This is a genomic window from Streptomyces sp. NPDC058646 (genome assembly GCF_042716875.1).
Classification (GTDB): Bacteria; Actinomycetota; Actinomycetes; order Streptomycetales; family Streptomycetaceae; genus Streptomyces.
Genome location: NZ_JBHXRK010000012.1, coordinates 181,928 through 231,034, shown reverse-complemented (window position 1 = coordinate 231,034; position 49,107 = coordinate 181,928). Strand labels below are relative to the sequence as shown.

General features: G+C 72.7%; 41 protein-coding genes (1 of these 41 running past the window's edge). 10 read left to right on the top strand and 31 right to left on the bottom strand.

Going from position 1 to position 49,107, the window contains the following annotated elements; translation table 11 throughout:
- Nucleotides 1–95: 95 nt before the first annotated feature.
- The 4 genes from ACFWUZ_RS17440 to ACFWUZ_RS17425 form a co-directional block, all read right to left on the bottom strand.
- Nucleotides 96–1,181, bottom strand: coding sequence for a branched-chain amino acid aminotransferase (locus ACFWUZ_RS17440; RefSeq protein WP_384372983.1), 1,086 nt, complete (start codon nucleotides 1,179–1,181; stop codon nucleotides 96–98).
- A 226-nt stretch (nucleotides 1,182–1,407) separates the two neighbouring features.
- Entirely contained in the window at nucleotides 1,408–2,448 is a 1,041-nt protein-coding gene (locus ACFWUZ_RS17435; RefSeq protein WP_384372981.1) for a 3-isopropylmalate dehydrogenase, read from the bottom strand.
- Between the two features lie 91 nt (nucleotides 2,449–2,539).
- The gene (locus ACFWUZ_RS17430) at nucleotides 2,540–2,671 is read right to left on the bottom strand and encodes a hypothetical protein (protein ID WP_361128211.1); all 132 of its coding nucleotides are present in this window, start codon (nucleotides 2,669–2,671) and stop codon (nucleotides 2,540–2,542) included.
- A gap of 815 nt (nucleotides 2,672–3,486) precedes the next feature.
- Nucleotides 3,487–4,023, bottom strand: coding sequence for a GNAT family N-acetyltransferase (locus tag ACFWUZ_RS17425; protein ID WP_384372979.1), 537 nt, complete (start codon nucleotides 4,021–4,023; stop codon nucleotides 3,487–3,489).
- 171 nt (nucleotides 4,024–4,194) lie between these two features.
- Between ACFWUZ_RS17425 and ACFWUZ_RS17420 the strand changes: the two genes are divergently transcribed.
- Nucleotides 4,195–4,896, top strand: coding sequence for a nitroreductase family protein (locus tag ACFWUZ_RS17420; protein WP_384372977.1), 702 nt, complete (start codon nucleotides 4,195–4,197; stop codon nucleotides 4,894–4,896).
- Between the two features lie 88 nt (nucleotides 4,897–4,984).
- Here ACFWUZ_RS17420 and pruA read toward each other — a convergent pair whose 3' ends face one another.
- Together pruA and ACFWUZ_RS17410 are read right to left on the bottom strand one after the other, a co-directional pair.
- Nucleotides 4,985–6,616 carry an L-glutamate gamma-semialdehyde dehydrogenase gene (gene pruA / locus ACFWUZ_RS17415; protein ID WP_384372975.1) on the bottom strand — a complete coding sequence of 544 codons (1,632 nt, stop codon included), beginning with the start codon at nucleotides 6,614–6,616 and terminating at the stop codon, nucleotides 4,985–4,987.
- Between the two features lie 32 nt (nucleotides 6,617–6,648).
- Nucleotides 6,649–7,575, bottom strand: coding sequence for a proline dehydrogenase family protein (locus ACFWUZ_RS17410; protein WP_384372973.1), 927 nt, complete (start codon nucleotides 7,573–7,575; stop codon nucleotides 6,649–6,651).
- Nucleotides 7,576–7,772: 197 nt separating this feature from the next.
- Between ACFWUZ_RS17410 and ACFWUZ_RS17405 the strand changes: the two genes are divergently transcribed.
- Nucleotides 7,773–9,029 (top strand): PucR family transcriptional regulator, encoded by a 1,257-nt coding sequence (locus tag ACFWUZ_RS17405; protein ID WP_384372971.1) that lies wholly within the window; start codon nucleotides 7,773–7,775, stop codon nucleotides 9,027–9,029.
- Nucleotides 9,030–9,623: 594 nt separating this feature from the next.
- Here ACFWUZ_RS17405 and ACFWUZ_RS17400 read toward each other — a convergent pair.
- From ACFWUZ_RS17400 to ACFWUZ_RS17370, 7 genes are all read right to left on the bottom strand, one after another.
- Nucleotides 9,624–10,208 carry a TetR/AcrR family transcriptional regulator gene (locus ACFWUZ_RS17400; RefSeq protein WP_384372969.1) on the bottom strand — a complete coding sequence of 195 codons (585 nt, stop codon included), beginning with the start codon at nucleotides 10,206–10,208 and terminating at the stop codon, nucleotides 9,624–9,626.
- A gap of 66 nt (nucleotides 10,209–10,274) precedes the next feature.
- Nucleotides 10,275–11,864 (bottom strand): phosphoglycerate dehydrogenase, encoded by a 1,590-nt coding sequence (gene serA, locus ACFWUZ_RS17395; RefSeq protein WP_384372967.1) that lies wholly within the window; start codon nucleotides 11,862–11,864, stop codon nucleotides 10,275–10,277.
- A gap of 287 nt (nucleotides 11,865–12,151) precedes the next feature.
- Nucleotides 12,152–13,153, bottom strand: a complete 1,002-nt coding sequence (gene ilvC, locus ACFWUZ_RS17390; RefSeq protein ID WP_384372965.1) for a ketol-acid reductoisomerase — start codon at nucleotides 13,151–13,153, stop codon at nucleotides 12,152–12,154.
- A 126-nt stretch (nucleotides 13,154–13,279) separates the two neighbouring features.
- Nucleotides 13,280–13,804, bottom strand: a complete 525-nt coding sequence (ilvN, locus tag ACFWUZ_RS17385) for an acetolactate synthase small subunit (RefSeq protein ID WP_031150278.1) — start codon at nucleotides 13,802–13,804, stop codon at nucleotides 13,280–13,282.
- A gap of 31 nt (nucleotides 13,805–13,835) precedes the next feature.
- Nucleotides 13,836–15,722, bottom strand: coding sequence for an acetolactate synthase large subunit (locus ACFWUZ_RS17380; RefSeq protein ID WP_384372963.1), 1,887 nt, complete (start codon nucleotides 15,720–15,722; stop codon nucleotides 13,836–13,838).
- 203 nt (nucleotides 15,723–15,925) lie between these two features.
- Nucleotides 15,926–18,817 (bottom strand): putative bifunctional diguanylate cyclase/phosphodiesterase, encoded by a 2,892-nt coding sequence (locus ACFWUZ_RS17375; protein WP_384372961.1) that lies wholly within the window; start codon nucleotides 18,815–18,817, stop codon nucleotides 15,926–15,928.
- Between the two features lie 285 nt (nucleotides 18,818–19,102).
- Nucleotides 19,103–20,050, bottom strand: coding sequence for a 2-hydroxyacid dehydrogenase (locus tag ACFWUZ_RS17370; protein WP_384372959.1), 948 nt, complete (start codon nucleotides 20,048–20,050; stop codon nucleotides 19,103–19,105).
- Nucleotides 20,051–20,123: 73 nt separating this feature from the next.
- Between ACFWUZ_RS17370 and ACFWUZ_RS17365 the strand changes: the two genes are divergently transcribed.
- From ACFWUZ_RS17365 to ACFWUZ_RS17355, 3 genes are all read left to right on the top strand, one after another.
- Complete coding sequence (locus ACFWUZ_RS17365) at nucleotides 20,124–21,131, top strand: aldo/keto reductase (RefSeq protein WP_384372957.1); 1,008 nt, start codon at nucleotides 20,124–20,126, stop codon at nucleotides 21,129–21,131.
- 139 nt (nucleotides 21,132–21,270) lie between these two features.
- Entirely contained in the window at nucleotides 21,271–22,578 is a 1,308-nt protein-coding gene (locus tag ACFWUZ_RS17360; RefSeq protein WP_384372955.1) for a PQQ-dependent sugar dehydrogenase, read from the top strand.
- A gap of 41 nt (nucleotides 22,579–22,619) precedes the next feature.
- A complete protein-coding gene (locus ACFWUZ_RS17355; protein WP_384372953.1) occupies nucleotides 22,620–22,802 on the top strand; it encodes a DUF6191 domain-containing protein in 183 nt (60 codons plus the stop codon).
- On the opposite strand, the gene ACFWUZ_RS17350 is transcribed toward ACFWUZ_RS17355, so the two are convergent.
- The 6 genes from ACFWUZ_RS17350 to ACFWUZ_RS17325 form a co-directional block, all read right to left on the bottom strand.
- Nucleotides 22,765–25,830: an AAA family ATPase gene (locus ACFWUZ_RS17350; protein WP_384372951.1), complete on the bottom strand. Its 3,066-nt coding sequence runs from the start codon at nucleotides 25,828–25,830 to the stop codon at nucleotides 22,765–22,767. The genes ACFWUZ_RS17355 and ACFWUZ_RS17350 overlap by 38 nt on opposite strands.
- Before the next feature lie 81 nt (nucleotides 25,831–25,911).
- Nucleotides 25,912–26,079: a hypothetical protein gene (locus ACFWUZ_RS17345; protein WP_384372949.1), complete on the bottom strand. Its 168-nt coding sequence runs from the start codon at nucleotides 26,077–26,079 to the stop codon at nucleotides 25,912–25,914.
- Nucleotides 26,080–26,236: 157 nt separating this feature from the next.
- The gene (locus ACFWUZ_RS17340) at nucleotides 26,237–26,854 is read right to left on the bottom strand and encodes a hypothetical protein (RefSeq protein ID WP_384372947.1); all 618 of its coding nucleotides are present in this window, start codon (nucleotides 26,852–26,854) and stop codon (nucleotides 26,237–26,239) included.
- A gap of 93 nt (nucleotides 26,855–26,947) precedes the next feature.
- Nucleotides 26,948–27,499 (bottom strand): GNAT family N-acetyltransferase, encoded by a 552-nt coding sequence (locus tag ACFWUZ_RS17335; protein WP_384372945.1) that lies wholly within the window; start codon nucleotides 27,497–27,499, stop codon nucleotides 26,948–26,950.
- Between the two features lie 38 nt (nucleotides 27,500–27,537).
- Nucleotides 27,538–29,796, bottom strand: coding sequence for an MMPL family transporter (locus ACFWUZ_RS17330; protein WP_384372943.1), 2,259 nt, complete (start codon nucleotides 29,794–29,796; stop codon nucleotides 27,538–27,540).
- A gap of 207 nt (nucleotides 29,797–30,003) precedes the next feature.
- Nucleotides 30,004–30,387: a signal peptidase I gene (locus tag ACFWUZ_RS17325; RefSeq protein ID WP_384372941.1), complete on the bottom strand. Its 384-nt coding sequence runs from the start codon at nucleotides 30,385–30,387 to the stop codon at nucleotides 30,004–30,006.
- Between the two features lie 60 nt (nucleotides 30,388–30,447).
- On the opposite strand from ACFWUZ_RS17325, the gene ACFWUZ_RS17320 reads away from it, so the two are divergent.
- The 3 genes from ACFWUZ_RS17320 to ACFWUZ_RS17310 all read left to right on the top strand — a co-directional run bounded on the left by ACFWUZ_RS17320 (nucleotide 30,448) and on the right by ACFWUZ_RS17310 (nucleotide 34,083).
- Nucleotides 30,448–31,245: a GNAT family N-acetyltransferase gene (locus tag ACFWUZ_RS17320; protein ID WP_384373002.1), complete on the top strand. Its 798-nt coding sequence runs from the start codon at nucleotides 30,448–30,450 to the stop codon at nucleotides 31,243–31,245.
- A gap of 90 nt (nucleotides 31,246–31,335) precedes the next feature.
- A complete protein-coding gene (locus ACFWUZ_RS17315) occupies nucleotides 31,336–31,836 on the top strand; it encodes a DinB family protein (RefSeq protein ID WP_384372939.1) in 501 nt (166 codons plus the stop codon).
- 81 nt (nucleotides 31,837–31,917) lie between these two features.
- On the top strand, nucleotides 31,918–34,083 hold the full coding sequence (locus ACFWUZ_RS17310) for a penicillin acylase family protein (protein ID WP_384372937.1): 2,166 nt from the start codon (nucleotides 31,918–31,920) through the stop codon (nucleotides 34,081–34,083).
- 157 nt (nucleotides 34,084–34,240) lie between these two features.
- Here the strand turns inward: ACFWUZ_RS17310 and gatB are convergent, their stop codons facing one another.
- From gatB to ACFWUZ_RS17260, 10 genes are all read right to left on the bottom strand, one after another.
- The gene (gene gatB, locus ACFWUZ_RS17305) at nucleotides 34,241–35,755 is read right to left on the bottom strand and encodes an Asp-tRNA(Asn)/Glu-tRNA(Gln) amidotransferase subunit GatB (protein WP_384372935.1); all 1,515 of its coding nucleotides are present in this window, start codon (nucleotides 35,753–35,755) and stop codon (nucleotides 34,241–34,243) included.
- A 16-nt stretch (nucleotides 35,756–35,771) separates the two neighbouring features.
- Nucleotides 35,772–36,017, bottom strand: coding sequence for a hypothetical protein (locus tag ACFWUZ_RS17300; RefSeq protein WP_384372933.1), 246 nt, complete (start codon nucleotides 36,015–36,017; stop codon nucleotides 35,772–35,774).
- Entirely contained in the window at nucleotides 36,014–37,507 is a 1,494-nt protein-coding gene (gatA, locus tag ACFWUZ_RS17295; RefSeq protein WP_384372931.1) for an Asp-tRNA(Asn)/Glu-tRNA(Gln) amidotransferase subunit GatA, read from the bottom strand. The genes ACFWUZ_RS17300 and gatA overlap by 4 nt, the downstream gene beginning before the upstream one ends.
- A 4-nt stretch (nucleotides 37,508–37,511) precedes the next feature.
- Nucleotides 37,512–37,808, bottom strand: coding sequence for an Asp-tRNA(Asn)/Glu-tRNA(Gln) amidotransferase subunit GatC (gene gatC / locus ACFWUZ_RS17290; RefSeq protein WP_010984178.1), 297 nt, complete (start codon nucleotides 37,806–37,808; stop codon nucleotides 37,512–37,514).
- A gap of 185 nt (nucleotides 37,809–37,993) precedes the next feature.
- Entirely contained in the window at nucleotides 37,994–40,174 is a 2,181-nt protein-coding gene (locus tag ACFWUZ_RS17285) for a putative bifunctional diguanylate cyclase/phosphodiesterase (RefSeq protein ID WP_384372929.1), read from the bottom strand.
- Between the two features lie 388 nt (nucleotides 40,175–40,562).
- The gene (gene ligA / locus ACFWUZ_RS17280) at nucleotides 40,563–42,764 is read right to left on the bottom strand and encodes an NAD-dependent DNA ligase LigA (protein ID WP_384372927.1); all 2,202 of its coding nucleotides are present in this window, start codon (nucleotides 42,762–42,764) and stop codon (nucleotides 40,563–40,565) included.
- Nucleotides 42,765–42,794: 30 nt separating this feature from the next.
- Nucleotides 42,795–43,775: a methionine synthase gene (locus ACFWUZ_RS17275; protein ID WP_384372925.1), complete on the bottom strand. Its 981-nt coding sequence runs from the start codon at nucleotides 43,773–43,775 to the stop codon at nucleotides 42,795–42,797.
- A complete protein-coding gene (locus ACFWUZ_RS17270) occupies nucleotides 43,772–44,461 on the bottom strand; it encodes an SDR family oxidoreductase (protein WP_384372923.1) in 690 nt (229 codons plus the stop codon). Before ACFWUZ_RS17270 ends, ACFWUZ_RS17275 begins: the two co-directional genes overlap by 4 nt.
- A gap of 135 nt (nucleotides 44,462–44,596) precedes the next feature.
- The gene (locus ACFWUZ_RS17265; RefSeq protein WP_384372921.1) at nucleotides 44,597–44,941 is read right to left on the bottom strand and encodes a DUF1330 domain-containing protein; all 345 of its coding nucleotides are present in this window, start codon (nucleotides 44,939–44,941) and stop codon (nucleotides 44,597–44,599) included.
- A gap of 88 nt (nucleotides 44,942–45,029) precedes the next feature.
- On the bottom strand, nucleotides 45,030–46,010 hold the full coding sequence (locus tag ACFWUZ_RS17260) for a GlxA family transcriptional regulator (RefSeq protein WP_384372919.1): 981 nt from the start codon (nucleotides 46,008–46,010) through the stop codon (nucleotides 45,030–45,032).
- Between the two features lie 107 nt (nucleotides 46,011–46,117).
- Here ACFWUZ_RS17260 and ACFWUZ_RS17255 point away from each other — a divergent pair, with 107 nt between their 5' ends.
- A complete protein-coding gene (locus ACFWUZ_RS17255; RefSeq protein ID WP_384372917.1) occupies nucleotides 46,118–47,059 on the top strand; it encodes an NADP-dependent oxidoreductase in 942 nt (313 codons plus the stop codon).
- Here the strand turns inward: ACFWUZ_RS17255 and mnmA are convergent.
- Nucleotides 47,056–48,192 carry a tRNA 2-thiouridine(34) synthase MnmA gene (mnmA, locus tag ACFWUZ_RS17250; protein WP_384372915.1) on the bottom strand — a complete coding sequence of 379 codons (1,137 nt, stop codon included), beginning with the start codon at nucleotides 48,190–48,192 and terminating at the stop codon, nucleotides 47,056–47,058. The genes ACFWUZ_RS17255 and mnmA overlap by 4 nt on opposite strands.
- 69 nt (nucleotides 48,193–48,261) lie before the next feature.
- Between mnmA and ACFWUZ_RS17245 the strand changes: the two genes are divergently transcribed.
- Nucleotides 48,262–48,930: an N-acetylmuramoyl-L-alanine amidase gene (locus tag ACFWUZ_RS17245; RefSeq protein WP_384372913.1), complete on the top strand. Its 669-nt coding sequence runs from the start codon at nucleotides 48,262–48,264 to the stop codon at nucleotides 48,928–48,930.
- 43 nt (nucleotides 48,931–48,973) lie between these two features.
- Here the strand turns inward: ACFWUZ_RS17245 and ACFWUZ_RS17240 are convergent, their stop codons facing one another.
- Nucleotides 48,974–49,107: the 3' portion of a cysteine desulfurase family protein gene (locus ACFWUZ_RS17240; RefSeq protein WP_384372911.1), read on the bottom strand. Its footprint extends 1,030 nt past the window's final position; 134 of the gene's 1,164 nt are visible here — the last part of the coding sequence; its start codon lies beyond the right edge, outside the window; the stop codon is at nucleotides 48,974–48,976.

Sequence of the window (49,107 nt, the reverse complement as noted above, 5' to 3'; positions counted from 1 at the left end):
ATGTACACCCACCCTTTGGGCGGCAGCGACATCTGTGTATATTAGAAAGCCCCGGGGATCCCCGGGGCGCGGGCCTTCGTACGTACGGGGAGGGGCTAGCCGAGCGGGTGCATCCAGCCGTGGCCGTCCGCGGCACGGCCGGTCTGGAGGTCCAGCAGGGCCTTGCGGAGCCGGAGGGTGACCTCGCCGGGCTCGCCGTTGCCCTGGGTCCAGTCGGCCCGCTCGGACTTGACCGAGCCGACGGGGGTGATGACGGCGGCGGTGCCGCAGGCGAAGACCTCGGTCAGGGTGCCGTTCGCGTTGTCGCGCTTCCAGTCCTCGGTGGTGATCCGGCCCTCCTCGGCGGTGTAACCGAGGTCGCGGGCGATGGTGAGGAGGGAGTCGCGGGTGATGCCGGGAAGGAGCGAACCGGTCAGCTCGGGGGTGACGATCCGGTCCCCGTACACGAAGTACAGGTTCATGCCGCCCATTTCCTCGATCCAGCGGTGCTCGACGGCGTCGAGCCAGACCACCTGGTCGCAGCCGTGCGAGGCGGCCTGGGCCTGGGCGACGAGCGAGGCCGCGTAGTTGCCGCCGGTCTTGGCCGCGCCGGTGCCGCCCTTGACCGCGCGGACGTACTCCTCGGAGAGCCACACCGAGACGGGCTTGACGCCGCCGGGGAAGTACGCGCCGGCGGGCGAGGCGATGACGATGAAGAGGAACTCGTTGGCCGGGCGGACGCCGAGGCCGACCTCGCTGGCGAACATGAACGGGCGCAGGTACAGGGAGGCCTCGCCGGAGTCCGGCACCCAGGCGCGGTCCTGCTTGATCAGCGCGTCACAGGCCTCGATGAACAGCTCGACGGGCAGCTCCGGCATCGCCATGCGGCGGGCGGAGGTCTGGAAGCGCTCGGCGTTGGCCTCGGGGCGGAAGGTGGCGACGGTGCCGTCGGGCTGGCGGTAGGCCTTGAGGCCCTCGAAGATCGTCTGCGCGTAGTGCAGCGTCATGTTCGCCGGGTCGATCGACAGCGGCGCGTACGGGACCAGCTCGGCGTCGTGCCACCCGCGGCCCTCGGTCCACTTGATCGTCACCATGTTGTCGGTGAAGTGGCGGCCGAAGCCGGGGTTGGCCAGGATCGCCTCGCGCTCCGCATCGGACAGCGGGTTCGAGGAGGGCTTGAGCTCGATCGTGGGCGTCGTCATGAGTGCTTGTCCTTCACCGGTTGTGTATGGCGGACCGCGCTCACGGCGTACTAGGACGTCCGAGCTTCCCCGCATTCCGCGGCCTTGCGTTCGATTATCGCGCGCATGGAGGCTTCGGTGAAAACGGGGGATGCGGCCCAGGGAGATGGTGGCACCCGGGGCCGCACAGGAAAAGCCGCCGGGCATCTTGCGTGCCTGGCGGCTTCCCGAGGTGGAGCTGCCAGGGTCAGCCGGCTACGCGGGCGGCGAGGGCGTCGCCGATCTCGTCGGTGGAGCGGAAGGTGCCGTCGCGTTCGGCCAGGTCGGCGGAGACCGCCTCCTCGATGCGGGCGGCCTGGGCCTCGTAGCCGAGGTGGCGCAGCAGGAGGGCGACGGAGAGGATCGTCGCGGTCGGGTCGGCCTTGCCGGTGCCCGCGATGTCCGGGGCCGAACCGTGGACGGGCTCGAACATGGACGGGAAGGCGCCGGTCGGGTTGATGTTCCCGGAGGCGGCGAGGCCGATGCCGCCGGTCACGGCGGCGGCCAGGTCGGTGAGGATGTCACCGAAGAGGTTGTCCGTGACGATGACGTCGAAGCGCTCGGGCTGGGTGACGAAGAAGATCGTCGCGGCGTCGACGTGCAGGTAGTCGGTGGTGACCTCGGGGTACTCCTGGGCGACCTTGTCGAAGGTGTTCTTCCACAGGTGGCCCGCGTACACGAGGACGTTGTTCTTGTGGACCAGCGTCAGCTTCTTGCGGGGACGGGCGTTCGCCCGCTCGAACGCGTCGCGGACCACGCGCTCGACGCCGTACGCGGTGTTGACGCTGACCTCGGTGGCGACCTCGGCCGGGGTACCGGTGCGCAGGCTGCCGCCGTTGCCGGTGTACGGACCCTCGGTGCCCTCGCGCACCACGACGAAGTCGATCTCCGGGCGGCCGGCGAGCGGGGTGGCCGTGTTGGGGAACAGTTTCGACGGGCGCAGGTTGATGAAGTGGTCGAAGGCGAAGCGGAGCTTCAGCAGCAGGCCGCGCTCCAGCACGCCCGACGGGACCGAGGGGTCGCCGATGGCGCCCAGCAGGATCGCGTCGTGGTGGCGCAGGGCCTCCAGCTCCGCGTCCGGGAGGGTCTCACCGGTGCGGTGCCAGCGCTGGGCGCCGAGATCGTATTGCTTGGTCTCCAGCTTCACATCCTGGGGCAGGACCGCGGTAAGGACCTTGAGTCCCTGAGCCACGACTTCCTGGCCGATGCCATCACCGGGGATCACTGCGAGATTGATGCTGGTCGACATGGCGGAACCGTACTCCGTGTCCCAGCCCTCAGACATGTTGCGTCCAGCATTTGGACCAATGGGGACGCAACACGCCCGGGCCGGCAGGGGGTCAGTGGCCGGTCGAGCCGCCGTTGTCGCGGCGGTCGAGGGCCCTCTGGAGGGCCGCGGCGGCGTTCTTGCGGTCGGCGTCGGCCGTGGAGGAGTGGCGGACGCGTCGGACGGCAGCGGTGGTGGGGGTCATGTGGATCGACTCCTTGAGATCACGGCGTGGCAGGGCCACGGATGAGGGGTTCCTTCAAGGCGCCGGAAGAGGCGGGGAGCAGTGCGCCGCAGGGGTTGCCTGCCGGGGGCGCGCGCTCTCGACCACCATTCGCCTGATCGGCGAGACGTTCGGCTCCTACAAAGCTAGGGCAGGTCCCGCTGTATGTCTCCGCAATTACTCGGACTTCCTACTATCTGAGACGCCGCATCCCGACAGAGGCCGCCCCCGAGCCTCCGCCTGGAGGCCCGGACAGCGATAGATCCGCTGGCCAGAGCCTTGTCCGCGGTTCGGAAGCCGGTTCCGGCGAGGTGACGCACGCCACGCGTCGCAGCAGCCCGCGGGACGCCGGACGGGTGATCCGGGCCGTGCCGCCGCCCGCGGGGCACGCACAGCGGCGGCGCCGGAGGGCGAAGCGCCCGCATGCACGGGCCGCGGCACCCCGGAAGCGGCATGGGGTGCGCATGCACACCGATCCGTGGGAAGTGCGGGCGGACTGGCCGCGCACCCCCGGCCCGGGTGCGGGCGCGGGGCGACGCCCCCGCCGGGCGGTGACCGTGCCGGTCGGGCGGGGTCGCACCGGCCCGCCACCCGGAGAGGACCCGGCCCGCTCGCCCACCCGTACCGGCGCCCCGCCCGGCGACGGCGCGCACTGCGTGGACCTCGCCCACCGGGCGCCGGCCGCGGACCCGGAGGTCTTCGACTCCACCGGAACCAGTCCTTCTCGTCGTCGTGGAGGAGAGGACAGCCGAGCGTCCCCGGGTCGGAGGGATCCGCGGGGCTCCGCAGGACATGCCCTAGAGCACGTCCCCCTCGCGCCAGTCGAAGTCGAGCCGCGCGGCCGGGTCCAGCCGGACCCCGCCGGGCGGCTCCCACACGTAGGTGGAGCCCTCCTCCTCGGCGAGCCGCTCGGGGCCGTCCGGCCCGAGGACCCCGATCGGCCCCGGGTGCGGGCTCCAGCCCCGGCCCGCGTACAGGGCGGCCCCGGCCTCCGACGCCGACAGCGCGCCCAGGACGTAGGCCCGGCCGATCACCCGCTCCAGCTCGGCCATCACCAGGCCCGCCAGTCCGCGGCGGCGCCGGTCGGCCCGCACGGCCACGGCCTCCACGTACCCGGTGCGCAGGGCCCGGCCCCGGTGCAGCACCCGCCGCTGCACCACGCTGCCGTGCGCGACGAGCTCCCCTTCCTCCCGTACGAGGACGTGCATGCCGCCGAGGGCGTGCTCGAAGTCCTCGTCGCCGAAGTCCCCCTCGAAGGCCCCGTCGAGCAGGGCCCGGACCTCTGCGATCTCGGCCCCGTCCAGCTCCGAGGTGTGTGCGGTCCGCGTGCTCATCACTGCTCCAGCCGGTCGGTGTACCGGGTGCGGAAGTCCGGGCTCCCGGGACCGTACCAAGGGCCGTCCCGGTGCCGGGCCCGGATTGCGGACGCCGAGGCGGGCTCCACCGGCCGAAATCGGCCGACCCGCCACTGGCCGGGGCGGCCGCGGCGTCGGCAGACTCGGCCCATGTCGCCTGAGACCCAGCAGTGGACTCCCACCCACGGTGAGCCCTACCGTCCCGTCGCCTACCGGCCCGCGCGCATGCCCGGCCCCGAATCCCTCGCGCGTGCGGCCGAGTTGCGGGCCCGGATGGACGAGCGGCGCACCGTACGCCACTTCTCCCCCGACCCGGTGCCCGAGCAGGTCGTCCGGGACGCCGTCGCCTGCGCCGCGACCGCCCCTTCCGGAGCGCACCAGCAGCCGTGGACCTTCGTCCTGGTCAAGGACCCGGCCGTACGGGCGCAGATCCGCGCCGCCGCCGAGCAGGAGGAGCTGCTCTCCTACGACGGCCGGCTCGGCGAGGAGTGGCTCACGGCCCTGCGTCCGCTGGGCACGGACGCGGTGAAGACCCACCTCACGGACGCGCCGGCCCTCGTCGTGGTCTTCCAGCAGCGCTACTGGCTCGGCCCGGACGGCAGCAAGCGGAAGCACTACTACGTGGACGAGTCGGTCGGCATCGCCGTCGGCATGCTGCTGTCCGCCCTCCACCTGTCGGGCCTCGCCGCCCTGGTCCACACCCCGAGCCCGATGCGCTTCCTGGGCCACGTCCTGGACCGCCCGGAGAACGAGAAGGCCTTCGCGGTCATCCCGGTCGGGTACCCGGCGGACGACTGCGAGGTCCCGGACCTCCGGCGCAAGTCGCTCGACCAGGTGATCGTCGAGGTCTAGGGCCCCGCTCCCCGGAACGGGGACCGCCCCCGCTCCGGACTTGGGGGTACCGGAGCGGGGGCGGGGTTCAGCGGGGACCCGGGGCGGGTCAGCCCATGTGGGGGTAGCCGTACTCGGTGGGCGCGACCAGCGTCTCCTTGATGGAGCGGGTCGAGGTCCAGCGCTGGAGGTTCGTCGCGGCGCCCGCCTTGTCGTTCGTGCCCGAGGCGCGGCCGCCGCCGAAGGGCTGCTGGCCGACCACGGCACCGGTGGACTTGTCGTTGATGTAGAAGTTGCCCGCCGCGAAGCGGAGCTTCTCCATCGCGTCCGCCGCCGCGTAACGGTCCGCCGCGATGATCGAGCCGGTCAGCGCGTACGCCGACACGGACTCCATCTGGGCCAGCATGGCGTCGAACTCGGCGTCCTCGTAGACGTGCACGGCGAGGATCGGACCGAAGTACTCGGTCGTGAAGACCTCGTTCTCCGGGTCGGTGCACGCGATGACGGTCGGGCGGACGAACCAGCCCTCCGAGTCGTCGTACGTGCCGCCCGCGACGATCTCGCAGGTCGGGTCCGCGATCGCACGGTCGATCGCGGCCTTGTTCTTCGCGAAGGAACGCTCGTCGATGACGGCGCCGATGAAGTTGGTCAGGTCGCGGACGTCACCCATGGCGATGCCGTCGACCTCGGCCGCGAAGGCCTCCTTGAAGCCGTCGTTCCAGATCGAGGCCGGGATGTAGGCGCGCGAGGACGCCGAGCACTTCTGGCCCTGGAATTCGAAGGAGCCGCGGGTCAGGGCGGTCTTCAGGGTGGCGCGGTCCGCGGACGGGTGCGCGACGACGAAGTCCTTGCCGCCGGTCTCGCCGACGAGGCGCGGGTAGGACCTGTACTTCTCGATGTTGTTGCCGACCGTCTTCCACAGGTACTGGAAGGTCTTGGTCGAGCCGGTGAAGTGGATGCCGGCCAGCTCGGGGTGGTTCAGGGCCACCTCGGAGACGGCGATGCCGTCGCCCGTGACCAGGTTGATGACGCCCTTGGGCAGGCCCGCCTCCTCCAGGAGCTCCATCAGGAGGACCGCGGAGTGGGTCTGCGTGGGGGAAGGCTTCCACAGGACCACGTTGCCCATGAGGGCGGGGGCGGTCGGCAGGTTGCCCGCGATGGCCGTGAAGTTGAACGGCGTGATCGCGTAGACGAAGCCCTCGAGCGGGCGGTGGTCGCTGCGGTTCCACACGCCGGCGGAGTTCGCGACCGGCTGCTCGGCCAGGATCTGGCGGGCGAAGTGGACGTTGAAGCGCCAGAAGTCGACCAGCTCGCACGGCGTGTCGATCTCGGCCTGCTGCGCCGTCTTCGACTGGCCCAGCATGGTGGAGGCGGCGAGCTTCTCGCGCCAGGGGCCGGACAGCAGCTCGGCGGCGCGCAGGATGATCGCGGCGCGGTCGTCGAAGGACATCGAGCGCCAGGCCGGGGCGGCGGCGAGGGCGGCGTCGACGGCCTCCTGCGCGTCGGCCTGGGTGGCGTTCGCGTAGGTGCCGATCACGGACTTGTGGTCGTGCGGCTGGACCACGTCGAAGCGCTCGCCACCGCCCATCCGCTTGACGCCGTTGATCGTCATCGGAAGGTCGATCGGGTTCTCGGACAGCTGCTTGAGCTGCTCTTCGAGGCGTACGCGCTCCGCGGTGCCGGGGGCGTACGAGTGGACCGGCTCGTTGACCGGAGCGGGGACCTGGGTCACAGCATCCATGGGGCTGGTAACTCCTTGAGCTAGTGGGGTGCCTAGTTCTTGGTGATCATCGAGCGGAGGAAGAAGAGCAGGTTGGCCGGCTTCTCCGCGAGGCGGCGCATGAAGTAGCCGTACCAGTCCGTCCCGTACGCGGTGTAGACGCGCATCCGGTGGCCCTCGGCGGCGAGCCGCAGGTGCTCCTCGCCGCGGATGCCGTAGAGCATCTGGAACTCGTACTCGTCCAGCTTGCGGCCTGCCTGCCGGGCCAGCTCCTGGGCGATCGCGATCAGGCGCGGGTCGTGGGACCCGATCATCGGGTAGCCCTCGCCCTCCATCAGGATCTTCATGATCCGGACGTACGCCTTGTCGATCTCGGCCTTGTCCTGGTACGCGACCTCGGCGGGCTCCTTGTAGGCGCCCTTCACGATGCGGACGCGGCTGCCGGCGGCGGCCAGGCGGCGGGCGTCGGCCTCCGTGCGGAAGAGGTAGGCCTGGATCACGCAGCCGGTCTGCGGGAAGTCCCGGCGCAGCTCCTCGTGGATGGCGAACATCGAGTCGAGGGTGGTGTGGTCCTCGGCGTCCAGCGTGACGGTGGTGCCGATGGCTGCGGCGGCCTCGACGACCGGGCGGACGTTGGCGAGCGCGAGCTCGTGGCCGCCCTCCAGCGCCTGGCCGAACATCGACAGCTTGACGGACATCTCGACCGTCTCGCCCAGGCCGAGGGCCTTGAGGTGCTCGATGAGTTCGAGGTAGGCGTCGCGGGCGGCGTGGGACTGCTCCACCGTGGTGATGTCCTCGCCGACGACGTCGAGGGTGACCTCGAGACCCTTGCGGGTGAGGTCCTCGACGATCGGGATCACCTGGTCGACCGTCTCGCCGGGGATGAACCGGGTCACCACGGGCTTGGTCACCGGGGCGGCTGAGACGATACGGCGCATCTTGTCGCTGCGCGAAGCGGCGAGGATCACGGGACCCAGCACGGGGCACCTCCAACGGGTGGCAGAAGCAGGCATACGGGTCCGTCGCCGATCGGGCGGGCCGTAAGGAAAACGCAAGTAAAACCACCGTGAAACCTAAGGATCGCTCCGATCCTCTGCCATCGACAGCTGTCACGCATCCGTGGCCGGGATCTCATACATATGTCTGAAGGGCCGCTCCGGGGTGGGAGAATGTCCTCGTGAAAGGCGATTACCAGGACCTGGTGGACGAGATCTCGGCACTGCTCGGCGCACCGGCGACGCTGGAGAACCGGGACTTCCGCCTCATCGCCTTCGGCGCGCACGACAGCGACGACGACGCGGCCATGGACCCGGTCCGCACCCGCTCGATCCTGACCCGGCAGTCGACCGCGGCCGTACGGTCCTGGTTCGAGGGGTTCGGCATCGCCCGGGCCACCGGGCCGGTACGGATCCCGGCGGCCCCGGAGGCGGGGGTCTTCCGCGGGCGGATCTGCCTGCCGGTCCGGTACCGGGGCATCGTGCAGGGCTACGTGTGGCTGCTGGACCAGGAGCCCGGCCCCGGTCCGCAGGCACTGGCCGCGGCCATGGAGGTGGCCCAGCGGATCGGGGTGCTGCTCGCCGAGGAGGCCAAGGCGGGGGCCGACCTGTCCCGGGAGTTCCTGGCGGTGCTCACGGCCGGTCGGGGCTGGCAGCAGGACATGGCCGTGGCCGCGCTGCGGGCGGCGCTGGGGGCGGGCGGGGAGGACGCGCACGCCGTGGTGTGCCTGGCCCCCTGGTCCGGGGAGGCCCCGCCGTCGGTGCCGGGCGCGGCGGCCGTGTGCGTGGCGCCCTGGTGGGCGCGGGGCGGCCCCGAGTCCGGGGCGGCGCACGAGGGCGGCCGGGGCGGAGCACGGGCGCTCGCGGTGCTGGTCCGCCTCCGCTCCACGGACACGCTCACGCCCGCGGTGAACGTGGCCTCGCGGCTGTTGCCGGGCGGCCCGGGGAACGGGTCGGGTCCGGGGAACGGGTCGGGGTCCGGCGGCCGCGGCCCGGCGGGGGCGCCTGCCGGTGTCCCGGGTCCGCCCGTCGCGGGGGTCGCCGACCCGGTCAGGGCCCTCGCCGACCTGTCCACCGCCTGGCGGCAGGCCACCGCCGCGGCCCGGGCGGCCGCCGCGCAGCCCCGACTCGGCCCCGTCGCCGAGTGGTCGGGGATCGGCCCGTACCGGATGCTGGCGGACCTCGCCTCCGATCCGGCGCACGATCCGGCGGCCCGCGCCCTGCTGGGCCCGGCCCACCGCGAACTGGCCCGCACCGTCGAGGTGTTCCTGGACCGCGCCGGCCAGGCGGGCCGTGCCGCGGCGGCCCTGGGCATCCACCGCCAGACCTTGTACTACCGCCTGGCCCGGGTGGAGCAGCTCACCGGACTCGACCTGGACGAGGGCGAGGACCGCCTGCTGCTCCACATGGCCCTGAAGGCGGCCCGCCTGCACGGCTGACCGGGCCGGCCGATCCGGCTCCGGCCGCTACCCCACGCGAGCCCCCGTCCCGGCGTCGACGACGACCCGGTCACCCGACGGCCGTCCAGGGTGACCGGAACCTCCGTGGCATCCAGCATCGCGTCGCAGGCGGCGCGCGGTTCCAGGTGGGTGCGGACCGGGATCCGCCCGGCCGGGACCACCGAGTCCGCGCCCTCCAGGACGCGACCGCCACGCCCGCGTCGCCGCTTCCGTGACCCGTCGTCACGCCGAAGGAGGTGGCGTCCGGGAGCCGCCGAGTGGTGCCTCGGCGTGGCATGCGCCGGAGGCGGCGCGGCCGGGGGCCCCGGGAGGTCCTGCGGCCGCACGGCCGTCCGGGCGACGGGCACGCGCCTGCCCCGCCCCGCACCCGGTCGCCGGCAGCGCCGCCGCCGGCCCGCACGTCCCTGCCCCGGCCGGGTGCGCGACCTCGCGCCCTGCCCCGTACGCCGTTGCGCGCGAGCCCGCGCCGGGCCCCTGGCGCCGATCCCCGTACCGGCCTCCGTACCGACTCCCGCCCGCCCCGTCCTCGCCACGGCTCCCCCTCCGCTCCGGCCGGGCAGGGGCGTCCTCCGGTCAGAGGGTGTCCGCCGGCCCCGTCACCGCTTCGGCGGCGCGCCGCATGCCTTCGGTGAGTTCCTCCGCGGTGGCCGCCGAGTCCGGGTCGAGCAGCCGCTGGACCATGAGGCCGTTCAGCAGTGCCTGGCAGAAGGCGCCCAGGGTCCGCTCGTCCCGCGCGTCCAGCTCGTCCTCCGGGATGCCGGCCAGTATCGAGACCAGGCCGCGGCGCCCCTCGGCCTGCGAGGCCGCCAGCATCGCCCGCAGCTCCGGGCGTTCCTCGCGGCTCAGCGCGACCTCCAGGCCGGCCGCCCAGACGGGACCGCCGGCCTCGTGCTGGGCGAGGACGCCCTCCCAGACCGCGCGGAAGCGTTCCAGGGCGCCGCCTCCCTGCGGCAGGCCGGACCGGAAGTTCTCGCCCCACTCCTGCATCAGGGCGGTGAAGGCCTGGGTGAGGAGGGCGTCCTTCGAGCCGTAGTGGTAGCCGATCGACGCCAGGTTCGTACCGGAGGCGCTGACCACGTCGCGCGCGGTGGTGCGGACGAACCCCTTCTCGACCAGGCACTTCTTCGCGCCTTCGAGCAGGTCTTCCCGATGTCCCATGCCGGAACGGTAGCAACGCGAAAGGGCCCGGGGTCTCCCCCGGGCCCTTCACCTGTGCGGGACGGCTCAGCCGAGGCTGACCGTACGCGCCGAGACCGCGCCGATCTCGGTGGCGATGTCCGCGAGGACGCCGGCCGGGACCTCGGCGTCGACGGTGAGCACGGCCAGTGCCTCGCCGTGCTCCTCGGCGCGGGCGACCTGCATGCCCGCGATGTTCAGACCGGCCTCGCCGAGGAGCTGGCCGACCTTGCCGACCACGCCCGGGCGGTCGGTGTAGCGCAGCACGACCATGAAGTCGGCGAGCGCCAGGTCCACGTCGTACTCGCCGATGCCGACGATCTTCTGGAGGTGCTTCGGGCCCGCGAGCGTGCCGGAGACGGAGACTTCCTGGCCGTCCGAGAGGGTGCCGCGGACGGTCACCACGTTGCGGTGGTCCGGGGACTCCGAGGTGGTGGTGAGGCGGACCTCTACACCGCGCTCCTGCGCGAACAGCGGGGCGTTGACGTAGGAGACCGTCTCGTCGACGACGTCCTCGAAGACACCCTTGAGCGCGGAGAGTTCGAGCACCTTGACGTCGTGCTGCGTGATCTCTCCGCAGACCTCCACGTCGAGGCGGACCGCGACCTCGCCCGCGAGGGCGGTGAAGATGCGGCCGAGCTTCTCGGCGAGCGGCAGGCCCGGACGGACGTCCTCGGCGATGACGCCGCCCTGGACGTTGACCGCGTCCGGCACCAGCTCGCCGGCGAGCGCGAGGCGCACCGACTTGGCGACGGAGACGCCGGCCTTCTCCTGGGCCTCGTCCGTGGACGCGCCGAGGTGAGGGGTGCAGACGACCTGGTCCAGCTCGAAGAGCGGGGAGTCCGTGCAGGGCTCCTTCGCGTACACGTCGAGGCCGGCACCGGCGACGCGGCCCTCCTTGATGGCCGAGTACAGCGCGGCCTCGTCGACGATCCCGCCGCGGGCGGCGTTGACGATACGGACGGACGGCTTCACCTTGTGCAGCGCCTCGTCCCCGATGAGACCGAGGGTCTCGGGGGTCTTGGGCAGGTGCACGGTGATGAAGTCGGCGACCTCGAGGAGCTCGTCGAGCGTGAGCATCTTGACGCCCATCTGGGCGGCGCGCGCGGGCTGCACGTAGGGGTCGTACGCGACGATCTTCATGCCGAAGGCCGACATGCGCTGCGCGACCAGGACACCGATGCGGCCGAGGCCGACGACACCGAGGGTCTTCTCGCTGAGCTCGACGCCCGTGTACTTGTTCCGCTTCCACTCACCGTTCTTCAGGGCGGTGTTGGCCTGCGGGATGTTGCGGGCGGTCGCGACGAGCAGGCCGCAGGCCAGCTCGGCGGCCGTCACGATGTTCGAGGTCGGGGCGTTGACGACCATCACGCCGGCCTTGGTGGCGGCGGAGACGTCGACGTTGTCCAGACCGACGCCGGCACGGGCGACGACGCGCAGCTTCTTGGCGGCGGCGATGGCCTCGGCGTCGACCTTGGTCGCGGAGCGGACGAGGATCGCGTCGACATCCACGATGGCGGGCAGCAGTTCGGCGCGGTCGGCGCCGTTGCAGTGCCGGATGTCGAAGTCCGGGCCGAGCGCCTCCACGGTGGCGGGCGACAGCTCTTCGGCGATGAGTACGACAGGTTTCGAGCTCACGTGGGTCCTCACAAGTCCAGTGCGGACGGCCGTCCCGACGGCCGCAGGCGTGGAGGGGGTAGCCGCGTGGAAGACGCACGACACTGTGGGCCTGACGCGTATGTGTTGAGCAGTGTAGTGGCGCTGACGGACCGGATTTCCGCCCTTACGGAAGGATCACCCGTCCGTGGTTGGCCGAGGTGGACAAGGACCCCGCGCAGAGGGCCCGATTCCCGGCCGTACCGGACGGTCCGGGCCCGTCCGGCGGAGGGTGGCGGGGCAGGGGCCCCGCCCCGCCACCCGGCAGATCAGCTCTCGTCGCTGTCGACCCAGCTCATCAGCTTGCGCAGCTTCTTGCCGGTGGTCTCCAGCAGGTGCTCCTCGTCGGCCTTCTTGTACTCGTTGTACTTCGGCAGACCGGCCTTGTACTCGGCCATCCAGGTGTTGGCGAACTCGCCGCTCTGGATCTCCGCGAGGACCTTCTTCATCTCGGCCTTGGTGGCGTCGGTGATGACGCGGGGGCCGGTGATGTAGTCGCCCCACTCGGCGGTCTCGGAGACCGACCAGCGCATCTTCTCCAGGCCGCCCTCGTACATGAGGTCCACGATGAGCTTCAGCTCGTGCAGGCACTCGAAGTACGCGATCTCCGGCTGGTAGCCGGCCTCGGTCAGGGTTTCGAAACCGGCCTTGACCAGGGCGGAGGCGCCACCGCAGAGGACGGCCTGCTCACCGAACAGGTCGGTCTCGGTCTCCTCGGTGAAGGTGGTCTTGATGACGCCGGCGCGGGTGCCGCCGATGCCGGCCGCGTACGAGAGCGCGAGGGCGAAGGCGTTGCCCGAGTAGTCCTGCTCGACGGCCGCGATGCACGGGACGCCGCGGCCCTCCTCGTACTGGCGGCGCACCAGGTGGCCCGGGCCCTTCGGGGCGACCAGGGCGACGTCCACGTTGGCCGGGGGCTTGATGAAGCCGTACCGGACGTTGAAGCCGTGGCCGAAGAACAGCGCGTCGCCGTCCTTGAGGTGCTCCTTGACGGACTCCTCGTAGATCTCGGCCTGGAGCGGGTCCGGGGTGAGGATCATGATGACGTCGGCCCAGGCAGAGGCCTCCGACACGGAGACGACCTTGAGGCCCTGCTCCTCGGCCTTGGCCTTGGACTTCGAGCCCTCCTTCAGGCCGACGACGACGTCGACGCCGGAGTCACGCAGCGACAGCGCGTGGGCGTGGCCCTGGCTGCCGTAGCCGATGACAGCGACCTTGCGGCCCTGGATGATGGACAGGTCGGCGTCGTTCTCGTAGAACAGCTCGGCCACTGGGATATCTCCTTGGTGCGCTGGTGTTGCTCCCACCGTACGGTGGGGAACGGAATACAAGTTTCTCGGTCTCGCCATGCGAGCGGGCGAGTCCTTCAGGGGTGTCGCGGAAGGTGTCGCAGGAGGTCAGGCGCTGCGGTCGAGCGCGCGCAGACTGCGGTCCGTGATCGACCGGCCGCCACGCCCTATGGCGATCGTGCCGGACTGCACGAGTTCCTTGATGCCGAAGGGCTCCAGCATCTTGAGCATCGCGCCGAGCTTGTCCGCGCCGCCGGTCGCCTCGATGGTGACGGCCTCCGGGGAGACGTCGACCGTCTTGGCGCGGAACAGCTGGACGATCTCGACGATCTGCGAGCGGGTCTCGTTGTCGGCGCGGACCTTCACCAGGACGAGCTCGCGCTCGATGGCGTTGTGCGACTCCAGCTCGACGATCTTGAGCACGTTGACCAGCTTGTTGAGCTGCTTGGTCACCTGCTCGAGCGGGAGGTCCTCGACATTCACGACGATGGTGATGCGGGAGATGTCGGGGTGCTCGGTGACGCCGACCGCGAGGGAGTCGATGTTGAACCCGCGGCGGGAGAACAGCGCGGCGATCCGGGCGAGGATGCCGGGCGTGTTCTCGACCAGGACGGAGAGCGTGTGCTTGGACATGTGAGGCGTTCTCTCTCTCGGCTCTCTCGGCTCAGTCGTCTTCGTTGTCGCCGAAGTCGGGACGGACGCCCCGGGCTGCCATGACCTCGTCGTTGGAGGTGCCGGCGGCGACCATCGGCCACACCATGGCGTCCTCGTGGACGATGAAGTCGATGACGACGGTGCGGTCGTTGATCGCGTTGGCCTCGGCGATGACGCGGTCCAGGTCGGCCGGGTCCTCGCAGCGCAGCGCCACGCAGCCCATGGCCTCGGACAGCTTGACGAAGTCCGGGACGCGGGTGCCCTTGCGGGGGGCGGCGGACTCGCCGAGCTGGGAGCCGACGGTGTCGTGGCCGGTCTCGTCCGCGTGCAGCACGGTGTTGGAGTACCGCTGGTTGTAGAAGAGGGTCTGCCACTGGCGGACCATGCCCAGCGCACCGTTGTTGATGATCGCGACCTTGATCGGGATGTTGTTCAGCGCGCAGGTGACCAGTTCCTGATTGGTCATCTGGAAGCAGCCGTCGCCGTCGATCGCCCAGACCGTGCGCTCCGGCATGCCGACCTTGGCGCCCATCGCGGCCGGGACCGCGTAGCCCATGGTTCCGGCGCCGCCCGAGTTCAGCCAGGTGCGCGGCTCCTCGTACTTGACGAAGTGCGAGGCCCACATCTGGTGCTGGCCGACGCCCGCCGCGTAGATGGTGCCCTGCGGCGCGAGCTCCCCGATCCGCTCGATGACCTGCTGGGGCGAGAGCATGCCGTCCTGGGGCAGGTCGTAGCCCAGCGGGTACGTCTCGCGCCAGCGGCTGAGGTCCCGCCACCACGCGGTGTAGTCCCCGGCGTTGCCCTCGGTGTGCTCGGCCTGGACGGCCTGGATCAGGTCGGCGATGACCTCGCGGGCGTCGCCGACGATCGGGACGTCCACCGCGCGGTTCTTGCCGATCTCGGCGGGGTCGATGTCCGCGTGGATGACCTTGGCGAAGGGGGCGAAGCTGTCCAGCTTGCCGGTGACGCGGTCGTCGAAGCGGGTGCCGAGCGCGATCAGCAGGTCCGACTTCTGCAGCGCGGTGACGCCGGTGACCGATCCGTGCATGCCCGGCATGCCGACGTGCAGGGGGTGGCTGTCGGGGAAGGAGCCCAGGGCCATCAGGGTGGTGGCGACCGGGACGCCGGTCAGCTCGGCGAGGACCTTCAGCTCGGCGGTCGCGCCGGACTTCATGACGCCGCCGCCGACGTACAGCACCGGGCGCTTGGCCTGGCAGATGAGCTTGGCGGCCTCGCGGATCTGCTTGGCGTGCGGCTTGGTGACCGGCCGGTAACCGGGCAGGTCCTGGGTGGGCGGCCAGCTGAAGGTGGTCTTCGCCTGGAGGGCGTCCTTGGCGATGTCGACCAGGACCGGGCCGGGGCGGCCGGTGGCGGCGATGTGGAACGCCTCGGCGATCGTCCGCGGGATGTCCTCGGCCTTGGTGACCAGGAAGTTGTGCTTGGTGATCGGCATCGTGATGCCGACGATGTCCGCCTCCTGGAAGGCGTCGGTGCCGATCGCCTTGGAGGAGACCTGGCCGGTGATCGCGACGAGCGGGACGGAGTCCATGTGCGCGTCGGCGATCGGGGTGACCAGGTTGGTGGCGCCCGGACCGGAGGTGGCCATGCAGACGCCGACCTTGCCGGTGGCCTGCGCGTAGCCGGTGGCGGCGTGACCGGCCCCCTGCTCGTGGCGGACCAGGATGTGCCGGACCTTCTTGGAGTCCATCATCGGGTCGTACGCGGGGAGGATGGCGCCGCCCGGGATGCCGAAGACGGTGTCGCACCCCACCTCTTCGAGAGAGCGGATGAGGGACTGCGCACCCGTGACGTGCTCAACTGCGGCGGACTGGTGTCCGCCGGAACGGGGCCGCGGCTGCGGATGGTGGGCCCCGGTGGCCTGCTCGGTCATCGGCATTCTCTTCTCGAAGCTGAGGGTGATACGAGGGTTCGACTCTGTGCCAGTGCAACAAAAAACCCCTCGTGCCGGAGGCAAGCGAGGGGAGCGCGTCGGGTGCGTTGAGCGGGGACATGCTGGCCCCAGCTTCAGCCGACGCGCTTTCCAAGTACGAGAATTCGGGTGCGCATGGCATTGACCCTCCCTCCGGCGAGAGGTCGGTGTCAAGTAGGTGGGACGGGCGTCTCATTATGTGAGCCTCTACGGATGACCACGGAGCCTCCGGTGGAGCCTCCGGTGGAGCCTCCGGCCAGAGCCGGCTGGACTGCTCCGCCCGGTACTGGGAACGTACCTCGCACCAGCGCACGCCGCAGCCTGTACTCGTCGAGGGGGCCGGAAAACGCCACTCCCTGCCCATGGGTGCAGCCCATCGCGCGCAGCGCCATGACCTGCTCGGGGAGGTCGACCCCGTCGGCCACCGACTGCATGCCCAGGTCGTTCGCGATCCGCAACAGACCTGCCGTGATCTTGTGCAGGCGGGCGGACTCGGCGACCCCCTCCACCAGGCCGCGGTCGAGCTTGAGCATGTCGACGGGCAGGCGGCGCAGGGCGCTGATGGCCGCGTAACCGCTGCCGAAGCCGTCCAGGGCGATTCCCACGCCCAGCCGGTGCAGGGCCACCAGACGCCGCTCCAGCTCCTCGAAGGGCACTCTGGGATCGGAGACGGCCAGCTCGAGGATCAGGGCGCCGGAGGGCAGTCCGTGCCGGGTCAGCAGGGCTTCCACGGAGCCCAGGGGCAGGGCGCGGTCCAGGAGCCGCTGGGCGGTCATCCGTACGGCCACCGGTACGCCATGCCCGGCCCGGTGCCGGTCGGCGGCCTGTTCCACGGCCTCCTCCAGCAGCCAGCGCCCCAGCTCGGCGGCGCGCGAGGCGTCCGGGCCGGCGGTCCCGGAGGCGCTGCCTTCGCTGTACTCGGCGACCCGGAGGAATTCGGCGGGGGTGAAGAGGATCCCCTGGGCGGAGCGCCAGCGGGCCTGCGCGGCCACGGCGGAGACCTCGCCGGTGGCCAGCGAGACCACCGGCTGGTGCAGCAGGGCGAACTCCCCCTCGTGGAGCGCGGTCCGCAGCCGCCCCGCCAGCTCGGCCCGGCGTACGACATCGGCCTGCATCTGCGGTGCGTACATCTCGACGCGGTCCTTGCCGCCCGCCTTGGCCCGGTACATCGCGAGATCGGCGTTGCGCATCAGGTCCGACGGGGCCAGGCCCGGGTCGGCGAAGGCGACGCCGATGCTGGCGGCGACCCGCACCTCGCTGCCCCCGATGCGGTACGGCTGGGACAGGGTGGTGCGCAGCCGGTCGGCGATCTCGTGCACCTGGTACTCGCGGGCGCTGCGGTCCCGGCTGCCGTCGCCCAGGATCAGCGCGGCGAACTCGTCGCCGCCGAGCCGGGCCGCGGTGTCCCCGGCCCGGACGGAGTCCTGGAGCCGGCGGGCGGCCTCGACGAGCAGCTCGTCGCCGGCCTGGTGGCCGATGGTGTCGTTGACCGCCTTGAACCCGTCGAGGTCGATGAAGAGCACGGCGGTGCTGTGGTCGCCCGCCCTGCGCCCGGTGAGGGCCTGTCGGACGCGGCGGGTGAAGAGGGCCCGGTTGGGCAGGTCGGTCAGCGGATCGTGCTCGGCGCTGTGCTGGAGCTGCGCCTGGAGCCGGACCCGCTCGGTGACGTCCCGGCTGTTGAGGATGAGACCGCCCTGGTGGCGGTTGACGGTGGACTCGACGTTGAGCCATTCGCCGCCGCCCGACCTGAAGCGGCACTCGATGCGGGTGGTGGGTTCCTCGGTGGGCGGCGCGGCGAGGAAGCGGCGCACCTCGTGGACCACGCGGCCGAGGTCGTCGGGGTGGATCAGGGTGGCGAGCTCGGTGCCGACCAGCTCCTCCGCCTCGCGCCCGTAGACCCCGGCGGCGGCGGGGCTGACGTAGCGCAGGGTCCCGGTGGGGGCGGCGATCATGATCACGTCGCTGGACCCCTGGACCAGCGAGCGGAAGTGGTTCTCCTTCTGGGCCAGTTCCTGGGTCAGCGCGATGTTGTCGAGGAGCATGATGCCCTGGCGGATGACGAGGGCCAGCACGACGGTGCAGCCGGTGAAGACGACCACCCGGTCGACCTTCCGGCCGTCGACGACGTTGTAGAGGATCCCGAGGGTGCAGACGGCGGCTGCGAGGTACGGGGTGAGGGCGGGCAGCGAGCCGGTGATGGGGCGGCTGTGCGGCCGCTCCCCGCGCGGGCGGCACGGTTCCGGCACCGGGTGGATGTGCCGGGCGCCCCAGGGTGCGTAGGCGAGCAGCAGGGAACCCGCGAACCAGCCGGCGTCCAGCAGCTGGCCCGACTGGTATCCGGCGCTCAGCAGCGGCGAGGTGAACAGGGCGTCGCTGAGCACGGTCAGGGCGAGGGCCGCGATGGCGGTGTTGACGGCGGAGCGGTTGGTCTCGGACCGCCGGAAGTGCAGGACCAGGACCATCGAGACGAGCGCGATGTCCAGCAGCGGGTACGCGAGCGAGAGGGCGGCGCGCGGGACGCTGCCGGGGGCTCCGGACTGGGCCGTCTGTGCGGCGTGCGCGAGGGCCAGGCTCCAGGAGAGGGTGAGCAGGGAGCCGCCGATGAGCCAGGAGTCGAGGCCCAGGCAGACCCAGCCGGCCCGGGTGACCGGCCGCTTCGCGAGGACGAGCAGGCCCACGATGGCGGGCGGGGCGAAGCAGAGGAAGGCGAAGTCGGCCACCGAGGGTTTCGGGACCTCCTCGTTGAGGATCACCTCGTACCAGCCCCACACGGCGTTGCCGCAGGCTCCCATGAGGGACGAGAAGGCGAAGAGCAGCCACGCGGGGCGCTCACGGCTGTCGATCGCCCGCGCGTAGGAGTAGCAGGAGACCGCGGCGAGTATCCCTGCCGCACTGAGTCCGAAGTCGCCCATGATCTCTGCGACTTCCTCGGATCCCCAGTTGAGGGCGGCGCCCACCGCGTACCCGCCGCTGACCACGGCGAGGAGCAGCTGCATCGCCACGCCTCTGCCTCCGGCCGTGCCGGGCGGCCGGTTCAGGAGCGCCGCCCCCTGGGCACTCACCGGTGCCCCTCGCCGGCTGGTTCCGGCGGCGCAGCCCAGTCTCGGCGCCGTCGCCTCCGGCGGCTGTGCCGCGTCGGGTCCTTCGTCCATTGGCCGTGCATCGCCCGTCGCCCCCCAAAGTGTCCGATCACTCCCCAGCGCCAGACGTTCGTGGCGCAGCCCCTTCTTCCGGACGATACACCACTTTCGTCACTCAGGGACATACCTTCTCTACTCTGCGTTACCACAAAGGGAGTTGTGGGCACTGCACGCATCCGGGTGACTGCGGAGCGTGGAGGCGGGCGGCTACGCGGTGGTCAGTACCGTGTGTTCCAGGGGCTCGCCGGCGGCGAACCGGGTCAGCTGGCGGGCCAGCAGGCGCTTGGCGCGCGGCTCGAACGCGCTGCTGCTGCCCCCGACATGAGGCGTGATCAGGACGTTCGGGGCGTGCCAGAGGGGGTGGCCGGCGGGGAGCGGTTCCGGGTCGGTGACGTCGAGGGCGGCGCACAGCCGGCCGGATTCCACCTCCGCCAGCAGGGACTTGGTGTCGACCACGGGTCCGCGCGAGACGTTCACGAGCAGGGCGCCGTCCTTCATCCGGCTCAGGAAGTCGGCGCCGGCCAGACCGCGGGTGTCCTCGGTCAGCGGGGTGCACAGCACCACCACGTCGGCCGAGGGCAGGAGTTGGGGCAGGTCGGCGAGGGCGTGCACCGGTCCGCGCGCGGTGGTGCGCGCCGAGCGGGCGACCCGGGTGACGGGCCCGCACTCGAAGGGCACGAGCCGGTCCTCGACGGCGGCGCCGATCGATCCGTAGCCGACGATCAGGACGGACTTGTCGGCGAGGGCCTCGTAGAAGCCGCCGTGCCACTCCTCGCGGTCCTGTCCGCGGACCATGCGGGGGATGCCGCGCAGCGAGGCCAGGGTCAGGGCGAGGGCGAGCTCGGCGGTGCTGGCCGTGTGCACCCCGGCGGCGTTGCAGAGCCGGACCCCGGGGCGCAGGCCGCCGAGACCGCCGAGGACATGGTCGATGCCCGCGGTCAGGGTCTGGACGACCTGGAGGGCGGGCATCGCGGCCAGCGGCCGCACGGTGACCTCGGGGGACTTCATGTAGGGGGTCACGTAGAAGACGCAGTCGGCCGGATCCGCCGGGAAGTCGTCCTCGCCGTCCCACCGGCGGTACCGGAAGGAGGCGGGAAGGCCGTCGACCTCTTCCGCGGGGAACGGGAGCCAGACGTCGGGGGTCTTTGCAGTCATGATCCCGAGGCTATGCCAGGCCATCGGGATCAAGCCGTTAGTTTGGGGGCGGCAGCGGGAGGGGGACGCAGGGGTGGAGCGCAGGTCGATCGGGGCGGGGGCGCTGGCGGTGGGCGCCGTCGGGCTCGGCTGCATGCCGATGAGCTGGGGGTACGCGCCCTCGCGCAGGCGGGGCCACGAATCGCTGGCCGCGGTGAACGCGGCGCTGGACCTGGGGTCGAACCTGCTGGACACGGCCGATCTGTACGGGCCGTACACCAACGAACTGCTGCTCGGCCGGGTGCTGCGCGAGCGGCGCTCCGATGCGTTCGTCTCGGCCAAGGTCGGGCTGCGGGCCGGTGACCAGCACGTGGTGGCCGACGGGCGGCCGGGGTACGTACGGCGGGCCTGCGACGCCTCGCTGCGGCGGCTGCGGACGGATGTCATAGACCTCTACCAGCTGCACCGGGTGGATCCGGACGTGCCGGTGGAGGAGACCTGGGGCGCCATGGCGGAGCTGGTGGGCGCGGGCAAGGTACGCGCGCTCGGGTTCTGCGCGCTGGGCGCGGGGGCCGGACCGGGGGCGGGCCGGCGCGGGGACCGGCAGTACGCGACCACGGTGCGCCAGCTGGAGCGGGCGCAGCAGGTGTTCCCGGTGAGCGCGGTGCAGGCGGAGCTGTCGGTGTGGTCGCCGCAGGCCGCCTGGCAGCTGCTTCCCTGGTGTGCGGCGCGGGGGGTGGGGTTCCTGGCGGCGATGCCGCTGGGCAGCGGGTTCCTGACCGGGACGCTGACGCCGGGCGAGGGCTTCGAGTCGCAGGACGTGCGGGCTCGGCACCCCCGGTTCACGGCGCACGCGATGGCGTCGAACCAGGTGCTGGTGGCGGGGTTGCGGCGGGTGGCGCTGCGGCACGGTCCCGCTGTCACGGCGGCGCAGGTGGCGCTGGCCTGGGTGCTGGCTCAGGGGCCGCAGGTGGTGCCGGTCGCGGGGGCGGACCGGGCGCACTGGGCTGCGGAGAACGCGCGTGCTGCCGAGGTGCGGCTGACGGCCGCGGACCTCGCCGAGATAGCGGCCCTCCCGGCGGCGGTGGGAGCCTGGGACTGACCCGGCCGGACGCGGGCCCACGGACGCCGGACCCCACACAACCACTCGATCGGGTGTACGAGTGACGGAACTTCGGGAACCGCCCCGGCTGTTGAGACAGACGAAGGGCACGGGCGAAGGACCGGAAGGGAGCAGGGCGATGCGATACGGACGGGTTGCGCGGGCGGGGTACGGGGCGGGGAGTGCCGGGACAGCTGTACCGGCGGCAGCGGTGACGGGGGTGTCCGGGCGGGGGCGGTACGCGGCCGGGGGTTCCCCAGCAGGTGCGGGGCGCCGGGGCGTGCTGGCGGCCGTCGCGCTGGCGGGCTGCGGAACCCTGCTGGTCACGGGGTGCTCCCAGGGGGGCGGCGCTCTCCCCGGCGGCTCGCCACCGGGGACGGCGGCCCAGCAGGCCGGGTCCGCGGCGCCCTCGGGCGGTGCGACGGCCTCGCCGGGGGCGCAGGCCCCTCCGGCCAAGGGCGAGGTGACGGTGACCGGCGAGGTCGCCAAGGGGCTGGAGTCGCCCTGGGGCGTGGCGCCGCTGCCCGGAGGGGACCTGCTGGTCGCCTCCCGGGACAAGGGGACGATCAGCAGGGTCTCGGTGGGATCGGGCGCGGTGACGGAGATCGGCGAGGTGCCCGGGGTGGCGCCCGGCGGGGAGGGCGGGCTGATGGGCCTGGCCCTGTCGCCCTCCTTCGCCTCGGACCGGCTGGTGTACGCGTACTTCACCACGGAGTCCGACAACCGGATCGCCCGGATGCGCTATGACGAGCAGAGAGCGGCCGGCCAGCAGCTGGGCGCACCGGACACGGTGTTCCGGGGCATCCCGAAGGGCCTCATCCACAACGGCGGCCGGATCGCCTTCGGCCCGGACCGGATGCTCTACGCGGGCACGGGCGAGACCGGCGACACGGGGCTGGCCCGGGACAGGAAGTCACTGGGCGGCAAGATCCTGCGCATGACCCCGGACGGTGATCCGGTGCACGGCAATCCGGAGGCGGACTCGGTCGTCTACTCCTACGGGCACCGCAACGTGCAGGGGCTCGCCTGGGACAAGGACAAGCGGCTGTGGGCGGCCGAGTTCGGCCAGAACACCTGGGACGAGCTGAACCTGATCGAGCCCGGCGCCGACTACGGCTGGCCGGAGGCCGAGGGGAAGGCGGGCAAGCCCGGCCTGCGGGACCCGGTGGCAGTGTGGAAGACGGACGAGGCCTCGCCCAGTGGGATCGCCTGGGCCCAGGGCTCGGTGTGGATGGCGGGCCTGAGGGGTGGCCGGCTGTGGCGGATACCGCTGGCGGGGACCGAGCCGGTGGCGGAGCCCGAGGCCTTCCTGCAGGGGAAGTACGGCCGGCTGCGCACGGTGGTGTCCCTCGGCGGGGACAGACTGCTGCTGGTCACGAGCGAGACGGACGGGCGCGGGTCGCCGGAAGCGGGCGACGACAGGATCCTGACACTGACAGTGCGGTAACCGGCTGGCCCCGCTGGGGGGGGGCGAAGGGTGCGGTGGGCGTGGTGTTCAACCTGATCGAGGAACTGTTCGACCCGGGTCGCAAGCACACGGACGAGGAGAAGAAGCGGCTGGAGCTGTCCCGGATCGACGTGAACGACGGGGACCCGGGGCGCGGGCCGATAGACCTGGAGTCCGGCAAGGTGCTCATACGCCTCGAGGAGCAGCCTCCGGCAGCCGGCTGACGGGCCCGGCGGGGGTGAAGAGCCGCAGGCGGTGGGCGAGGGCGGCTGCCTCCCCGCGGCCGGAGACGCCGAGCTTCGCCAGGATGTTGGAGACGTGCACGCTCGCGGTCTTCGGGGAGATGAAGAGCTGCCCGGCGATCTGGCGGTTGGTGTGGCCGGCTGCGACCAGGCGCAGCACGTCCCGCTCGCGGCTGGTGAGACCGAGCGCCTCGGCCGGGTCGGTCTCGGGTGGACACGGGGCCGGGGAGTCGTCGGCGTCGGTGAGGGGGAGCCGGGCGCGCTGTGCCAGCAGGGCCAGGTCCTCGCGCAGCCGGCGTGAGCCGAGGCGGTCGGCGGTGGCGTGGGCTTCGCGGAGCAGGGCGGCCGCGGGCTCCCGGTCGGCGCCGGCGGCCAGCAGGGCCTCGGCGAGCCGGTGGCGGGCCCGGGCCAGCAGGTACGGGCGCTCCAGCGGCCGGACGGCCTCCTCCACCGCGGTCCAGTCGGCGACGGTGTCTCGGGCCTCGGCCCGGAGCAGCTCGGCCCGCAGGAACTCGGCGTGGGCGGTCCAGACCGGTACCGGGGCGGGCAGGTCGCGGGCGGCGGTGCGCAGCAGCTCCAGGGCCGCGTCGCGGCCTGCTTCGGCGGCGGGCAGGCCCCGGGCGTCCGCCTCGGCGGAGGCTGCGGCGAGCAGCAGCGGCCAGGCGTAGCGGTGCTGTCCGAGGGCGAAGCCGAAGGTGACGGCCTTGGCGATCTCGGCGCGGACGTCGGCGATGCGCCCGGCTCCCGCGGCCACTCCCACCGCGAGCCGGTAGAGGGGCAGGCGGTGCTGGGGCTGGGTCTCGTGGGCGCCGAAGTGGGCCTGGGAGGCCGCGAGTTGCTGGGCCGCCTCGGTCAGTTCGCCCCGGGCCAGGGCGAGGTAGGCCAGGCGTGCGGAGGCGGAGCCGCGGGGCGCCGCGCTCTGCCCGACGAGGAGGGTGCGCCGGGCCGCCTCGGCGGCTTCGTCCCAGCGGCCGAGGCTGTACAGGCTATCCGCCATGTTGCCCCGCAGCCAGGCCTCGGTGTCGAACAGCCTTGCTCTGCGGACGAGTTCGGCGCCTTGTTCGGCCAGCTCCACGGCTTCCCGGGAGCGGCCCATGCTTTCCAGCTGAGAGGTGAGGTTGATATGAGCACGTCCTGCCAGCACCGTGAGCCCCAGTGCGGCGGTGCGGTCCTTGACCGCGTGCAGCTCACTGAGACCGCCCTCGGCGTCACCGGCGTCGGTCAGCAGCGCGCCGACGGTGATACGGGCGTTGAGCTCGATGTCCTCGGCGCCGAGCATCCGCGCGTACTCGACGGCGCGTTCGGCGGCGGCGAGGTTGTGGCGTCCCGGGTCGTGGAGCATCCCCCAGCCCGCGGCCCGCACCAGGACCTCGGCGTGCACCTGGGACGGGGGGAGCCCCCGGACGAGTTCCTGCGCCTTGGCGATCTCCTCCCAGCCGTCACCGCGGGCCAGGCTGGAGACGATCCGGGAGCGTTCGGTCCAGAACCAGGCGGCCCTGAGCGGGTCCGGGTCCTCCTCCAGCAGCCGCAGCGCCGTCTTGGTGATCTTCAGGGCGCGGTCCCGCTCGCCTCCGTAGCGGGCGGCCACGGTGGCCTCCGCGAGCAGGTCGAGCCGCCGCAGCGGGGTGGTGGCCGGGTCGCAGCCGCACGGCGGGTACACGTCGGTGTAGTCCGCCGGGCGCAGCGCCTCGCGGATCTCCTGCGGGGCGCTCTCCCACAGGTCCAGGGCCCGCTCGAGCAGGCGCAGCTGCTCGGAGTAGGCGTGCCGGCGGCGGGCGGCCACGGAGGCGGCGAGGACGGCGGGCAGCGCCTTGGCCGGGTCGTTCGCGTGGTACCAGTAGCTGGCCAGCCGGATGGTCCGCTCCTCGGCGCGGACCAGGGCCTCGTCCCCCTCCAGGGCTTCGGCGTAACGGCGGTTGACGCGGGAGCGTTCGCCGGGCAGCAGGTCGTCGCTGACGGCCTCGCGGACCAGCGAATGGCGGAAGCGGTATCCGTCGCCTTCCGGCGTCGCGAGCAGGATGTTGGCCCCCACGGCGGCCCGCAGCGCCTCGATCAGCTCGTCCTCGCCGAGCCCGGCGACGGCGCGCAGGAGGGGGTATTCGACGGTGGAGCCGCCCTCGGCGACGAGGCGCACCACCCGCTGGGCGGCGTCGGGGAGGACCTCGACGCGGACGAGGAGCAGGTCGCGCAGGGATTCGGTGAGGCCGGCGCGGCAGCCGTTCTCCCGGGAGGCGACGAGTTCCTCGACGAAGAAGGCGTTGCCGTCGGAGCGTTCGAAGACGGAGTCCACGAAGTCCTCGTCGGGCTGCGAGGCGAGGATGCCTGCGAGCTGGCGGCGTACTTCGGCCCGGTTGAAGCGGGGGAGTTCGATGCGCTGGACGGTGCGCAGCCGGTCCAGTTCGGCGAGGAGGGGGCGCAGGGGGTGGCGGCGGTGGACGTCGTCCGCGCGGTAGGTGGCGACGAGGACGAGCCTGCCGCTGGCGAGGCTGCGGAAGAGGTAGGAGAGCAGGTGGCGGGTGGAGGCGTCCGCCCAGTGCAGGTCCTCCAGGACGAGGACGACGGTGCGTTCGGTGGCGAGCCGCTCCAGCATGCGGGCCGTGAGCTCGAAGAGGCGGGCTGTGCTCTCCTCGTCGTGGGGGCCGCGCGGGGTGTCGCCGAGTTCGGGGAGGATCCTGGCGAGTTCGCCCTCCTGGCCCGCGGCCGCGGCGGCGAGTTCGCCGGGGAGCCGGCGGTGCAGGGTGCGCAGGGCCGTCGAGAACGGGGCGAAGGGAAGTCCCTCCGCCCCGATCTCCACGCAGCCTCCGACGGCGACCACCGCACCGTGGCGGGCCGCCTCGGAGAGGAACTCCTCGGTGAGGCGGGTCTTGCCCACCCCGGCCTCTCCCCCGATGAGCAGGGCCTGCGGCTCCTGGCCGAGGGCGCGCGTCAGGGCGTCGGTGAGTACGGCCAGTTCGTCGGCTCGGCCGACGAACACCGGGCTGACAGATCTGGTCTCCACGCCGCCGAGCATCGCACAGCCGCCCTGTTCAGCGGCACCTGTTATCGGTGCGCTGCCCGTCATGTGCCGGTCCACGGGGGTTCCCGGCGCGGGTCACGCGGCGCGGGTGAAGCGGGCGCGGACCCCTCTCACCCGCCCCTCGGGATCCTGGCGCCGCGACGAGGCGCGGCGTGCCTTGCGGGCCTCCTGGACCATGCGGTAGGCGTCGGCCTCGCGGATGAGGTCGGCGTGGCGGGCGGAGGCCATCTCGTGCTCGAACATCGCGTACTCCCTGGTTGCTCTTCTCGGGCACCTCGTTCGGTGTGTTCCAAGATTCGCTTCCCAGGGGGCGCGGGCACATCGGGAGCATGCCGCATCTCCGGACGGCAGGGGGCCTTAGTCCGGGGCCCCGGATCCCTGCGGGTCCTTAGTCGTGTGCCTAGGCGGGGACCTTCGGGAGGGGGAGGAAGTAGAGGAAGCCGAAGACCAGTACGCCGATGGCGCCGAGCACCACCGCGGCCCAGGAGACGGCGCGGACCCATACGGGCAGGGTGCGGCCGGGGGTGCCGAAGGCGGGGCGGGCCAGTACGAAGGCGGCGATGAGGAGGGCCACCGTGGCCATGACCCCGTTGACGAGGGAGGTGAGCTGCCAGCCGTCACCGTAGAGGGCGGCGATCTGCTCCGCGGGCGGGGCGGACTTGTCCCCGTGGATCTGGCCCGTGAGGCCCTGGCGCTCGGCCAGGACGCGGGAGGCCCAGCTGCCGCTGAGGGCGACGAGCGAGAGTCCGGCCGCCACGATCGCGGCGGCCGCGGCGGCGACCCCGCCGGTCTGCTCCTCGTCCTCGGCCAGGTCCTCGTCGAATTCCTCGCCGGACTCCTCGTCGTCCCTGGTGGCGTCCGTGGTGGCGTCCGTGAGGCCGGCGCCGTCCGCGGTGTGCGCGGCGGCCCCCGTGCCACTCGCGTTCTCGCCGGGCCGGGGGTCCTCGCCCTTCACGAGGTCGGCCGGGGTGGTGTCCGCCTCGGGGGCGTCGGGGGCGGGGGTCTTCGTGGTGTCCATGCGGGGCACCGTAGGCGGCCCGTATGAGAGGTTCCTGAGAACCGGGCGCCGGATGCGCCGCGGGCCCCGCCGGTGACGGGGCCCGGGCCGGGCTCAGGCGCGGGAGGCGGACCACTCGGGGGCGAGGATCGCCCAGATCTCGGTGTCCTGCCGGATGCCGCGGTGGAGGTGGTTCTGCCGCATGACGCCTTCGCGGGTCATGCCGAGCCGCTCGGCCACGGCGAGGCTCTTCTTGTTGCCGGTGGCGGCGTGCCACTCGACGCGGTGCATGCCGCGCTCGCCGAAGGCGTAGTCGATCAGGACGCGGCAGGCCTTCGTCACCAGGCCGCGGCCGGCCGCGGCGGGCTCCAGCCAGCAGCCGATCTCGCAGTTGCCGGTCTCCGCCTCGAACGCCGGGAAGAGGACGCCGCCCACCAGGGTGCCGTCGAGCCGGATGCCGAAGAACCGGGCGCCGTCCTCCCCGGCCTTCACGGCGTACTTGGCCAGCAGGGCCCGGGCGGATTCGAGGTCCGGGGACCGGTCCGGGAAGCCGACGTACTGGCCGATGAACTCCCGTCCGCGTTCGATGTGCGCGAAGAACTCCTCCGCGTGCCGGGCTTCCAGCGGGAACATCTCGGCGTTGTCGGCGAGGGCTATCGAGAACATGCTGGTCTTCCTTCGGTCGCTGGCGGCGGATGGCCGGATCACCGGGAGCTGGTGGCGGGCTCGGCGCCGTCCTCGCTCGTGGCGGGGTCCTGGCCGGGCCGCTGCACCGGAAGTTTCGCACGGGGACGGCGCTCCGGAGGCTCGATGCTGATCTTCGGCAGCCGCCGGTCGAGCCAGCCGGGCAGCCACCAGTTGGCGCCGCCGAGCAGGTGCATCAGCGCGGGGACGAGGAGGGTGCGCAGCACGAAGGCGTCGAGGGCGACGGCGGCGGCCAGCGCGATGCCGAACATGGCGATGAGCCGGTCGCCACTGAGGACGAAGGCCAGGAAGACGGCGATCATGATGACGGCCGCGGAGTTGATGACCCGGCTGGTCTCGGCGAGGCCGACGCGGACGGCCCGCTGGTTGTCGCCGGTCTCCAGCCACTCCTCGTACATCCGGCTGACGAGGAAGACCTGGTAGTCCATGGACAGTCCGAAGAGGACGGACACCATGATCACGGGCAGGAAGGGTTCGATCGGTCCGGCACTGCCGAGGCCCATCAGGTCGCTGCCCCAGCCCCACTGGAAGACCGCCACGACGACGCCGAAGGAGGAGGCGACGGCCGCGATGTTCATGGCCGCGGCCTTGAGCGGGATGCCGATGGAGCGGAACGCCAGCAGGAGGAGCACGCAGCCGAGGGCGATGACCACCCCGACGAAGAGCGGCAGCTTCCCGATGATGACCTCGGCGAAGTCGTCGTAGCCGGCGGTGACGCCGCCGACGTACACCTCCATGGAGGTGCCGTGCGCGGCGCGCGGTACGACGTCCTCGCGGAGCCGGTCGACGAGGTCGCTCGTGGCCCTGGACTGCGGGGCGGAGTCCGGGACGACGGTGAGCACGGCGGTGTCGCCGCTGCCGTTGAGGACGACCGGTCCCGTGGAGGCGACGCCCTCGGCCGTACGCAGCTCCTCGGCCAGGCGGTCCACTGCGAGCCGGTCGGCGGCCCCGTCGAGCCGGGCCGCGACGGCGAGCGGGCCGTTCATGCCGGGCCCGAAGCCCTCCGCCAGCAGGTCGTAGGCCTTCCTGGTGGTGGAGGCGGCCGGGTTGTGGCCCTGGTCGGAAGTGCCCAGGTGCAGCGAGAGCGTGGGCAGGGCCAGCACCAGCATGACCACGGTGGCGAAGGCGCCGAGGAGCTTGGGGTGCCGTTCCACGAAGGCGGACCAGCGGACGGCGAAGCCGGTGGTCCGCTCGGGCCGCGGGCCCTCGGCGTCGAGCCTGCGGCGCTCGCGGCGGGAGAGGGCCCGCATGCCGATGTACGAGAGGAGGGCGGGCAGCAGCGTGACCGAGGCGGCGACCGTCAGCACCACCGTCACGGACGCGGCGATCGCGACGCCGTTCAGGAAGTTCAGCCGCAGCACCAGCATGCCGAGCAGGGCGATGCAGACGGTGGCCCCGGCGAAGACGACGGCCCGACCGGTGGTGGCGACGGCGCTCTCGGCCGCCTCCTCGACCGGGAGGCCGCGCAGGAGTCCCTTGCGGTGGCGCGTGACGATGAACAGGGCGTAGTCGATGCCGACGCCGAGGCCGACGAGGGTGCCGAGCATGGGGGCGAAGTCGGCGACGGGCATGGCGTGCCCGAGGAGGGTGATGCCGAAGTAGGCGGTGCCCACGCTGACCAGGGCGGTGGCGATGGGCAGCAGGCTCGCCGCGAGCGAGCCGAAGGCGAGGAAGAGCACCAGGGCCGCGACGGCCACCCCTATGACCTCGGCGAGGTGGGCGGTGGGGGCCTCGGTCAGGCCGATGGCGCGTCCGCCGAGTTCGACCTGGAGGCCGCCGGATTCCGTGGCGGGGTTCTTCGCCGCGGCGACGACCGCCTGGGCCTGGGCCTTGGGGACGGCGTCGGCCTGCTGGTCGAAGGTGACGACGGCGTAGGCGGTGCGTCCGTCGGGGCTGATCCGGGCGGCGTTCTCGGGGCCGGCCCCGTAGGGGCCGCTGACGGATCCGACGCCGGGGAGTGCGGCGACGGCGTCGAGGGCCCGGGTCATGCGCTGCTCGACCCCGGGGCTGCGGACGCCCTCCGGGCCCTGCCCGTCCGGGACCCGCCACACGATGGTGTCGGTGTCGCCGCCCTGGCCGTGGAAGCCCTCCCGCAGGAGGTCGCCCGCCTTGCCGGATTCGGTGCCGGGGACGGCGTAGTCGTTGGAGAACGCCGCTCCGGCGGTCCCGGCCGCCGCCGCGGTCCCACCGAAGGCGATCAGCCAGACGAGGACGGCGAGGAGACGGTGGCGCATGCACCACCGCGCTAGTGCTGCCAACGGACGTGCTCCCTGGTGGTTCGGATCTTTACGGGAGACAGCCCGTCTCAAAGAACACGTGAACGCGTGAAGATTCGGCCGAGGACCCGGGGGGTCGCCCCGGAGGGGTCGGCCCCCATGGTCTGCACCCGAACGATCTCAGCGATTCGTGATCGTTGGTCCTTTTCGTGTGCATTGTCACAATGGCCGGGCGGGTACGGGACCCGGTCAGGACCGGTCGGGCCCGTCGGCCCGGTAGCCCGGGATCGAGGGCCAGCGGACGGTGAGGACCACCGCGTCCTCCTCCGCGTACCAGGAGTGGTCGACCCCGCGGCCCCAGAGGACGTAGTCCCCCTGTTCGGCGAGGACGACGGTCCGCTCCGGGAACTCCAGGCGGAAGCGGCCGCTGATGAGTACGAGCAGCGCGGTGCGCTTCTCCCCCGTCGCCCAGCGCTCCCGCTCGTCGCCCTTCGGGTGCACCCCCCATTTGACCTCCACGTCCTCGCTGTGCCGCGGATCGGCGGGGTCCTTGAAGTGGCCGAGGAGCCAGCCGCGGTCGGCGGCGGCGTCGGGGGTGGCCTTGCCGGTGTAGATGGTGGAGTCGTCGTTCACGGGGTGAGGCTAATGCAGTTGCCCGGACGGCCCCGACACTGGTCAGCTGGCCCGATGACCATGCGTGCGGATGAACTGTCGAAGGTACGGGCCCGGTACGACGACGAGATGCGCCGAGGTGCGCAGCCGGACGCGGCGCGGGCACGCGTGGAGCGGGTGGGCGCGGTGGTGCGGCAGACCTCGCCCGGGCCCGGCTGGAACGGCGTGCTGTGGTCGGACCTCGACGAGGGGACGGCGGACGCGGAGATCGCGGCGCAGGTGGCGTACTTCGCCGGCGGCGGGGAACCGTCCGGGTTCGAGTGGAAGCTGTACGGCCACGACCGCCCGGCGGACCTCGGGCAGCGGCTGCGGGCGGCCGGTCTCGTGCCGGAGCCGGCCGAGACGCTGCTGGTGGGCCGGGCGGCGGACCTCGCGGAGCTGCCGGCCGAACCGCCGGAGGGGATCACACTGCGGGTGGTCACCGACGAGGCGGGGGTCGACCTGATGATGGAGGTCCACGCGGCGGCCTTCGGCACCGAGCGCCCGCACATCCGCGCACAGATGCTCAGCCTGCTCACCCATGCGCCGGACACCGTCGCGGCCGTCCTCGCGATGGCGGGCGACACCCCGGTGAGCGCGGCCCGGATGGAGATGCCGCGGGGTGCGTCGTTCGCGGGCCTGTGGGGCGGCGGCACGGTCCCGCAGTGGCGCGGCCGGGGCATCTACCGCGCGCTCGTCGCTCATCGCGCCCGCATCGCGGCCGGGCGCGGGATCCCGTACCTCCAGGTGGACGCCTCGGACGACAGCCGCCCGATCCTGGAGCGGCTGGGCTTCGGCGTCCTGGGCGTCACGGTCCCGTACGTGTGGACACCGGCGTAGCGGAGCCCGGCGGAGGCTGGGCCGGGGTCGGTTCCCGGCCGGGGGCGGCGCGCTCTTCCGTGCCGTGCGGGCGACCGGCAGGATCAGGGCATGGAACGCATCAGCCCGCCGATGACCGGCGACGAACGCGAAACCCTCCGCGCCTACCTCGACTTCCACCGCGCGACCCTCGCCATGAAGTGCGAGGGCCTCACCGACGAGCAGCTGCGCCGCGCGTCCATGCCCCCGTCCACCCTGACGCTGCTGGGCCTGGTGCGGCACATGGCGGAGGTCGAGAGACACTGGTTCCGCCGGGTCCTGGGCGGCGAGGACCTTCCGCACCTGTGGTCGGACACGCACGACTTCCAGGCCGCCTACGACGCCTCCGGCTCCAGCCGTGCCGAGGCGTTCGCCGCCTGGGAGGCGGAGGTGGCCCACGCGCGCCGGATCGAGGCCGCCGCCGAGTCCCTCGACGTGACCGTGTTCGTACCGCGCTGGGAGGAGAAGGCCTCGCTGCGGCTGCTCATGCTCCACCTCGTCCACGAGTACGCCCGCCACAACGGCCACGCCGACTTCCTGCGCGAGGCCATCGACGGCACGACCGGCGCCTGAGCCCCGCGGGCGGCAGGCGGCACCTCGCGGACCCCTATAGTTAGGCAAGCCTTACCAAGCCGCTTGGGGGAGAGTGTGAGCGTGCGCAGTGCGAGCAGTGGGGGCCCGGAGTCCTCCGGGGAGCACGCCGTCTACCGGGACTCCTGGGGCATCCCCCATCTGCGCGCCTCCGACGGTCTGCGGCTCGCCTACGCCCAGGGCCGGGTCACCGCTCTCGACCGGGCCTGGCAGCTGGAGGTCGAGCGGCACCGGGCGCAGGGCTCCAGCGCGGTGTTCCTCGGCCCGGACTCCGTCGCCTGGGACCGGTTCGCCCGCCGGTGCCGCCTCGCCGACACCGCCCGCCGCTGCTACGAGACCCTGGCCGCCGAGGACCCGGACACGGCCGTCTGGGTCCGCTCGTACGTGGCCGGGGTCAACGACGGGCTCGCTCCGGGCGCCGCCCGCGATCCCCGGTTCGCCCGCACCGGGCTCGCTCCCACCGCCTGGGAGCCGTGGGTCCCGCTCGCCGTCTGGACCGCCACCCACATCCTCTTCGCCGGCTTCGCCTCCAAGCTGTGGCGCGAGCGCGCGGCCCGCGCCCTCGGGGACGACGCCGCCGCCCTCTTCGCCGCCGACGGTCCGGGCACCGCCGGCAGCAACGGCTGGCTGCTGCCGGGCGACCGCACCGCGACCGGCTCGGCGATCATCGCGGGCGACCCGCACCGGTCCGTCCAGGACCCGGGGGTCTACCAGCAGATACGGCTCGCCTGTCCGGAGTACGACGTGATCGGCCTGGCCGTCCCCGGCGTGCCCGGGATCGCGCACTTCGGGCACACGGGCACCGCCGCCTGGGCCATCACGAACGCGATGGCCGATTACCAGGACCTGTACGTCGAGCAGTTGCGCCGCGTCGCCGCCGGATCGGGCCCGGTGGTCGAGGCGCTGGGCCCGGGCGGGGTCTGGGAAGCCGTCTCCCGCCACACCGAGACGATCGGCGTGGCCGGCGGCGAGGACGTCGAGGTCGAGGTCCTCGAAACGGCCCGCGGCCCGGTGATAGCCGACCGGCCCACCGCCCCCGGCTCCGGCACCCCCGCCCCCGGCGGCCCCGGCACCGCCGCCCCCGGCGAGGTCGCCACCGGGCAGGCCCTCGCCCTGCGCTACCCGCCCCGCGTCCGCCGGGACCTCGGCTTCGCCGCGCTCCCCGCCCTCCTGCGAGCCCGCACCGTCGCCGACATCGACCGGGCGCTCGACGGCTGGGCCGAGCCGGTCAACGTCGTCCACGCCGCAGACTCCGCGGGCGGCCTGCTGCACCGCGTCGCGGGCGCCGTGCCGCTGCGTCACCGCACCAACCGGCTGCGCCCGGTGCCCGCCTGGGACCCGGCGCACGCCTGGCAGGGCTGGGCGCCGACCCCGGCCGAGCCGGTCCAGGGGTTCGCCGTCATGGCGAACGGGCGGGGGATCGCCTCCCCGCTGGGCGTGGAGTTCGCGGCCCCGCACCGCGCCCACCGCATCCGCGAGCTGCTGAGCGGCTCGGCGGACTGGTCCCCCGGGGCGATGGCCGAGGTCCACGGGGACACCTACCTCGCTTCGGCGGCGCCCTTGCTGGACCTGCTGCCCGGCTTCGCGGGCCTGTCCCCCGCGGCCGGGGCCCTGCGGACCCGGCTGCTGGCCTGGGACCGGCACATGGCCGCCGACAGCACCGACGCCACCCTCTTCGCGGCCTTCCGGGCCGCGACCGTACGCCGCCTGGCCGGCGACCCCGTCTTCGCGGAACTGGCAGCCGCCCCCACCGGTCCGGAGGTGTTCCGTCCGTGGCTGGAACTGGTCCCCCGGATCGGCCGCGCCCTCGAAGGCCTGCTCTCCTGCGGCCTGCTCCCCGGCCTGGACCGCACGGCCCACGTGCGCGCCGCCCTGGAGGAGACCGCCGCGGCCGGCGGCCCGGACCGGCCCTGGTCCGAGGTCCACCGCCTCGCCCCGGTGTCGGCGCTCCCCGAACCGGACGACGGATGGCCCGGCCTCGGCGGCGACCACGACTGCGTGAACGCGTCCGCCTCCGTGCCCGGCGTCACCGATCGCAGCACCCGCGCGCCGGCCGCCCGCTACGTGTGGGACCTGGCCCGCCGCGAGGACAGCCTGTGGGCGGTCCCGCTGGGCGCGGACGGGGTACCCGGCTCCCCCCACCACCGCGACCAGCTGCCGCTGTGGGCGCGCTGCGCGCTCGTCCCCGTCGTCACCGACTGGAGCCTCCTCAGCGAGGACGGCGCCTGATCCCGGCGCGGCTCCGCGTCTCGTCATCCTTCGGCAAGGGGCCTTCCCGCCGCAGCCTCTTCCTCGCCGCACCGACGCCGAAGCAGCAGCCGCACGGACGAGGGGCCGTGCCCGGATCTCCCCGGGCACGGCCCCTCGTACGAACGGTCCGGAGGGATCAGCCCTCGGAGACGCCCAGGCGCTCCAGGATGAGCTCCTTGACGCGGGCCGCGTCGGCCTGGCCGCGGGTGGTCTTCATGACCGCGCCGACCAGGGCGCCGACGGCGGCGACCTTGCCGCCGCGGATCTTGTCCGCGATGGCGGCGTTGCCCGCGATGGCCTCGTCCACGGCCGCGCCGAGCGCGCCCTCGTCCGAGACGACCTTCAGGCCGCGCTTCTCGACGACCTCGTCCGGGGAGCCCTCGCCGGCGAGGACGCCTTCGAGGACCTGGCGGGCCAGCTTGTCGTTCAGCTCGCCCGCGGCGACCAGCGCCGCGACCCGGGCCACCTGCGCCGGGGTGATCGGCAGCTCGTCGACCACGACGCCCTGCTCGTTGGCGTTGCGGGCCAGCTCGCCCATCCACCACTTGCGCGCGGCGGCCGGGTCGGCGCCCGCCTCGATCGTGGCGACGATGGAGTCCACCGCGCCCGCGTTGAGGATCGACTGCATGTCGTGCTCGGTGACGCCCCACTCCTCGCGGAGACGGTTGCGGCGCACCCGCGGCATCTCGGGCAGACCGGCGCGCAGCTCCTCGACCCACGTACGGGCCGGGGCGACGGGGACCAGGTCGGGCTCCGGGAAGTACCGGTAGTCCTCGGCGTTGTCCTTGATGCGGCCGGCCGTGGTGGAGCCGTCCTCCTCGTGGAAGTGCCGGGTCTCCTGCACGATCGAGCCGCCGGACGAGAGCACCGCCGCGTGGCGCTGGATCTCGAAACGGGCTGCCCGCTCGACGGAACGCAGGGAGTTGACGTTCTTGGTCTCCGAGCGGGTGCCGAAGGGCGCCTCGGGGCCCGGGCGCAGCGACAGGTTCACGTCGCAGCGCATCTGGCCCTTGTCCATGCGGGCCTCGGAGACGCCGAGCGCCTTGATGACCTCGCGCAGCTCGGCGACGTACGCCTTGGCGACCTCGGGGGCCCGTACGCCCGCGCCCTCGATGGGCTTGGTGACGATCTCGATGAGCGGGATGCCGGCGCGGTTGTAGTCCAGCAGGGAGTGGGACGCGCCGTGGATGCGGCCGGTGGCGCCGCCGACGTGCAGCGACTTGCCGGTGTCCTCCTCCATGTGGGCGCGCTCGATCTCCACGCGGAAGATCTCGCCGTCCTCCAGCTGGACGTCCAGGAAGCCGTTGAAGGCAATGGGCTCGTCGTACTGGGAGGTCTGGAAGTTCTTCGGCATGTCCGGATAGAAGTAGTTCTTCCGGGCGAAGCGGCACCACTCGGCGATCTCGCAGTTCAGCGCGAGACCGATCTTGATGGCCGACTCGATGCCGATCGCGTTGACGACCGGGAGCGCTCCGGGCAGGCCCAGGCAGACCGGGCAGGTCTGCGAGTTGGGGTCGGCGCCCAGCTCGGTCGAGCAGCCGCAGAACATCTTGGTCCTGGTGCCGAGCTCGACATGGACCTCCAGGCCCATGACGGGGTCGAACGAGGCGAGAGCGTCCTCGTACGACAGCAGTTCGGTGAAGGTGGTCACGGTGAAACTTTCCCTCTCAGCCCAGCAGGACGTCGTCGTCGCCCAGGCGCTTCAGCTCGCGGTACAGGATCGCGAGGCCGGTGACGATGGCGGCGGCGGACACGGCGGCGTCGACCAGCTTCAGCATGTCGTTCTCGGTGCGGGCCTTCTTGACCTGCTTGATCACGCTCAGGGCGCCGAAGGCCGTGGTGCCGATCGACAGGTAGGTGCCGGTCTTGGACTTCTTGAAGCCCTTGGCCTTGGACAGTGCACTGGTGCTCACAGGGACGGTGCCTCCTCAAGCAGCGGGTGACCCCAGCGTGCGACGAAGGCTGCCTCGACGGCGGCACCGACCTTGTACAGGCGGTCGTCCTTCATCGCCGGGGCGATGATCTGGAGCCCGACCGGGAGACCGTCCTCCGGTGCCAGGCCGCAGGGCAGCGACATGGCGGAGTTGCCGGCCAGGTTGGTCGGGATGGTGCACAGGTCCGCGAGGTACATCGCGAGGGGGTCGTCGGTGCGCTCGCCGATGGGGAAGGCGGTGGTCGGGGTCGTCGGGGAGACGATCACGTCGACCTGCTCGAAGGACTTCTCGAAGTCCTTGCTGATGAGCGTGCGGACCTTCTGGGCGGAGCCGTAGTACGCGTCGTAGTAGCCGGAGCTGAGCGCGTACGTGCCGAGGATGACGCGGCGCTTGACCTCGTCGCCGAAACCGGCTTCGCGGGTCAGGGCGGTGACGTCCTCGGCGGACCTGGTGCCGTCGTCTCCGACGCGCAGGCCGTAGCGCATGGCGTCGAAACGGGCCAGGTTGGAGGAACACTCGGACGGCGCGATCAGGTAGTACGCGGCCATCGCGAGGTCGAAGGACGGGCAGTCCAGCTCGACGATCTCGGCGCCGAGCTCCTTGAGGAGCTCCACCGACTCGTTGAAGCGCTGGACGACGCCGGCCTGGTAGCCCTCGCCGGCGAACTGCTTGACCACACCGACGCGCATGCCGGCGACGGAGCCGTTGCGGGCGGCCTCGACGACCGGCGGGACCGGGGCGTCGATGGAAGTGGAGTCGAGCGGGTCGTGCCCGGCGATGACCTCGTGGAGGAGCGCGGCGTCCAGGACCGTACGGGCGCAGGGCCCGCCCTGGTCGAGGGAGGAGGAGAAGGCGACCATGCCGTAGCGGGAGACGCCGCCGTACGTCGGCTTGACGCCGACGGTGCCGGTGACGGCGGCGGGCTGGCGGATGGAACCGCCGGTGTCCGTGCCGATGGCGAGGGGCGCCTGGTACGCGGCGAGGGCCGCCGCGGAGCCGCCGCCGGAGCCGCCGGGGATCCGGGTGAGGTCCCAGGGGTTGCCGGTGGGCCCGTAGGCGCTGTTCTCGGTGGAGGACCCCATGGCGAACTCGTCCATGTTGGTCTTGCCGAGGATGACGACGTCGGCTTCCTTGAGCTTGCGCGTCAGGGTGGCGTCGTAGGGCGGGATCCAGCCTTCGAGGATCTTCGAACCGACGGTGGTCGGGACCCCGACGGTGGTGAAGATGTCCTTGAGGGCGAGGGGCACGCCGGCCAGCGGGCCGAGCTTCTCGCCGGCCGCGCGCTTGGCGTCGACGGCACGGGCCTGGGCGAGCGCGCCGTCGCGGTCGACGTGCAGGAAGGCGTGGACCTTCTCGTCGGTCGCGTCGATGCGGGCCAGGTGGGCCTCGGTGACCTCGACGGCCGTGAGTTCGCCGGAGGCGATCTTCTCGGCGGTCTGGGCGGCCGTGAGCTTGATGATCTCGGTCATGTTGTTAGTCCTCCCCCAGGATCTGCGGCACCTTGAAACGCTGCTGCTCCTGGGCGGGAGCGCCGGAGAGCGCCTGCTCGGGGGTGAGCGAGGGACGGACCTCGTCCGCGCGCATGACGTTCGTCAGCGGCAGCGGGTGGGAGGTCGGCGGGACGTCTTGGTCGGCGACCTCGGAAACGCGGGCGACCGCGCCGATGATGTCGTCGAGCTGTCCGGCGAAGTGGTCCAGCTCTTCGGCCTTGAGCTCCAGACGTGCCAGCCGAGCGAGGTGGGCGACCTCCTCGCGCGTGATGCCAGGCATGCAGCGATCCTCTGGGGGTGGTGAGCGTGTATGGGTTTCGGGGCCAATCCTATGGGGCGGGGCCCGCTCACCACGAAACCGTTTGCCGGGGCCGCCGCGCGGACGCCCGTACGGGGGTGACGCGGACCCCCTGCGCGGAGCCCCCGCGCCCCGGCAGCGGCGCCGCGCCTGCACACCCCGCGTTGTCAGCCGGCGTCGGCCTCGGCGGCGGCCAGCTCGGCCGAGATGTCCGCCGGGCGGCGCCAGCCGCGCTCGCCGCGGGCCAGCAGCCAGGCCGTGGCCTCCTGCGGCGGCATCGCGGCGGCGACCAGCCACCCCTGCACCGCGTCGCAGCCCAGGTCCCGCAGCCGTTCCCACGTCTCGTCGTCCTCGACGCCCTCCGCCACGACCAGCAGGCCCAGCGAATGCGCCAGGTCCACCGTGCAGCGGACGATCTCCGCGTCCTGCGCGTCGACGGCCAGCCGCCCCACGAAGGACCGGTCGATCTTCAGCTCGCTGACCGGCAGGCGGCGCAGGTGGACGAGCGAGGAGTAGCCCGTGCCGAAGTCGTCCAGGGACATCTTCACGCCGTGGCCGGTGAGCCCGGCCATGGTGTCCGCCGCCCGCTGGGGGTCCTCCAGGAGTACGTGTTCCGTTATCTCCAGCTGGAGCCCGCTCGCCGGGACCCCGTGCCGGGCCAGCCGCGCGGCCACCGCCCCCGCGAAGCCCGGGGTGTGGACGTCGCGCGGCGACACGTTGACGGCGACCGGGACCTTCAGGCCCTGGGCGCGCCAGCGGGCCACCTGGGCGAGGGCCGTCTCCAGGACGTACTCCGTCAGGTGCGGCATCAGTCCGGAGGTCTCGGCGATCGCGATGAACTCGTCGGGCGACACCCGGCCGCGTTCCGGATGCACCCAGCGGACCAGTGCTTCCAAGCCGGCCACCTGTCCGTCGAAGCGGACCTTCGGCTGGTAGTGGAGTTCCACTTCCCCGGCGTCCAGGGCCCGGCGGAGGTCGCCGAGGAGGCCGAGCCGGTCGGGGGTGTTGCTGTCCCGCTTGGACTCGTACACCTCGACGCCCGTGCGGTCGCGCTTCGCCTGGTACATCGCCACGTCGGCCCGGCGCAGCAGCCCCTCGGCGTCGAGGGCGTGGTCGGGGAAGACGGCCAGGCCCGCGCTGGCCTCCAGGACGAGGGTGAGGCCGTCCAGGTCCAGGGGGGAGCTGAGTTCGGCGACCAGGTGGCGGGCGACCCGCTGGGCGCTGGTGGTGGAGTCGGCGACGGGGAGCAGGACGGCGAACTCGTCTCCGCCGAGCCGGGCCGCCTCCGCGTCCTCGGGCAGGGCCTGGCGCAGCCGGTCGGCGATCTGGAGGAGCAGCCGGTCGCCCGCGAGGTGGCCGAGGGTGTCGTTGACCGCCCGGAACCGGTCCAGGTCGATCAGCACGAGAGCCGACCGGGTGCCCGAACGTTCAGCCTCGTCCAGCGCGCTCCAGGCCCGCTCCAGCAGCCACTGCCGGTTCGGCAGCCCGGTCAGCGGATCCCGCAGCTGCTCCTCGGCGCGGGCGCGGGCGATCCACAGGGTGGAGTCCAGCGCGATCAGCGGTACGGCGAACAGCGGCAGCAGCACCGGCTGCGTCACGGCGACCACGCAGATCAGTGGGGCGATGCCGAGCAGGGCGACGGCCACCAGGGCCTGGCGGAGCAGGGCCGTACGGGCGGCGGTGGGCAGGCCTCCGGCCCGCGGGGAGAGCGCCAGCCACAGCAGGGCCCGCGTCACGAGGAGGTAGGCGACGGCCACCAGGACGATCTCGGGGGCGGCCTCCAGCCCCCAGGTGGTGGGCGCCCACGGCTGCTCCACGGTCGGCGACTCGCCGAAGGCGGCGAGGACGAGGGCCCCCGCGCCGATGCCGAGGATGTCGACGGAGCCGTGCAGCAGCCCTTGCCGCCAGCGGTGCCGGCGTGCGGCCCCGACCAGGGAGACCACCGCCAGCGAGACGAGTCCCGCCGGCACCCACCCGTAGAGGAGCAGGACGCCGAGGGTGAGGGCCGCACCCGATCCGGTGCCGCCCCACCAGCGGTCGCGGCCGAGCGCGACCAGGTGGCCGACGATGACCCCGGTGAGGAGGGCCAGGGCCCAGCCCACCGCGCCCCCGGGGAACAGGGCCTGATGGCTGGTCAGTGCGGACACGATGCCGCCCGCGAGCACCAGGACGGAGAGGCCCACGACGGCGACGGGCAGCGCGGTGGGCCGCTTCGGCCCGCCCGCGCAGGTGTCGAGCGGGCGCGTCTCCGGCGTCCTGGCACCCAGGAAGTCGAACCGGCCCGCCCGCAGGGACGGGAGGTCCCCGCCGAACTCAGGTGGCGGGTCGGCGCTTTCGGTGGGTTTCATGCCCGTCCCTCTCAGAGCCGGCGATGCCGATGTCACGCGATGGCCCCGGTGTCATGCCATCACGGCTGGAATCGCACCCCGCAGCCGTGCACGACGGGCGCACCCCTCAACAGTAGGACGCGAGAGGCTCCCAGGGGCAGCGGTCGGCGGCGGTTGCCCGAATACGACCCAGCCATCCTCATCAGTACGGTATCCGCCGAACAGGTGAGTTCGGACGCGGGCCCCCCTGTCACCCTTCCGATGATCCGACAGGTCACCGCCCTGCGACCAGGCTTGTACCAGCCGTTTACCACCGGCCATCGCGCCTGGCGTGCGCCCGCCCGGACGGCCGCACGCCACGCATCCGTTCGGCCGCGCTGCTCCTTGGGGACGGCCCCCTTGTGGGGTACTACTGCGCTCCGGCGTCGCCGTCCACCGGGAGCGCGACCTCGCGCGCCGCGTCCGGTCCCTGTTCGAGCAGCACGGCGAAGCCGGCGTCGTCGAGGACGGCGAGCTTCAGCTGCACCGCCTTGTCGTACTTCGAGCCCGGGTTGTCGCCCACGACGACGAACGAGGTCTTCTTCGACACGGAGCCGGTGACCTTGGCGCCACGGCTCTGCAGGGCCTCCTTGGCCCCGTCCCGGGTGTGGCTCTGCAGGGTGCCGGTGACGACGACGGTCAGCCCGGCCAGCGGCCGCGGCCCCTGCTCCTCGGCGGAACCTTCCTCCTCCATCCGGACGCCGGCCTCCCGCCACTTGCGCAGGATCTCCTGGTGCCAGTCGACGGCGAACCACTCCTTGAGGGAGGCGGCGATGATCGCGCCCACCCCGTCGGTGGCCGTCAGCTCCTCCTCGGTGGCCTGCTGGATGCGCGCGATCGACCGGAACTCGCGCGCCAGCGCCTCCGCGGCGACGGGCCCCACATGACGGATCGACAGGCCGTTGATGACGCGGGCGAGCGGGCGCTCCTTCGCGGCCGCGATGTTCTCCAGCATCGCCAGGGCGTTCTTCTTCGGCTCGCCCTTCTGGTTGGCGAAAACCGTGACGATCTTCTCCTCGCCGGTCTTCGGGTCGCGCTTGGGCAGCCCGCTGTCCTGGTCCAGGACGTACGCCTTGATGGGCAGCAGCTGCTCGATGGTCAGTCCGAAGAGGTCCCCCTCGTCCAGCAGCGGCGGCTCGGCCGGCTCCAGCGGCGCGGTCAGTGCGGCGGCCGCCACCATGCCGAAGTTCTCGATGTCCAGGCTCTGCCGGCCGCCGAGGTAGAACAGCCGCTCGCGCAGCTGGGCGGGGCAGGTCTGCGCGTTGGGGCACCGGACGTCGATGTCCCCCTCCTTCATCGGCCGCAGCTCCGTCCCGCACGCGGGGCAGGCGGTGGGCATCACGAACTCCCGCTCGCTGCCGTCCCGCAGGTCCACGACCGGCCCCAGGATCTCGGGGATGACGTCCCCGGCCTTGCGCAGCACGACGGTGTCCCCGATGAGCACGCCCTTGGCCTTGACGACCTCCTGGTTGTGCAGGGTCGCGAACTCCACCTCGGAGCCGGCCACGCGGACCGGCTCCACCTGCGCGAACGGGGTCACGCGGCCGGTGCGGCCGACGCCGACCTTGATGTCGATCAGCTTGCTGTTGACCTCTTCGGGGGCGTACTTCCAGGCGATCGCCCAGCGCGGGGCGCGCGCGGTGGAGCCGAGGCGGCCCTGGAGGGCGATCTCGTCGAGCTTGACGACCACGCCGTCGATCTCGTGCTCCACCGAGTGCCGCTGGACGCCGAAGCGCTCGATGAACCCGCGGACCTCCGCGAGGGTGGACACCACCGCGTTGTGCCGGGCGGTGGGCAGGCCCCACTCGCGCAGCAGCTCGTACGCCTGCGACTGGCGCTCGATCTCGAAGCCCTCGCGCGCGCCGATGCCGTGCACGACCATGTGCAGCGGCCGGCCGGCGGTGACCTTGGGGTCCTTCTGGCGCAGCGAACCGGCCGCCGCGTTGCGCGGATTGGCGAAGGGCTTGCCCTCCGCCTCCACCAGCCGGGCGTTGAGCTCCTCGAACTTCTCCATCGGGAAGAAGACCTCGCCGCGGATCTCGACCAGGGCCGGGATCCTGTCCCCCTTGAGCCGGTCCGGGATCTCCGCGATGGTGCGGACGTTGGGCGTGATGTCCTCGCCGGTGCGGCCGTCGCCGCGGGTCGCGGCGCGGGTGAGGCGGCCGTTCTCGTAGGTGAGGTTCACGGCGAGGCCGTCGACCTTCAGCTCGCACAGGTAGTGGTAGTCCGAGGTGTTGACGTCGCGGGCCACCCGCTCGGCCCAGGCGGCCAGTTCCTCGTCGTCGAAGGCGTTGTCGAGGGAGAGCATGCGCTCCCGGTGCTCGACGGAGGCGAAGTCCGTCTGGTACGCCCCGGCCACCTTCTGGGTGGGCGATTCGGGCGTGCGCAGCTCCGGGTACTGCTCCTCCAGCGCCTCCAGCGAGCGCAGCAGCGTGTCGAACTCGGCGTCGCTGACGACCGGCTGGTCGTTCACGTAGTACCGGAAGCGGTGCTCCTCGACCTGTTCGGCCAGCAGTGCGTGCTGCTCACGCACTGCCGTCGGTACTGCCGTGTCCTGCTGTTCGGCTGCCATGCCGTGTCCTCCCGTGGCCCGTCTCGACCGTCACTCAGGGTTGTCGGCGAGCGACCTCGCCGCCCTGACGCAGTGCGCCTGCACCGCGCGGGCGTAGGCGGGCGAGGCACCCGCCAGACCGCACGACGGGGTGACCACGACGGACTCCGCGAGAGTCCCCGGGGCCAGCCCCAGCCTGCGCCAGAGCTTCCTGACACCCATGACGCTACCGGCAGGGTCCGACAACGGGCCGTCGGTGCCGGGCACCACTCCGGCGAAGAGTTTCGTGCCGCCTTCGACCGCCTCGCCCAGGGCGTCGTCCTCGCGCTCGGTGAGCAAGGAGAAATCGAACGACACGCCCGTCGCCCCGGCCCGCCGCAGCAGCCCGAAGGGGACCTCGGGGGCGCAGGAGTGGACGACGACCTCCCCGTCGTGGACGGCGAAGAGCTCGCGGAGGGTGCCCTCCACCACCTGCCGGTCCACGGCGCGGTAGGTGCGGTAGCCGCTCGCGGACCGGACGCGGCCCAGCAGGACGGAGGTCAGGGACGGCTCGTCGAACTGGAGCACGATCTCGGCGCCCGGGATCCGCTTGCGGACGTCGGCCAGGTGGCCGCGCAGGCCCTCGGCGAGCGATCCGGCCAGGTCGCGGCAGGCTCCGGGGTCCTGGAGCACCGCCTCCCCGCCGTGCAGCTCCAGGGCGGCGGCGAGCGTCCAGGGCCCGACGGCCTGGACCTTGAGGCGGCCGGTGTAGCCCTGGGTGAACTCCTCCAGGGCGTCGAGGTCCTCGCCGAGCCAGGAACGGGCCCTGCGGGTGTCCCGTCCGGGCCGGTCGCTGATCCGCCAGCCGCTGGGCTCGACGTGCGCGTACATCTCGACGAGCAGGCCGAGGGAGCGCCCGATCATGTCCGCGCCGGGCCCGCGGGCGGGCAGCTCGGCGAGGTACGGGAACTCCTCGAAGGACCCCGTCACGGTCTTGGCCGCCTCGCGGGCGTCCCCGCCGGGCAGCGAGCCGATGCCGGTGGCGCCGCTCATCGGCCGGGCCTCACCGTCAGGTCGTTGACCTCGGCGTCGCGGGGCAGGTCCACGGCCATGACGACGGTGGTCGCCACGGACTCGGGGTCGATCCAGGCGGCGGGGTCGTACTCCTTGCCCTCCTGGGAGTGCACCTTGGCCTGCATGGGGCTGGCGGTGCGGCCCGGGTACACGGAGGTCACGCGGATCCCGTTGGCCTTCTCCTCCTCCCGCAGGGAGTCGGCGAGGGCCTTGAGGCCGTGCTTGGAGGCGGCGTACACGCTCCAGTCGGCGTGGGCGTGCAGGCCGGCGCCGGAGTTGACGAAGACGACGGTGGCGTGCGAGGCCCGCAGGGTGGGCAGCAGCAGCCGGGTGACCTCGGCCGGGGCGATGAGGTTCACGTTGAGCTGCTGGTGCCAGGTCTTGGGCCGCAGCTCGCCGACGGGTCCGAGGTCCACGATCCCGGCGATGTGCAGCAGGGAGTCGATCCGCTCGGGGACGGCCTGCTTGGAGAAGGCCCACGAGAGCCGGTCGGGGTCGGCGAGGTCGCCGACGAGGACCCCCGCGCCGGGGTACCGCTCGACGAGCTGCTTGCCGCGGGCTGCGTCGCGGGCGAGGAGGACGAGGTCGTCGCCGCGGGCGTGCAGCCGGGTCGCGACGGCGGCGCCGATGCCGGATCCGGCACCGGTGATCAGGTGAGTAGGCATAACCCCCATGCTCGCACCCCGTCGGGCTCCGGCTGCCTCGCGGTACGGCGGCCCGGGCGGCTCCGGCCCGCCGTGCGCCGGGGGTGGCCGGACCCGTGGCCCGCCACCACGTGGGGGCGGGGACGGCGGGTTCCGTCAGAGGCCCGCTGCTGCGCGCAGGCGGGCGGCCGTCTGCGCGGCGTCGTAGTCGGCGGGGACGCCCTCGACGAGGACGACGGTGCCGGCGATGTGGTCGGTGCGCAGCGGGATGATCTCCTGGTAGGCGGGCGAGGCGTACCAGGCGCGGGCCCGCTCGACGTCCGGGAAGCCGATCATGACGACGGTGCCGGGGAAGGGTCCCTCCAGGACCTCGACCTCGGCGCCGTGGACGAGGAAGCGGCCGCCGAAGGGCTCCATGGTCGCCTGGATCTCCTCGATGTAGCGGAGGATGTCCTCGTTCATGGTCTCGGGCCGTATGTGGGCGATGGCGTACGCGGTCATGGCGTTCTCCCCTGTCGGCCGGCCCGGCGTTCCGGGCCGTGGGCCCCATCCTGCCGGAGGGGCCGGGGCGGGGCGGTCACCCCGGAGGTCATGCCGGGGTGTCGGCGGGGGCGTGCGGCTGGAAGGTGCGGCGGTAGGCGATCGGGGAGATCCCGAGGGACGTCCGCATGTGCTGGCGCAGGGAGTTGGCGGAGCCGAACCCGGAGCGGTGGGCGACGAGATCGACCGGCAGGTCGCTGGACTCCAGCAAGTGGCGGGCCACTTCGAGGCGTTGGGCCGTGAGCCACTGCACCGGGGTCATGCCGACCTCGTCGCGGAAGCGCCGGGTGAAGGTGCGCAGGCTCATCCGGGCGTGCGCGGCGAGCTCGGCGAGGGTGACCGGCTCGCCGAGGCGCTCCAGGGCCCAGGCCCGGGTGGCGGTGGTGGTGGCCACGGTGGGCTCGGGCACGGGCCGGTCGATGTACTGGGCCTGTCCGCCGTCGCGCCAGGGCGGTACGACGCACAGCCGTGCCGCGCGGTTGGCGACGGCCGTGCCGTGGTCCTGGCGGATCATGTAGAGGCAGAGGTCGACGCCGGCCGCCACGCCCGCGGAGGTGAGGATGTCCCCGTCGTCGACGAAGAGGACCTCCTCGTCGAGGCGGACCCGCGGGAACCCCCGCTGGAAGACCGGCGCGTGCAGCCAGTGCGTGGTGGCGGGGCGGCCGTCGAGCAGGCCGGCGGCGGCGAGCACGTAGGAGCCGGTGCAGAGGGAGACCAGCCGGGTGCCCGGCCGGATGGCGGCGAGGGCGTCGGCCAGCGGCTGCGGCAGGGGTGCGCCCTGCGCCAGCTCGTCCATGGCGTGCGTGGGCGTGATGATCACGGTGTCGGCCGCGGCGAGGGCCTCGGGGCCCGCCGAGACGCCGACGGTGAAGCCCGCGTCGCTGGTCACGGGCCGGCCGTCGGCGGTGCAGACGGTCAGCTCGTAGAGCGGCCGGCCGGCCTCGTCCAGGGCGTTTCCGAAGACCCGGGAAGGGATCCCCAGCTCGAACGGGGGGACGCCTTCGAGGGCGAGTACGGCGATGCGATGCATGGCCAGATCCTGACACATGGTGGCCGTACGGCCAACACCACGGCCGGGGTCCGGTAGCGAAGCTGGTGTCACAGCAGCACCGGACACACTCATCCGAGGAGAAACACATGCGCGCCGTCGTCGTCAGCCAGTGGGGCGGGCCCGAGGTACTGACCGAGACCGAGCTGGACCGGCCGGAGCCGGGTATGGGCGAGATCCTGGTACGGGTCCACGCCGCCGGCGTGAACCCGGTGGACTGGAAGACCCGCGCGAGCGGCGCCCTGATCCCCTGGGGTCCCGTCCCCCAGGTCGGCTGGGACGTCTCGGGCACGGTCGAGGCCGTCGGACCGGGCGTGACCCTCCACCGGGTGGGCGACGAGGTCTACGGGATGCCGCGGTTCCCGGAGCAGGCCGGTGCCTACGCCGAGTACGTGACCGCTCCCGCCCGGCACTTCGCCCGCAAGCCCGCCTCACTGGACCACGTGGAGGCCGCCGCGCTGCCGCTGGCGGCGCTGACCGCCTGGCAGGCGCTGGTGGACACCGCCGGGGTCTCGGCCGGGCAGCGCGTGCTGGTGCACGCCGCGGCCGGCGGCGTCGGTCACCTGGCCGTGCAGATCGCCAAGGCCCGGGGCGCGTACGTGATCGGCACCGCGAGCGCGGGCAAGCACGACCTGCTGCGCGGCCTCGGCGCCGACGAGGTGATCGACTACCGCACCACGGACTTCGAGGACGCCGTCACGGACGTGGACGTCGTGATCGACGCCATCGGCGGGGACTACGCCCAGCGCTCGCTGAAGGTGCTGAAGCCGGGCGGTCACCTGGTGACCCTGCCCGGCCCGGACGGCCTCCCGGCCGACCCGCAGGGCGTGCGGGCCGCCTGGGTCCTCGTGGAGCCGGACCTGAAGGGCCTGGAGGAGATCGCGGCCCTGGTCGAGCAGGGCCTGCTGAAGCCGCTCGTCGACACCGTGCTGCCGCTGGCCCAGGCCGCGAAGGCGCACGAGATCGGCGAGCGGGGCCGGACCACCGGCAAGATCGTCCTGACGGTGGTCCCGGCGGCCCCGGCCGCCTAGGTGGAGGCGGTGGCGCCCGACCGGGTGGTCGTCGCGATGGTGGCGGAGCCGACGACGCGGGTGCCGTCGTAGAGGACGATCGCCTGGCCGGGGGCCACGCCGCGGACCGGTTCGGTGAAGGAGACCCGCAGCTCGCCGTCCACGACCTCCGCGAAGACCTCGGTCTCGCCGCCGTGGGCGCGCAGCTGGGCGGTGTAGGTGCCCGGGGCGGCGGCCGTGGAGCCGCACCAGCGGGGGCGGATCGCGGTCAGCGCGGTGACGTCCAGGGCCTCGACGGGGCCGACGGTGACGGTGTTGTTCACCGGGGAGATGTCGAGGACGTAGCGCGGCTTCCCGTCGGCGGCGGGGTGGCCGATCCGCAGGCCCTTGCGCTGGCCGATGGTGAAGCCGAAGGCGCCCTCGTGGGTGCCGACCTTCTCGCCGGACTCGTCGACGATGTCGCCCTCGGCCTTGCCGAGGCGGTTCGCGAGGAAGCCCTGGGTGTCACCGTCGGCGATGAAGCAGATGTCGTGACTGTCGGGCTTCTTCGCGACGGCCAGGCCCCGCTCCTCGGCCTCGGCGCGGATCTCGTCCTTGGTGGTGAGGGTGTCGCCCAGCGGGAAGAGCGCGTGGGCGAGCTGCTTCTCGTCGAGGACGCCGAGGACGTACGACTGGTCCTTGGCCATGTCGGAGGCGCGGTGCAGTTCGCGGGTGCCGTCCTCGTTCAGTACGACGGTGGCGTAGTGGCCGGTGCAGACGGCGTCGAAGCCGAGGGCGAGGGCCTTGTCCAGCAGCGCCGCGAACTTGATCTTCTCGTTGCAGCGCAGGCAGGGGTTGGGGGTGCGCCCGGCCTCGTACTCCGCGACGAAGTCCTCCACGACGTCCTCGCGGAAACGCTCGGCGAGGTCCCAGACGTAGAAGGGGATGCCGATGACGTCGGCGGCGCGGCGGGCGTCGCGGGAGTCCTCGATGGTGCAGCAGCCGCGGGCGCCGGTCCGGAAGGACTGCGGGTTCGCGGACAGCGCGAGGTGGACGCCGGTCACGTCGTGCCCGGCTTCGACCGCGCGGGCGGCGGCGACGGCGGAGTCCACGCCGCCGGACATGGCGGCCAGGACGCGAAGGGGGCGGGCGGTGCGCGGCAGGTTCTCAGTCATAGCACCGTCCAGAGTACGGGGAACCGCGCGGGGTCACAGCGCGTTATCGGGTGCAAGGGGGTGGATCACATGGGGATCAAGGGCGAGAAGGCCGAGGCGGGCCGCGGCAGGACCCGTAGGGCCGTGCTGTTCGGGGGGCTGGGGGTTCTCACGGTGGCTGCCGTCGCCGGCCGGGAGGAGATCGCGCGGGCCTGGTGGCTGCTGCCGGGGGTGGCCAAGCCGCGCAAGGAGGGTGAGCTCGACCACGCGGGGGCGAGCTGGACGGCGGCCTCCCCGGCGAACTGGCGGCTGGCGGACCGGCCGGACGACTACCGGGTGGACCGGATCGTCGTGCATGTCACACAGGGCGGCTTCGAATCCTCGGTGGACGCCTTCAGGAACCCGTGGCACAAGGCGTCGGCGCACTACATAGTGCGCCAGGACGGGCACATCGAGCAGATGGTGCGCGAGCTGGACGTCGCCTTCCACGCGGGGAACCGCTCGATGAACGAGCGCAGCATCGGCATCGAGCACGTGGGCTTCGTCGACCGCCCCCGCGACTTCACGGACGCGATGTACGCGGCTTCGGCGCGGCTGGCGGCCGACATCTGCCGGAGGTACCGCATACCGGCGGACCGCACCCACCTCGTCGGCCACTCGGAGGTGCCGGGCGCCGACCACACGGACCCGGGCCGCCACTGGGACTGGGACCGCTATGTCCGCCTGGTCGGCGAGGAACTGCGGGCCGGGGCGGCCTGATCGGCGAACCCGGGCCTGACCGGCGCCACTGTGACGGCAGGGCCTAGCTGAGCCCGGCCGTGCGGGCGCGTTCCACGGCGGGGCCGATGGCGGCGGCCAGCGCTGCCACGTCCTCCCCGGTGGAGGTGTGGCCGAGCGAGAAGCGCAGGGTGCCGCGGGCCAGCTGCGGGTCGGTCC

Coding starts and splice junctions, on each gene's coding strand:
- ACFWUZ_RS17420 (WP_384372977.1), top strand. CDS start 4,195: ATGTCGCCTGAGACCCAGCAGTGGACTCCCACCCACGGTGAGCCCTAC.
- ACFWUZ_RS17370 (WP_384372959.1), bottom strand. CDS start 20,050: ATGACTGCAAAGACCCCCGACGTCTGGCTCCCGTTCCCCGCGGAAGAG.
- ACFWUZ_RS17380 (WP_384372963.1), bottom strand. CDS start 15,722: ATGCCGATGACCGAGCAGGCCACCGGGGCCCACCATCCGCAGCCGCGG.
- mnmA (WP_384372915.1), bottom strand. CDS start 48,192: ATGACTGAGAACCTGCCGCGCACCGCCCGCCCCCTTCGCGTCCTGGCC.
- ACFWUZ_RS17350 (WP_384372951.1), bottom strand. CDS start 25,830: ATGCTCGGCGGCGTGGAGACCAGATCTGTCAGCCCGGTGTTCGTCGGC.
- ACFWUZ_RS17400 (WP_384372969.1), bottom strand. CDS start 10,208: ATGGGACATCGGGAAGACCTGCTCGAAGGCGCGAAGAAGTGCCTGGTC.
- ACFWUZ_RS17340 (WP_384372947.1), bottom strand. CDS start 26,854: ATGGACACCACGAAGACCCCCGCCCCCGACGCCCCCGAGGCGGACACC.
- ACFWUZ_RS17245 (WP_384372913.1), top strand. CDS start 48,262: ATGGGGATCAAGGGCGAGAAGGCCGAGGCGGGCCGCGGCAGGACCCGT.
- ACFWUZ_RS17425 (WP_384372979.1), bottom strand. CDS start 4,023: ATGAGCACGCGGACCGCACACACCTCGGAGCTGGACGGGGCCGAGATC.
- gatC (WP_010984178.1), bottom strand. CDS start 37,808: ATGCCTGGCATCACGCGCGAGGAGGTCGCCCACCTCGCTCGGCTGGCA.
- ACFWUZ_RS17270 (WP_384372923.1), bottom strand. CDS start 44,461: ATGCCTACTCACCTGATCACCGGTGCCGGATCCGGCATCGGCGCCGCC.
- ACFWUZ_RS17285 (WP_384372929.1), bottom strand. CDS start 40,174: ATGAAACCCACCGAAAGCGCCGACCCGCCACCTGAGTTCGGCGGGGAC.
- ACFWUZ_RS17440 (WP_384372983.1), bottom strand. CDS start 1,181: ATGACGACGCCCACGATCGAGCTCAAGCCCTCCTCGAACCCGCTGTCC.
- ilvN (WP_031150278.1), bottom strand. CDS start 13,804: ATGTCCAAGCACACGCTCTCCGTCCTGGTCGAGAACACGCCCGGCATC.
- ACFWUZ_RS17430 (WP_361128211.1), bottom strand. CDS start 2,671: ATGACCCCCACCACCGCTGCCGTCCGACGCGTCCGCCACTCCTCCACG.
- ACFWUZ_RS17260 (WP_384372919.1), bottom strand. CDS start 46,010: ATGCATCGCATCGCCGTACTCGCCCTCGAAGGCGTCCCCCCGTTCGAG.
- ACFWUZ_RS17335 (WP_384372945.1), bottom strand. CDS start 27,499: ATGTTCTCGATAGCCCTCGCCGACAACGCCGAGATGTTCCCGCTGGAA.
- ACFWUZ_RS17435 (WP_384372981.1), bottom strand. CDS start 2,448: ATGTCGACCAGCATCAATCTCGCAGTGATCCCCGGTGATGGCATCGGC.
- pruA (WP_384372975.1), bottom strand. CDS start 6,616: ATGGATGCTGTGACCCAGGTCCCCGCTCCGGTCAACGAGCCGGTCCAC.
- gatA (WP_384372931.1), bottom strand. CDS start 37,507: ATGACCGAGATCATCAAGCTCACGGCCGCCCAGACCGCCGAGAAGATC.
- ACFWUZ_RS17275 (WP_384372925.1), bottom strand. CDS start 43,775: ATGAGCGGCGCCACCGGCATCGGCTCGCTGCCCGGCGGGGACGCCCGC.
- ACFWUZ_RS17360 (WP_384372955.1), top strand. CDS start 21,271: ATGCGATACGGACGGGTTGCGCGGGCGGGGTACGGGGCGGGGAGTGCC.
- ligA (WP_384372927.1), bottom strand. CDS start 42,764: ATGGCAGCCGAACAGCAGGACACGGCAGTACCGACGGCAGTGCGTGAG.
- ACFWUZ_RS17265 (WP_384372921.1), bottom strand. CDS start 44,941: ATGACCGCGTACGCCATCGCCCACATACGGCCCGAGACCATGAACGAG.
- ACFWUZ_RS17320 (WP_384373002.1), top strand. CDS start 30,448: ATGCGTGCGGATGAACTGTCGAAGGTACGGGCCCGGTACGACGACGAG.
- ACFWUZ_RS17255 (WP_384372917.1), top strand. CDS start 46,118: ATGCGCGCCGTCGTCGTCAGCCAGTGGGGCGGGCCCGAGGTACTGACC.
- ACFWUZ_RS17315 (WP_384372939.1), top strand. CDS start 31,336: ATGGAACGCATCAGCCCGCCGATGACCGGCGACGAACGCGAAACCCTC.
- ACFWUZ_RS17345 (WP_384372949.1), bottom strand. CDS start 26,079: ATGTTCGAGCACGAGATGGCCTCCGCCCGCCACGCCGACCTCATCCGC.